This is a genomic window from Tigheibacillus halophilus (genome assembly GCF_042683165.1).
Lineage (GTDB): Bacteria > Bacillota > Bacilli > Bacillales > Amphibacillaceae > Tigheibacillus > Tigheibacillus halophilus.
Map to the genome: position 1 here is coordinate 140,541 of NZ_JBHUIZ010000018.1, position 56,761 is coordinate 197,301.

Annotated in this window: 64 protein-coding genes (2 of these 64 only partly in view); 39 read left to right on the top strand and 25 right to left on the bottom strand. The window is 43.1% G+C overall.

What is annotated here, in order from left to right; genetic code table 11:
- A protein-coding gene (locus ACFSMW_RS19645; RefSeq protein WP_390358009.1) for a DODA-type extradiol aromatic ring-opening family dioxygenase crosses the window boundary here: on the top strand, positions 1–769 show its 3' portion. The gene continues 38 nt to the left of window position 1, outside the view; the window shows 769 of its 807 coding nt (coding positions 39–807); its start codon lies off the left edge, out of view; its stop codon occupies positions 767–769.
- A 218-nt stretch (positions 770–987) separates the two neighbouring features.
- A complete protein-coding gene (locus ACFSMW_RS19650; RefSeq protein WP_390358010.1) occupies positions 988–1,200 on the top strand; it encodes a hypothetical protein in 213 nt (70 codons plus the stop codon).
- A gap of 138 nt (positions 1,201–1,338) precedes the next feature.
- Here ACFSMW_RS19650 and ACFSMW_RS19655 read toward each other — a convergent pair whose 3' ends face one another.
- The 7 genes from ACFSMW_RS19655 to ACFSMW_RS19685 all read right to left on the bottom strand — a co-directional run bounded on the left by ACFSMW_RS19655 (position 1,339) and on the right by ACFSMW_RS19685 (position 7,073).
- Positions 1,339–1,503, bottom strand: coding sequence for a hypothetical protein (locus tag ACFSMW_RS19655; RefSeq protein WP_390358011.1), 165 nt, complete (start codon positions 1,501–1,503; stop codon positions 1,339–1,341).
- 34 nt (positions 1,504–1,537) lie between these two features.
- Positions 1,538–1,678: a hypothetical protein gene (locus ACFSMW_RS19660; RefSeq protein ID WP_390358012.1), complete on the bottom strand. Its 141-nt coding sequence runs from the start codon at positions 1,676–1,678 to the stop codon at positions 1,538–1,540.
- A gap of 99 nt (positions 1,679–1,777) precedes the next feature.
- Positions 1,778–3,472, bottom strand: a complete 1,695-nt coding sequence (locus ACFSMW_RS19665; protein ID WP_390358013.1) for a CocE/NonD family hydrolase — start codon at positions 3,470–3,472, stop codon at positions 1,778–1,780.
- A 109-nt stretch (positions 3,473–3,581) separates the two neighbouring features.
- A complete protein-coding gene (locus ACFSMW_RS19670; protein WP_390358014.1) occupies positions 3,582–4,256 on the bottom strand; it encodes an ABC transporter permease in 675 nt (224 codons plus the stop codon).
- A gap of 24 nt (positions 4,257–4,280) precedes the next feature.
- Positions 4,281–5,204: an osmoprotectant ABC transporter substrate-binding protein gene (locus ACFSMW_RS19675; protein WP_390358015.1), complete on the bottom strand. Its 924-nt coding sequence runs from the start codon at positions 5,202–5,204 to the stop codon at positions 4,281–4,283.
- A gap of 23 nt (positions 5,205–5,227) precedes the next feature.
- Positions 5,228–5,881: an ABC transporter permease gene (locus ACFSMW_RS19680; protein WP_390358016.1), complete on the bottom strand. Its 654-nt coding sequence runs from the start codon at positions 5,879–5,881 to the stop codon at positions 5,228–5,230.
- A 46-nt stretch (positions 5,882–5,927) separates the two neighbouring features.
- Positions 5,928–7,073 (bottom strand): betaine/proline/choline family ABC transporter ATP-binding protein, encoded by a 1,146-nt coding sequence (locus ACFSMW_RS19685; RefSeq protein WP_390358017.1) that lies wholly within the window; start codon positions 7,071–7,073, stop codon positions 5,928–5,930.
- Between the two features lie 349 nt (positions 7,074–7,422).
- Here ACFSMW_RS19685 and ACFSMW_RS19690 point away from each other — a divergent pair, with 349 nt between their 5' ends.
- The 6 genes from ACFSMW_RS19690 to ACFSMW_RS19715 all read left to right on the top strand — a co-directional run bounded on the left by ACFSMW_RS19690 (position 7,423) and on the right by ACFSMW_RS19715 (position 12,145).
- On the top strand, positions 7,423–7,980 hold the full coding sequence (locus tag ACFSMW_RS19690; protein ID WP_390358018.1) for a GbsR/MarR family transcriptional regulator: 558 nt from the start codon (positions 7,423–7,425) through the stop codon (positions 7,978–7,980).
- Positions 7,970–8,854 carry a beta-keto acid cleavage family enzyme gene (locus tag ACFSMW_RS19695; RefSeq protein WP_390358019.1) on the top strand — a complete coding sequence of 295 codons (885 nt, stop codon included), beginning with the start codon at positions 7,970–7,972 and terminating at the stop codon, positions 8,852–8,854. Before ACFSMW_RS19690 ends, ACFSMW_RS19695 begins: the two co-directional genes overlap by 11 nt.
- Positions 8,855–9,009: 155 nt before the next feature.
- Entirely contained in the window at positions 9,010–9,978 is a 969-nt protein-coding gene (locus ACFSMW_RS19700; RefSeq protein ID WP_390358020.1) for a 3-hydroxyacyl-CoA dehydrogenase NAD-binding domain-containing protein, read from the top strand.
- Positions 9,979–9,999: 21 nt separating this feature from the next.
- Positions 10,000–10,470 carry a thioesterase family protein gene (locus ACFSMW_RS19705; RefSeq protein WP_390358021.1) on the top strand — a complete coding sequence of 157 codons (471 nt, stop codon included), beginning with the start codon at positions 10,000–10,002 and terminating at the stop codon, positions 10,468–10,470.
- A 183-nt stretch (positions 10,471–10,653) separates the two neighbouring features.
- Positions 10,654–11,025, top strand: coding sequence for a hypothetical protein (locus ACFSMW_RS19710; protein WP_390358022.1), 372 nt, complete (start codon positions 10,654–10,656; stop codon positions 11,023–11,025).
- Positions 11,026–11,038: 13 nt separating this feature from the next.
- Positions 11,039–12,145 carry a D-TA family PLP-dependent enzyme gene (locus tag ACFSMW_RS19715; protein ID WP_390358023.1) on the top strand — a complete coding sequence of 369 codons (1,107 nt, stop codon included), beginning with the start codon at positions 11,039–11,041 and terminating at the stop codon, positions 12,143–12,145.
- A gap of 70 nt (positions 12,146–12,215) precedes the next feature.
- Here the strand turns inward: ACFSMW_RS19715 and ACFSMW_RS19720 are convergent, their stop codons facing one another.
- A complete protein-coding gene (locus ACFSMW_RS19720) occupies positions 12,216–12,464 on the bottom strand; it encodes a hypothetical protein (RefSeq protein WP_390358024.1) in 249 nt (82 codons plus the stop codon).
- Between the two features lie 288 nt (positions 12,465–12,752).
- Between ACFSMW_RS19720 and ACFSMW_RS19725 the strand changes: the two genes are divergently transcribed.
- The 5 genes from ACFSMW_RS19725 to ACFSMW_RS19745 all read left to right on the top strand — a co-directional run bounded on the left by ACFSMW_RS19725 (position 12,753) and on the right by ACFSMW_RS19745 (position 17,659).
- Positions 12,753–14,402, top strand: coding sequence for an amidohydrolase (locus ACFSMW_RS19725; protein WP_390358025.1), 1,650 nt, complete (start codon positions 12,753–12,755; stop codon positions 14,400–14,402).
- Positions 14,403–14,664: 262 nt separating this feature from the next.
- Positions 14,665–15,084, top strand: a complete 420-nt coding sequence (locus ACFSMW_RS19730; protein ID WP_390358026.1) for a zinc-ribbon domain-containing protein — start codon at positions 14,665–14,667, stop codon at positions 15,082–15,084.
- A gap of 168 nt (positions 15,085–15,252) precedes the next feature.
- Entirely contained in the window at positions 15,253–16,209 is a 957-nt protein-coding gene (locus ACFSMW_RS19735) for a WD40/YVTN/BNR-like repeat-containing protein (RefSeq protein WP_390358027.1), read from the top strand.
- Positions 16,199–17,038, top strand: a complete 840-nt coding sequence (locus ACFSMW_RS19740) for a hypothetical protein (RefSeq protein WP_390358028.1) — start codon at positions 16,199–16,201, stop codon at positions 17,036–17,038. Before ACFSMW_RS19735 ends, ACFSMW_RS19740 begins: the two co-directional genes overlap by 11 nt.
- A 132-nt stretch (positions 17,039–17,170) precedes the next feature.
- Positions 17,171–17,659, top strand: coding sequence for a DinB family protein (locus ACFSMW_RS19745; protein WP_390358029.1), 489 nt, complete (start codon positions 17,171–17,173; stop codon positions 17,657–17,659).
- A 134-nt stretch (positions 17,660–17,793) separates the two neighbouring features.
- Here ACFSMW_RS19745 and ACFSMW_RS19750 read toward each other — a convergent pair whose 3' ends face one another.
- Positions 17,794–18,408 (bottom strand): YjgB family protein, encoded by a 615-nt coding sequence (locus tag ACFSMW_RS19750; RefSeq protein WP_390358030.1) that lies wholly within the window; start codon positions 18,406–18,408, stop codon positions 17,794–17,796.
- Between the two features lie 259 nt (positions 18,409–18,667).
- On the opposite strand from ACFSMW_RS19750, the gene ACFSMW_RS19755 reads away from it, so the two are divergent.
- Together ACFSMW_RS19755 and ACFSMW_RS19760 are read left to right on the top strand one after the other, a co-directional pair.
- Positions 18,668–19,336 (top strand): reverse transcriptase-like protein, encoded by a 669-nt coding sequence (locus tag ACFSMW_RS19755; RefSeq protein WP_390358031.1) that lies wholly within the window; start codon positions 18,668–18,670, stop codon positions 19,334–19,336.
- 88 nt (positions 19,337–19,424) lie between these two features.
- Positions 19,425–20,207 (top strand): MBL fold metallo-hydrolase, encoded by a 783-nt coding sequence (locus ACFSMW_RS19760; protein ID WP_390358032.1) that lies wholly within the window; start codon positions 19,425–19,427, stop codon positions 20,205–20,207.
- 204 nt (positions 20,208–20,411) lie between these two features.
- On the opposite strand, the gene ACFSMW_RS19765 is transcribed toward ACFSMW_RS19760, so the two are convergent.
- From ACFSMW_RS19765 to ACFSMW_RS19775, 3 genes are all read right to left on the bottom strand, one after another.
- A complete protein-coding gene (locus ACFSMW_RS19765; protein ID WP_390358033.1) occupies positions 20,412–21,053 on the bottom strand; it encodes an endonuclease III domain-containing protein in 642 nt (213 codons plus the stop codon).
- A 22-nt stretch (positions 21,054–21,075) separates the two neighbouring features.
- Positions 21,076–22,086: a hypothetical protein gene (locus tag ACFSMW_RS19770; protein WP_390358034.1), complete on the bottom strand. Its 1,011-nt coding sequence runs from the start codon at positions 22,084–22,086 to the stop codon at positions 21,076–21,078.
- Positions 22,087–22,221: 135 nt separating this feature from the next.
- On the bottom strand, positions 22,222–23,613 hold the full coding sequence (locus ACFSMW_RS19775) for an NAD-dependent succinate-semialdehyde dehydrogenase (protein WP_390358035.1): 1,392 nt from the start codon (positions 23,611–23,613) through the stop codon (positions 22,222–22,224).
- 159 nt (positions 23,614–23,772) lie between these two features.
- On the opposite strand from ACFSMW_RS19775, the gene ACFSMW_RS19780 reads away from it, so the two are divergent.
- A complete protein-coding gene (locus tag ACFSMW_RS19780; RefSeq protein ID WP_390358036.1) occupies positions 23,773–23,961 on the top strand; it encodes a hypothetical protein in 189 nt (62 codons plus the stop codon).
- A gap of 72 nt (positions 23,962–24,033) precedes the next feature.
- Here the strand turns inward: ACFSMW_RS19780 and ACFSMW_RS19785 are convergent, their stop codons facing one another.
- The gene (locus ACFSMW_RS19785; RefSeq protein WP_390358037.1) at positions 24,034–24,594 is read right to left on the bottom strand and encodes a maltose acetyltransferase domain-containing protein; all 561 of its coding nucleotides are present in this window, start codon (positions 24,592–24,594) and stop codon (positions 24,034–24,036) included.
- Positions 24,595–24,719: 125 nt separating this feature from the next.
- On the opposite strand from ACFSMW_RS19785, the gene ACFSMW_RS19790 reads away from it, so the two are divergent.
- Complete coding sequence (locus tag ACFSMW_RS19790) at positions 24,720–24,914, top strand: DUF4177 domain-containing protein (protein ID WP_390358038.1); 195 nt, start codon at positions 24,720–24,722, stop codon at positions 24,912–24,914.
- A 53-nt stretch (positions 24,915–24,967) separates the two neighbouring features.
- Positions 24,968–25,309 (top strand): hypothetical protein, encoded by a 342-nt coding sequence (locus ACFSMW_RS19795; protein WP_390358039.1) that lies wholly within the window; start codon positions 24,968–24,970, stop codon positions 25,307–25,309.
- A gap of 205 nt (positions 25,310–25,514) precedes the next feature.
- On the opposite strand, the gene pdxS is transcribed toward ACFSMW_RS19795, so the two are convergent.
- A complete protein-coding gene (gene pdxS / locus ACFSMW_RS19800; RefSeq protein WP_390358040.1) occupies positions 25,515–26,396 on the bottom strand; it encodes a pyridoxal 5'-phosphate synthase lyase subunit PdxS in 882 nt (293 codons plus the stop codon).
- Positions 26,397–26,513: 117 nt separating this feature from the next.
- On the opposite strand from pdxS, the gene pdxR reads away from it, so the two are divergent.
- Positions 26,514–27,911: a MocR-like pyridoxine biosynthesis transcription factor PdxR gene (pdxR, locus tag ACFSMW_RS19805; protein ID WP_390358041.1), complete on the top strand. Its 1,398-nt coding sequence runs from the start codon at positions 26,514–26,516 to the stop codon at positions 27,909–27,911.
- Positions 27,912–28,124: 213 nt separating this feature from the next.
- Here pdxR and hisC read toward each other — a convergent pair whose 3' ends face one another.
- From hisC to hisZ, 9 genes are all read right to left on the bottom strand, one after another.
- Positions 28,125–29,183, bottom strand: a complete 1,059-nt coding sequence (hisC, locus tag ACFSMW_RS19810; protein WP_390358042.1) for a histidinol-phosphate transaminase — start codon at positions 29,181–29,183, stop codon at positions 28,125–28,127.
- Positions 29,176–29,817, bottom strand: a complete 642-nt coding sequence (gene hisIE, locus ACFSMW_RS19815; protein WP_390358043.1) for a bifunctional phosphoribosyl-AMP cyclohydrolase/phosphoribosyl-ATP diphosphatase HisIE — start codon at positions 29,815–29,817, stop codon at positions 29,176–29,178. The genes hisC and hisIE overlap by 8 nt, the downstream gene beginning before the upstream one ends.
- Positions 29,807–30,583 (bottom strand): imidazole glycerol phosphate synthase subunit HisF, encoded by a 777-nt coding sequence (gene hisF / locus ACFSMW_RS19820; protein WP_390358044.1) that lies wholly within the window; start codon positions 30,581–30,583, stop codon positions 29,807–29,809. The genes hisIE and hisF overlap by 11 nt, the downstream gene beginning before the upstream one ends.
- Positions 30,580–31,293 carry a 1-(5-phosphoribosyl)-5-[(5-phosphoribosylamino)methylideneamino]imidazole-4-carboxamide isomerase gene (gene hisA, locus ACFSMW_RS19825; RefSeq protein ID WP_390358045.1) on the bottom strand — a complete coding sequence of 238 codons (714 nt, stop codon included), beginning with the start codon at positions 31,291–31,293 and terminating at the stop codon, positions 30,580–30,582. The genes hisF and hisA overlap by 4 nt, the downstream gene beginning before the upstream one ends.
- Positions 31,290–31,895, bottom strand: coding sequence for an imidazole glycerol phosphate synthase subunit HisH (hisH, locus tag ACFSMW_RS19830; protein WP_390358046.1), 606 nt, complete (start codon positions 31,893–31,895; stop codon positions 31,290–31,292). The genes hisA and hisH overlap by 4 nt, the downstream gene beginning before the upstream one ends.
- 265 nt (positions 31,896–32,160) lie before the next feature.
- Positions 32,161–32,745 (bottom strand): imidazoleglycerol-phosphate dehydratase HisB, encoded by a 585-nt coding sequence (gene hisB, locus ACFSMW_RS19835; RefSeq protein ID WP_390358140.1) that lies wholly within the window; start codon positions 32,743–32,745, stop codon positions 32,161–32,163.
- Positions 32,700–34,025, bottom strand: coding sequence for a histidinol dehydrogenase (hisD, locus tag ACFSMW_RS19840; protein WP_390358047.1), 1,326 nt, complete (start codon positions 34,023–34,025; stop codon positions 32,700–32,702). The genes hisB and hisD overlap by 46 nt, the downstream gene beginning before the upstream one ends.
- Positions 34,022–34,660 (bottom strand): ATP phosphoribosyltransferase, encoded by a 639-nt coding sequence (hisG, locus tag ACFSMW_RS19845; protein WP_390358048.1) that lies wholly within the window; start codon positions 34,658–34,660, stop codon positions 34,022–34,024. The genes hisD and hisG overlap by 4 nt, the downstream gene beginning before the upstream one ends.
- A gap of 101 nt (positions 34,661–34,761) precedes the next feature.
- Positions 34,762–35,994 carry an ATP phosphoribosyltransferase regulatory subunit gene (hisZ, locus tag ACFSMW_RS19850; RefSeq protein WP_390358049.1) on the bottom strand — a complete coding sequence of 411 codons (1,233 nt, stop codon included), beginning with the start codon at positions 35,992–35,994 and terminating at the stop codon, positions 34,762–34,764.
- Positions 35,995–36,171: 177 nt separating this feature from the next.
- Between hisZ and ACFSMW_RS19855 the strand changes: the two genes are divergently transcribed.
- The 3 genes from ACFSMW_RS19855 to ACFSMW_RS19865 all read left to right on the top strand — a co-directional run bounded on the left by ACFSMW_RS19855 (position 36,172) and on the right by ACFSMW_RS19865 (position 38,517).
- A complete protein-coding gene (locus ACFSMW_RS19855) occupies positions 36,172–36,969 on the top strand; it encodes a histidinol-phosphatase HisJ family protein (RefSeq protein ID WP_390358050.1) in 798 nt (265 codons plus the stop codon).
- 252 nt (positions 36,970–37,221) lie between these two features.
- Positions 37,222–37,698: a chemotaxis protein CheW gene (locus ACFSMW_RS19860; RefSeq protein ID WP_390358051.1), complete on the top strand. Its 477-nt coding sequence runs from the start codon at positions 37,222–37,224 to the stop codon at positions 37,696–37,698.
- Between the two features lie 102 nt (positions 37,699–37,800).
- Positions 37,801–38,517, top strand: a complete 717-nt coding sequence (locus ACFSMW_RS19865) for an EAL domain-containing protein (RefSeq protein WP_390358052.1) — start codon at positions 37,801–37,803, stop codon at positions 38,515–38,517.
- Positions 38,518–38,771: 254 nt separating this feature from the next.
- Here the strand turns inward: ACFSMW_RS19865 and ACFSMW_RS19870 are convergent, their stop codons facing one another.
- Positions 38,772–38,975 carry a TspO/MBR family protein gene (locus tag ACFSMW_RS19870; protein WP_390358053.1) on the bottom strand — a complete coding sequence of 68 codons (204 nt, stop codon included), beginning with the start codon at positions 38,973–38,975 and terminating at the stop codon, positions 38,772–38,774.
- 325 nt (positions 38,976–39,300) lie between these two features.
- Between ACFSMW_RS19870 and mutM the strand changes: the two genes are divergently transcribed.
- The 6 genes from mutM to ACFSMW_RS19900 all read left to right on the top strand — a co-directional run bounded on the left by mutM (position 39,301) and on the right by ACFSMW_RS19900 (position 44,732).
- A complete protein-coding gene (gene mutM, locus ACFSMW_RS19875) occupies positions 39,301–40,113 on the top strand; it encodes a DNA-formamidopyrimidine glycosylase (RefSeq protein WP_390358054.1) in 813 nt (270 codons plus the stop codon).
- A gap of 23 nt (positions 40,114–40,136) precedes the next feature.
- Positions 40,137–40,970: a deoxyribonuclease IV gene (locus ACFSMW_RS19880; protein ID WP_390358055.1), complete on the top strand. Its 834-nt coding sequence runs from the start codon at positions 40,137–40,139 to the stop codon at positions 40,968–40,970.
- Between the two features lie 420 nt (positions 40,971–41,390).
- Positions 41,391–41,882: a PTS sugar transporter subunit IIA gene (locus ACFSMW_RS19885; RefSeq protein ID WP_390358056.1), complete on the top strand. Its 492-nt coding sequence runs from the start codon at positions 41,391–41,393 to the stop codon at positions 41,880–41,882.
- Positions 41,883–41,911: 29 nt separating this feature from the next.
- Positions 41,912–42,730 (top strand): PRD domain-containing protein, encoded by an 819-nt coding sequence (locus ACFSMW_RS19890; RefSeq protein WP_390358057.1) that lies wholly within the window; start codon positions 41,912–41,914, stop codon positions 42,728–42,730.
- Between the two features lie 66 nt (positions 42,731–42,796).
- A complete protein-coding gene (nagE, locus tag ACFSMW_RS19895; RefSeq protein ID WP_390358058.1) occupies positions 42,797–44,245 on the top strand; it encodes an N-acetylglucosamine-specific PTS transporter subunit IIBC in 1,449 nt (482 codons plus the stop codon).
- A 256-nt stretch (positions 44,246–44,501) separates the two neighbouring features.
- Positions 44,502–44,732, top strand: coding sequence for an excisionase family DNA-binding protein (locus tag ACFSMW_RS19900; protein WP_390358059.1), 231 nt, complete (start codon positions 44,502–44,504; stop codon positions 44,730–44,732).
- Positions 44,733–44,942: 210 nt separating this feature from the next.
- Here the strand turns inward: ACFSMW_RS19900 and ACFSMW_RS19905 are convergent, their stop codons facing one another.
- Positions 44,943–45,632 carry a copper homeostasis protein CutC gene (locus ACFSMW_RS19905; RefSeq protein WP_390358060.1) on the bottom strand — a complete coding sequence of 230 codons (690 nt, stop codon included), beginning with the start codon at positions 45,630–45,632 and terminating at the stop codon, positions 44,943–44,945.
- A 179-nt stretch (positions 45,633–45,811) separates the two neighbouring features.
- Between ACFSMW_RS19905 and ACFSMW_RS19910 the strand changes: the two genes are divergently transcribed.
- The 11 genes from ACFSMW_RS19910 to ACFSMW_RS19960 form a co-directional block, all read left to right on the top strand.
- Entirely contained in the window at positions 45,812–46,465 is a 654-nt protein-coding gene (locus ACFSMW_RS19910; protein ID WP_390358061.1) for a hypothetical protein, read from the top strand.
- A gap of 223 nt (positions 46,466–46,688) precedes the next feature.
- The gene (locus tag ACFSMW_RS19915; RefSeq protein WP_390358062.1) at positions 46,689–47,240 is read left to right on the top strand and encodes a TlpA family protein disulfide reductase; all 552 of its coding nucleotides are present in this window, start codon (positions 46,689–46,691) and stop codon (positions 47,238–47,240) included.
- A gap of 40 nt (positions 47,241–47,280) precedes the next feature.
- The gene (locus ACFSMW_RS19920) at positions 47,281–47,466 is read left to right on the top strand and encodes a hypothetical protein (RefSeq protein ID WP_390358063.1); all 186 of its coding nucleotides are present in this window, start codon (positions 47,281–47,283) and stop codon (positions 47,464–47,466) included.
- Between the two features lie 21 nt (positions 47,467–47,487).
- A complete protein-coding gene (locus tag ACFSMW_RS19925; protein WP_390358064.1) occupies positions 47,488–49,374 on the top strand; it encodes an ABC-F family ATP-binding cassette domain-containing protein in 1,887 nt (628 codons plus the stop codon).
- A gap of 148 nt (positions 49,375–49,522) precedes the next feature.
- Positions 49,523–50,575, top strand: coding sequence for a C45 family autoproteolytic acyltransferase/hydolase (locus tag ACFSMW_RS19930; RefSeq protein ID WP_390358065.1), 1,053 nt, complete (start codon positions 49,523–49,525; stop codon positions 50,573–50,575).
- A gap of 29 nt (positions 50,576–50,604) precedes the next feature.
- On the top strand, positions 50,605–51,558 hold the full coding sequence (locus tag ACFSMW_RS19935; RefSeq protein WP_390358066.1) for a DMT family transporter: 954 nt from the start codon (positions 50,605–50,607) through the stop codon (positions 51,556–51,558).
- Between the two features lie 152 nt (positions 51,559–51,710).
- Positions 51,711–52,376 carry a TerC family protein gene (locus ACFSMW_RS19940; protein WP_390358141.1) on the top strand — a complete coding sequence of 222 codons (666 nt, stop codon included), beginning with the start codon at positions 51,711–51,713 and terminating at the stop codon, positions 52,374–52,376.
- A gap of 90 nt (positions 52,377–52,466) precedes the next feature.
- On the top strand, positions 52,467–53,138 hold the full coding sequence (locus ACFSMW_RS19945; protein WP_390358067.1) for a hypothetical protein: 672 nt from the start codon (positions 52,467–52,469) through the stop codon (positions 53,136–53,138).
- Between the two features lie 379 nt (positions 53,139–53,517).
- Positions 53,518–55,113: a Na+/H+ antiporter NhaC family protein gene (locus ACFSMW_RS19950; protein WP_390358068.1), complete on the top strand. Its 1,596-nt coding sequence runs from the start codon at positions 53,518–53,520 to the stop codon at positions 55,111–55,113.
- A 109-nt stretch (positions 55,114–55,222) separates the two neighbouring features.
- Positions 55,223–56,404 (top strand): aminotransferase class I/II-fold pyridoxal phosphate-dependent enzyme, encoded by a 1,182-nt coding sequence (locus tag ACFSMW_RS19955; protein ID WP_390358069.1) that lies wholly within the window; start codon positions 55,223–55,225, stop codon positions 56,402–56,404.
- 32 nt (positions 56,405–56,436) lie between these two features.
- On the top strand, positions 56,437–56,761 hold the 5' end (the start) of the coding sequence (locus ACFSMW_RS19960) for a thiamine pyrophosphate-dependent enzyme (RefSeq protein WP_390358142.1). It continues 1,310 nt past the right edge of the window; the window shows 325 of its 1,635 coding nt (coding positions 1–325); the start codon lies at positions 56,437–56,439; its stop codon lies off the right edge, out of view.

Consider the following 56,761-nt stretch of genomic DNA (forward strand, 5'->3'; position numbering starts at 1 on the left):
TGGAGAAATCATACCAGAACTTTCCGGAGCGTTGCCAGAACGGATGCATTTGACACGAAGTTCTATGCAAAATATCGGAAAGAAGATGCAAGCGGCCAATCCGGATGTGATCATTGTTTTGACACCACATGGTACAAGAATAGACGGCATGTTTTCCATTTCTCATAGTGAAAAAATGAGTGGCATACTGGAAGAACATGGAGCAACATATGAAATGACCCGTGATGTAGACAGAGAGCTGGCAGCTGCCATTACAGAAGCAGCGCAGAATAAGGGTATTCCTGCAGCATCCATTAATTTCGGGGCAGCAGCAGGTCCGGCATCTCAACTGCGGCTTGACTGGGGTGTCATCGTTCCGCTGGCTTTTATGCCTCATGTTCCCATCGTTGTCATCAATCCAAGCCGGGAATTGCCTTTTGATCAACATATGCGGTTTGGACAGGTGATTAGTCAATCGGTTCAAAAGAGTGAAAAACGTGTTGCGCTGATTGCAAGCTGTGACTGGTCTCATGCACATGACTTAGACGGTCCGTATGGTTTCCACCCGGCAGCAAAAGCATTAGATGAAGAGGTCATTCATTATATGAAAAATAACGAGCTGGAAAAACTGGCTGATCTGGATCCGGATTATATAGAAGCCGCTAAGCCGGATGGTATTTGGCAAACAATCATATTGGCAGGTGCCATCCCTGCAGCATCCCGCAGAATCCAGTTTTTATCATACGAGGTGCCGACGTATTTTGGGCTGATTTGTGCTGAGGTGCAATGAAAAATGGACTGTCTCTAAAAGAAGGGACAGTCCATTTTAATAACGTCCGGAAGTACTTAATCTTTCTGCTTGAACTATCTTTTCACTTCTTCCTCTAGCAGGAACGTCAGAACTGTAGCATTAGAAACAAAATTACTGAACCGCTGGCGATGACGTGAAAACCCAGGATAACTCCGCCCATATTGGTTAGAATATTGCCTGTAGGCGGAGGTGATTGTATGAAGGACAGTGAGTTGCCGCGTGATTCCTCCGAGCTGAGTGTAGAAGAACTGCTGGCTCAGGCAAAGCGCTCCGGATTGACGTATAATCAGGCAAAAGCATTCATTGCAAAAACGAGCGGCGGGTTTGGCACAAATATATACAGTGATACGAATGCGGAGGAAGTCAAACAAGAGATTCAGAATTCCGGCAAAAACAGCCGGCAAAATTAGCAGAATAACGACCTTTGGGGATTTTACCAACAAAAAGGACGTAGAACAAGAAAACAGGGAGAATTGGCAGTGCAACCACAAAAGTTATTATTGTGAAGGTCACTTTTACGGTGCGGCACCCATCCACCCCTGTTTTTCTTATGAATGATCATGGTGTTCCCAATGGGTTTCTTTTCCGCTTGTTGGACAAACGGGGAAAAGGCCATCCTCTTTAAATGTCTTTCGTACGCCGGATTGACAAATATATTCTCCAGAAACCGGAATTCCTTGTCCAGTCCGGTAAACGCGTTCTTTCTTTTCCATCAGATTTCCTCCTTGGCAGGTTGTCCTGTCCTGTTCAGTAATCTATTTCTTCCATATCTTTTGGCTGTGGTGTCGGCTGCTGCTTTTGAAGCCATTCATTATGTGCGATTTCCTCGTTCGTTTCCTGGTATGATTTACATGACTTTGCTGTATGCTTCTGTTTTTCGTCATTCATCGTCATTCATCCCTTCATTTCGTAACAATGCCGTATTAGTTTAGCCGAAGAAAGTAAAAATATAATCAAGCGTCAGGAGGACGGACCCCTGACGCCTGATTATATGATCGGAAGCAGGATATGTGATGGATGATCCCGGTCATGATAGATAGTTTGAACTGTCTGCCGCTTGCCACGGGATTTGTCAACTGAAAATTTAGGATAATTGCTTGAAGCAATTTCGACACGGATTGCGTGCCCAGGCATGAAAACATTACTTGTTGCCCATAAATCAATTTCCATACAAACAGGTTCTCCTTTATGGCCGCCTTCACCTGTAAAAGTGGCCTTCACAGTACCATCTGTCAGATTATAGGCTTTACCATCAGGGAAGACATCCACAAGTTTGGCTGTAAAATGCGCATACTCATTTTCACTGGAAGCCCATAGTATTACCTTGACAGGTCCAGTTACTTCCAACGCTGATTCTAACAGCGGTGTAGTATATACGAGAATATCCTTTCGTTTCTCCAAATCCTGCTGATTTCGTGGTCCTGCCGTGGCGACACCCCGGTATAAGTTTTGTCCTCCCAGTGATGGCACTGGATTGGCTGGATCATGGTTATAGGTGTCCACTGGCTCTTCCAATGGTATATTTTTAATGAGTATGCCGTCACCGAATCGGGAATTCGCATGGCCGCTGCTGCTGAAATAGTATGGTGTGTAAGTTGTTCTTGCCAGCGGCCATTCTTGTTCATCACGCCACACATTGCTCCCCATGACGAAAAGCTTTACTGGTGCATCTTTTTCGATGTTCGTATTTTTTCCTTTCAACCAGTGATCGAACCAGCGGATGTGCAAATTCGTCAAATCCTCTTCACCGTCTAAAAAGCTTTCGGATGCTTTCATACCGAATTCTCGTTCTCCGGCAGCCGAGCCGAAATCTCCATGGGTCCATGGCCCAATGATCAGCCGCTGGCAACAGTTGCTCTTCTGCTGCATATGCTGATAATTCTCAATAGTGGACTTCAATAGGCTGTCATACCAGCCGCCAAGATGTACTGCTGGATATTGCAGTTGATCATAGCTATTTAGAATACTTGTCTGTTTCCAAAGTGGTGCATCTTCGGCAAGTCGATAAATCTGGAAAAATTCCTCGGCTACCCCAAAATCTTCAAGCAGTGGCCAGCCATCCTCCAATGACTTTGCATATTCCTCAGGCAAATTGTCCAGTGCCTTAGCCCATTGCTGCATCTTTTCTGTATAGGTCTTTTGATCTGGATATTTTCTGCGCAGTAAATCAGGAACCATCGATTCAAGAATCCAGGTTTTCATCGATGCAAGGGAAGGGATACCGTCACGATAAACCATATTGTTCCTGAGGTCATTTAATGTCATAGCTGGAAAAATCGCCCGTAAATGTGGCGGGCGCTCTCTTGCTGCAAGCAATTGGGTGAACCCATAATAGGACAAGCCGAACATCCCAACATTGCCATCCGCATAGGGAAGCTTGGCTGCCCATTCTACAGAGTCGTAACCGTCTTTGGCCTCATCCTGAAAAGGGAAGAAATCTCCATCGGATTTGAATCTGCCTCTGACATCCTGAACAATAACCACAAACCCTGCCAGTACAAGGCGGTTGGTATCCAAATACCGATGGGAATAAAATGGATCATCCTTGCCGTATGGCAATCTTGTCAATAGAACCGGATATTTTCCATTCTCGGCGGGGCGATATATATCTGCTCGCAAAATAGTTCCATCGCGCAATGTGCATGCGATATCTTTTTCCAAAATGATTTCCTTACTATTCATTTTATTCCTCCTTTGAAATGTCATCATGTCAGCTTGCAAGGGAGCAATAGTGCTCTCCCTTAAATAAAGCAGGACTTTGCAAATAATTCAAAGTCCTGCTGCTAACGAATCAAGCCGCTTGTGCTTGGGATTTTTTCTTCTTGGATTTACCGGGCATCAGTCGTTTTTCCAGCCAGCCCATCACGAGATCGGCGGCAACAGCCATGACGGCGGTAGGGATGGCACCAGCCAAAATGATAGCTGTTCCATCAGCAACATTTGTACCGCGAATGATGATCGACCCCAGTCCACCTCCGCCGATAAAGGCGCCAATGGTGGCAATACTGATGGCGATAACCAATGCGGTGCGCAAACCGGCCATGATGACGGAAAGGGCAAGCGGCAATTCGACCATGCGAAGCAATTGGAATTTTGTCATGCCCATGCCGCGCCCAGACTCGAGCAATGCTTTATCGACTCCTTTGATGCCGGTATAGGTGTTACGTACGATCGGCAATAAAGAATAAAGGAATAGAGAAGCAACAACTGTATTTGCACCGAGTCCAAGTACAAGCATCAATACGGCGAGCATTGCCAAAGCAGGTATGGTTTGAATGACATTAGTTATCGAAATGACCCATTTGCTTAAGCGCGCATATCGGGCTATCAGGATGCCGACAGGAATGGCAACAATTGCTGCAAATATCACGCCGTAGGCTGACATGAGAAAATGCCTGTAAAATTCTTCCCAAACGTAGGGATAGTTCTGTGCGTAGTAATTCCATAACTGGTTCAATGTGTGCACTTGCATCACCACTTTCTGTTACTGTTACTTTCCTTCAAAGTAATTATTTTTTTTCAAGAATTCTTTAGCAACAACAGCAGGTTCTTTCATTTTTACATCTGCTTCATAATTCATTTGCCGCATTTTATCGTTGCTGATTGTTCCGGCAAGTTTTTGCAAGATGCTTTTAACCTCAGGGAACTTTTTCAATACGTCATTGCTTGCGACCGGGGAAGCATCATAAGGTGGGAAGAAATGCTTGTCATCCTCCAAAGTAACCAGATCAAACGATTTGATCCTGCCATCCGTGGTATAAGCAAGCACGACATCCATATTTCCGCTTTTCACTGCTTTATATACAAGGCCGATCTGCATTGGGTATGCTTTGCCGAACTCGAATCCGTATTTTTTAGTAAATGCTTTATAACCATCGCCTTCCCGATTTAACCAGGCATTGTCCACACCTAAACGAAGATCAGGAGCAAGCGACTTGACATCGGATACCTTATGCAGATTCTCTTTTTTTGCCAGGTCCTTCGTTACTGTGAATGCATAAGAGTTTGCAAAACCATATGGATCGAACCATGTTTCATCAAAACGTTTTTGAAATTCACGTTGTACAATTGACAAAGCCTTCTTTGGGTCTGTTACCGGATCCATTTGCAAAGTGCCAGGCAGGTCTGTACCCGTGTACCTGGTGGAAGTAATGTCCACTTCACCTTGTGTCAACGCTTGGTGCTGCACGATGGAAGACCCCATATTGCCGACAATTTCTGCCTTGTAGTCAGTATCATGTTCGATCATTTGTTTGATGATATAAGCCACCGTGGTCGACTCTGAAGTGCCGAGGGCACCGATTTTAATCGTATTTTCTGATGAGCCGCCAAGCCCCGGAAGGGAACATCCGCTTAATACAAGCAACATCGCGGCCAGTATTCCCAGTATGGTTTTTCCTTTAAATTTAAACATATCTCGCGCGATCCTCCTTCAAATTAAGCTGTTTCTGCAGAAGTTCTAATTCCTTTTGGTGTCAATTTAGTTTCCAAGCGTCCCAGCAAATAATCTGTGATCAATGCCAGAACGGTTGTAGGAATCGCGCCAGCAAGAATGAACTCGGGTTTGAACAGGTTCAAGCCATCGAAAATGAAATCACCCAAACCGCCAGCTCCGATATATGCAGCAAGTGTCGCCCAGCCAATCAAGTAAACAGTGGACAGGCGTACACCAGCCATGATGATGGGTATAGCCATGGGAAGTTCGACCATCCGGATTCTTTCCCAGCCAGTCATCCCCATACCGCGTCCCGCTTCAAGCAAACTTTTATTGAGCGATTGGACACCAGTATATGTGTTGCGCAAAATAGGCAAAAGCGAATAAAGAAACAGTGCCACAATGGCGGGTACTTTTCCGATACCAAGTATTGGAATGAAAAATGCCAGCACAGCCAGTGTCGGAAAGGTTTGAATGACCCCGACCAGCGACATGAATTTATCTGCGATTTTCGGCACCCTTGTCAGCATGAAACCCAGCGGTACAGCGACAATGATACCTAATAAAACAGCTATTAGTGAAATATAAATATGTTCCCACGTTTTAAATAATAATTGACTGCCATATTCCGAAAAAAACGATGTTAATATAACCAATTGATCACTTCCTCAGATGATTATTGAAGCATTGAAAATGAAATGCTTAAACTGGTAAAGATGCAGATGCAGCATCATCTCCCCAGATGGAATCATAAACGATGCTGACAATGCTTGCTCGGGTGATGATACCTAAGAGATGATTGTCTTCATCCACGACTGGAGCGTAGCGCATATCGTTGCGCAGGATTTTGTGAACTGTGTCTCGAAGTAGGACATGTTGTTTCACTTTATAAAATTCTGTCTCCATCACTTGACCGATCGTCACATTCTTACGTTTATTCTTGTCGATCATTTCTAAATCGATGACACCTTTGAGGTGATTGGACGTATCAACGACCAATAAGGAGTCCACACGATGGTTTTTCATCATTTTGATCGCTTGGGACAAGGATTCATTTTCAGTAATTGCGATCGGGTCTGGATTCATGATTTGCTCTACGGTCTGTAAATTTTCTCTTTCACTGATCAAACGGTGCTTGCCAAGGAAAGTTTCAACAAACTCGTTGGCAGGATTGCGCAAAATCTCATCAGGTGTGCCAACTTGCACAATCTCGCCGGCACGCATAATCACGATACGATCTGCCAGCTTGATCGCTTCATCCATATCATGTGTCACAAAGACGATTGTTTTACCAAGGTTTTTCTGCAGATGTTTAAATTCATCCTGCAAGCTGTCTTTCGTAATCGGATCTAGTGCCCCGAACGGCTCGTCCATTAGAATCAATGGCGGATTTGCTGCCAAGGCACGAAGCACGCCGATACGCTGCTGTTGGCCGCCGCTCAATTCATTTGGATAGCGGTCAAGATATTCAGGATCCATGTTGACGAGTTTCAGTAATTCTTGTGCACGTTCATATCGCTTTTTTTCGGGCCATTTCAATAATTTGGGGACTAGCGCTATATTTTCCGCGATGGTCATATGAGGAAATAAGCCGATTTGTTGGATGACATAACCAATGGAACGTCGCAATTCCACAATGTCTTTATTACGGATGTTTTCGCCCTCGATCAGAATTTCTCCATCTGAAATGTCAATCAGGCGATTGACCATTTTCATGGTGGTTGTTTTTCCGCAGCCACTTGGACCGATGAAAACGATGAACTCTCCTTTATTGATTTCCAGATTCAAGTCGTTCACTGCTTTTGTTCCGCCTTCATATTCTTTCGATACATTTTTAAATGTGAGCAAAACAAAGTACCTCCCTCTCTTTTTAACAGAAAACTGCAAGCGTATTCTGCTGCAACCGTGCATCATGGCATTGAATTGAAACCATGATTTTCGTCATTTTTCGCACAAATCACAATAAAACTATGTCATTAATGATACAAGAATGTGAATTTAATATAAAACGGCAAATAGAAGCATATAAACGTGTAAAATATGTAAAATATTTATTTTATGAATTTTAGTGTGGGGTTTTCTTAGAAATCCTGCTTTTTCCTTTCAAATACTATCCAAGTTGTGTTTTTTCATTTTCTATCAGCTATGTTATAGTTGCGACTAGCAAGTAAAAGAATACTTGAAGGAGACTAGCCACATGGACGAATTTCCTCACCAGCTGGAAGAGAGCAAGGAACAGTTCATTGAAAAAATTGCTGATAATATGCACGCTTTCGGCGTGTCAGAAACAATTGGAAAAGTGCTTGGCACGATTTATATGAATAGAGAGCCGATGACATTGGATCAGCTCTCAGAAGCAACAGGGATGTCTAAAATGCGTATGAGCCAAGTCGTGCGGGAAATGATTGCACTGAATATTGCAGAGAAGGTATTCAAAAAAGGTGTCCGTAAAGATTTGATTCAGGTGGAAGATGATTATTATCAGACATTCATCGCGTTATTTACCTCAAATTGGAGAAAAGCAGTCAGCAAAAGCCGATCGTTTGAACGTAAATTACGGAATGAGCTGCACGAAATGGAATCAGATAGTGTGCAACACGATGCGGCGATAAAAGAAAAACAAAATATGATCAAAGAGACAGAGCTGTGGTCTGATTATTACAATTGGATCAGCCGTTTGATCGATTTTTTCGAATCAGGTGAAATCTTCAAGCATGTACCGAAAAAGGAAGGGAGAAATGACGATGACAAATAAAGTGATCATTACAAGTGCAGTGACCGGTGCGGGGGACACAACAAGAAAAAGCAAACACGTGCCTGTGACACCAAAAGAAATTGCGGAGTCTGCTATTGAATCCGCTAAAGCCGGCGCAGCTGTCGCCCATATTCATGTGCGCGACCCGCAAACAGGCGAAGTTAGCTTCAACCCGGCTTTATACCGTGAAGTAGTAGAAAGAATTCGCGAATCTGACACGGATGTCATCATCAATTTGACGGCTGGCGGTGGCGGCGATTGGATTCCGAGTGAGGAGAATCCTGCCAATGGCGGTCCAGGCACATGGATGCAAACACCGGAAGAACGGCACCAGCCGATCGGTGAACTCCTTCCTGAGATCTGCACTTTGGATGCAGGCAGCATCAATTTTGGAGAAATGGTATACATCAACCCGGAAAGCTGGATGAGAAAACAGGCAAAAATGATTCAGGAAAGTGGAGTCAAAGCGGAAATTGAATGTTTCGATACGGGTTATATCCGCATGGCTAATCAGCTAGTCGCTGATGGTCTGATTGACGGAGACCCATTGTTTCAGTTATGCCTTGGTATTCCATGGGGTGCTGCCGCAGATGCAGAAACAATCATATATATGCGAGATCGTCTTCCGGAGAATGCGACCTGGTCCGCATTCGGAATTGGACGTATGCAGCTTCCAATCGCGGCACAATCGGTTTTACTAGGCGGTAATGTGCGGGTAGGACTCGAGGATAACCTTTATTTAAAGAAAGGCGTGCTGGCAACTAATGCACAGCTTGTAGATAAAGCCGTGTCCACGATCCGTGAATTGCAGGCAGAACCGATGACACCGCAGGAAGCTCGGGAGAAGCTTGGCTTGAAAAAGTTCCAAAAGTAAATTAGTGCTGCGGAAAATAATCTGGCCTCGGTAAAGAAATTCTCTTTTAGGAGAAAAATTCCGCTGGATTGTCCCTCTTTTGTTGGGGGCTGGTCTTTGACTGGATTAGAATTGTTAAATGGCGACAAATGTCCGTAAAGAAGGAGACTTACATCATGCGAAACAATGCAGAATCAATTAAAAACATCACCGTAGTAGGAACAGGTGTAATCGGCCAAGGGTGGATTGCCCGTTTTCTATCACAGGGCTATCAAGTGACTGCGTTTGATCCAGCCCCGGGTGCAGAAGAAAAAGTCCATGCTGCCTTGAAAAAAGTATGGCCGGTTTTGGAGAAAAAAGGACTTGGAGAAGGTGCCAGTCTAGATAATCTGGTTTTTGAAAAAGATATTGCAAAAGCTGTGGCTGACGCTGATTTTATTCAGGAGAACGCTCCAGAAAGGGAAGATGTTAAGCGCAAGCTGCTTGCAGAAATTGACGGATTATCCAGACAGGACGCGATTATTTCTTCCAGTACATCTGGAATCATGCCATCAACCTTGCAGAAAGACTGTGCACATCCGGAAAGAGTCATTGTTTCTCATCCATTCAACCCGGTTTATTTAATTCCGCTTGTGGAAGTGGTCGGCGGTGAAAAGACAGACCAGGCTGTTGTGGAGCGGGCGAGAGACTTGTTTGAAGCGGCTCAAATGAAACCATTGATCGTTCGCCATGAAATTGACGGGCATATTGGGGACCGGCTGATGGAAGCGATATGGCGTGAAGCATTGCATATTGTCAATGACGGCATTGCCACCACAGGAGAGGTTGACGCTTCTATCGTATATGGTCCGGGATTGCGCTGGGCTTTAATGGGACCGTTTTTGACATTGCACTTGGCTGGTGGAGAACAGGGCATGCGGCATATGCTGGAACAGTTCGGACCTGCTTTGAAATTACCTTGGACAAAACTGGTCGCACCAGAATTGACAAAGGATTTATCTGATAAAGTGATCACTGGCTGTGAGGAGCAAACGGAAGGGCAGGACATTGCTGCACTTGAACAGCGCCGTGATGAATTTTTGATCAAACTGACAGACTTGCTGGAAGAATACTGGCCCGCAGCCAATTTGAACGGCAGATTATAAACATTGGCGGAGGTGTATACGGTGGACAACACAATTTTAACATGTGATGTAAAACAGGAATGGGTCGACTATAACGGGCACATGAACGACGCGGAATATGCCAGAGTATTCAGCCTGACTGTCGACCAGCTGATGCAGGATATTGGTATTGATGCCGATTTTAGAGAAAAGCAGCGCTACACCATTTTTACATTGGAGACGCATGTCTGCTACCTGGATGAAGCGCATCTGGGAGAAAAATTGCATGTAACACTACAGCTCTTGGACAGCGATGCAAAGCGCATGCACGTATTCTTTACTATGAAGAATGCATCTGGGAAGCGATTGGCGACAAGTGAACAAATGTTGATGGGAATGGATATGGAGGCGGGACGGCCCGCGCCTTTCCCTGACCAAATTGCCCAGTCGGTTGAGGCAATTGCATTAGAACAGAAGGAAATGCCGCAACCAAAAGAAGCTGGAAGAACAATAGGGATTAAGCGTAAAAAATAAAAAAAGTCGGTAATAGATTTTCAAAATGGAGAAGAGCATCGTCTGATCGGGATAGATGCTCTTTTTGCTGTCTTACCAATCTATTGCATTTCTACAGAAATTTCAGCTCTGCAGTCTGGAAGCTTTGGGGAAATGGGACGGTCTGGACATGAAAACGGGTCAATATGATAAAATGAAGCAAACATGAAGCTTTACAAAACTGTTTGCAAAGAAAAGATTGCTAGACGAAGAAAACTGGGAGAGGGGAATGTCGTTTTGCGGTTCTTCTTGGAATTGATACGCGTCATATTCATTATGCTGATCTGCGGTGTGGTTTTGGGGGCACTAGTAAATAGTGTATACAAAGCTTTTGATATCCAAGTGGGAGAAGCAAGCGGCGGATGGTTTCCTGGCATCGCTATCTTGCTTTTGTTGTTCGTATGGTACCGCCAGCGGCTGCAGTTCACAGGATTTTACAAAAGCAAAGCGAATCAAAAACTTTCAAAAACAGCTGCGAGGGTATTGATCTTTATTTCTATCATTTTATTCATACTGCCAGCGCTGATCAACGTATAAGGGAGAGGTTGTATTGAAAATAGCAGAATTGGATACACCGGCATTGTTAATAGACAAAAAAATCATGGTGGAAAATGTGAAGTCGATTCAGCAATATGCGAATCAGCAAGGGATTGGATTGCGGCCGCATACCAAAACACATAAGATGCCAGCATTGGCCAAAATGCAGGAACAATTAGGAGCGAAGGGGATAACTGTAGCTAAAACGGGTGAAGCGGAAGTCATGGCGGAATATGGTTTACGTGATATTTTCATCGCTAATGAAGTCGTAGGAGAAGCGAAATTAAAACGGATTCGGAAATTGGCTGAGACCATCCAAATTTCTTTTGGCATTGACCATCCTGACCAGGTCAAACAAATTGAACTAGTTTTTGCAGGGGCTGAAAAACCCGCCCAGGTCCTGATAGAAATCGAGGTTGGTGAAAAAAGGTCCGGCATTATTGAAGAAGATGATTTTCGTAAGTTGCTTGAAACTGTAGCTGCTAGTGAAAATATTGCATTTAAGGGGATTTTTTCTCATGATGGGCATACCTATAAGGCCGGGAATACAGCGGCATGTAAGCAATTGTATTTAGACGCAACAGAGCGGACTTTGCATTTTGCAGGTATCGCAGAAGAGATGGGGGCCAAGCCGGAAGTGGTAAGTATCGGTTCCACACCGCCGGTCATGCTGCAATTCGATATCCCTAAGGGTGTGACTGAAATAAGACCAGGCACATATATTTTCATGGACGCATCACAAGCAAATGTTATTGGGACGTTTGATCGCTGTGCGGCTTCTGTTCTGGCGACAGTCATCAGCAAACCAACCCGGGAGCGGGTGATCTTGGATGTTGGTGCGAAAGGTATCACTGCTCAGACACGCAACGAAGGAATAACAAAAACAAATGGATTGGGGAGGGTCAAGGGATCTGACAATGTCTTCATTGATGGCGTTTTTGATGAGCATGCGATCATTTATGATGAAAGTTTCAGCAAACAGATAAACATAGGTGACAAAGTGGAGATTATCCCAAATCATATCTGTCCGGTAACTAATCTTCATGAAAAAGCCTATGTTGTTTCAGACAGTGAGATTGCAGAAGTGCTGCCGGTCGCATGTCGTGGAAAGTTACAGTAAAGTCCGAAGTTTGCCGATTAATGATAGTGAACTCCAATTGTTGTGTTGGGGCTGGCTAGGCTTACTCAAATTAGCCCAATGCCAATATCATATAAAGAATGGTGATTGGCAACCAGAGAGAAAAAAACAATGAGAGCCCAGCGAGGGCTTTCTTTTCATTTTTCTTGAACAATCCGATAACGGATAACACCACTGCTATTACGTTCAGGCCGAGTAAAATATTTACAAAACCACCGGTTTGCACGTATGGCAGAAAAAACAAAAAAGTACTGAGTCCAAACAGGACAGCCAAATAACTGATCATACTATATTTTTTCATGGACTCTCCCCCTTGGCAAGGATCATACCACAATAAGGAAAAATCTGTAAATGCATGTAGCCTTTCATTAAGAGAGAAGGGCATAACTGCTGCGTAAAGGTACTATAGCAAATTGATCACATATCAGAAGTGTTTTAACATTTATTTCCAAAAAAGAAGTTTAAATAAAAATTCTAGCGGGAATATCATTTGAGTTAAAGAGGTACGAAATATGAATCGGGTTTTCCCGGTCGTTCTTACATATTGAAACCCGATGGGGAGAGCACGATTCTTACGGGAGGTTCTCAAATGAAAAATGCTGATTTATTAATTATGAATGCGAATGTACTGACGCTTGATGAAGACAATACACGCGCTGGATCCGTCGCTGTGAAAGATGGGAGGATTATCGGGGTATGGCCAGAGTGCGAGCCTGAGGTGAATCAAGTGAGTGCGGAGGAAAAACTTGATTTAAAGGGAGCGACCTTAATCCCGGGTTTCATAGACACACATAATCATATTCTTGGCTATGCAAGAGTGAAAAATTTTGTGCAGTGCGGGACCCCGCCAAACAATAATATTTCTGATATTTTAGAGGCGCTTCGAAAAAAAGTGAAGGAAACACCGGAAAATAATTGGGTGACAGGATTTGGTTATGACGATACTGCATTGAAGGAAGGAAGGCATATTACAAGGGATGAATTGGATAGCGTTTCGATCACTCATCCGATTTTAATCACGCATATTTCTGGTCACTTGGCTGTCGTCAATTCCAAAGCGCTGGAGCTTGCCGGCATTGATGAGTCAGTCACTGATCATGATGGCGGCCATTTCGGAAGGGATGCAAATGGTCGGTTGAATGGTGTACTTTTTGAGAAGCCAGCCATGGAAAAAATGATGAAGGCTACGCCGGAAATGACGGTTGAAGACAAATTGAAACAGTATGAGGAAGCAATTCAGGATTATTTGGCCCAAGGGATCACGACAAACACTGATGCAGCTGTCGGAATGTTGGGTGACCCTAATGCTGAGCTGACACTTCACGCGGAGGCAGCAGCGAAAGGAATCAACCCGATGCGTACAAGGCTGATCATGATGCATCATCTTTTGCGAAAGGACAGTGTATTTGGCGATTACACTGCCAAGCAGATTGATGAAAAATTGCAGCAAATGTCTGAAGGAAAAGTCAGGCTGGATGGTGCAAAAATGTTTCAGGACGGTTCGATTCAAGGCTATACTGGAGCATTAAGGAAACCATATTATACAGATAAGGAGAAAAAAGGCGAGCTGTTCCATGAACAGAATAATTTAAACGAGGAGATGCTTGATTTACATCGTCGCGGTTTTCGTATCGTAACACATGGGAACGGTGATCGTGCTATCGGTTCGATTTTGGATGCTTATGAATATGTACTAGAAAAGGAACCACAAAAAAATCACCAGCACCGAATTGAACATGTGCAGACAGCCACACCTGAAGATATTCAAAAAATGGAGGACCTTGATGTTGCTGGATCGTTTTTTATCAATCATGTGTACTATTGGGGAGATCGGCATAAGAATATCTTTCTTGGTCCTGAACGTGCAAGAAGGATCAGTCCGCTAGCGGAAGCAGTGGATCACAATCTGTTATTCACGTTGCATTCTGACTGCCCGGTAACACCTATTTCGCCATTGTTTTCAGTGTGGGCAGCGGTAAACCGCCAGACAAGTTCAGGAGAGGAGCTTGGCCCCGAACAAAAAATAGATGTCATTACAGCACTGAAGTCGATGACCATTTACGGTGCCCAATTAAATTTTGATGAAGACAATAGTGGCAGTATTGAGGTAGATAAGCGTGCGGACTTTGCAGTACTGGAGGCAGACCCTACAACGATTGATCCGAAAAGAATTAAAGATATAGCTGTAAAAACAACCATCATAGATGGAAAAGTTGTTTATCAAAAAGAGGATACATGATAATTGGTTAATTGAAATATGATTGTCGGGCAGGGAAGTAATTCTTCTCTGCCCGTTTTTTATAGCTAAGTCAGGAAAGGCCGAATTTTTTTAGAATAGCATTTTTTCGCTTTTACTCGTCAAAGTGGCTATTGCAGGTCTTCACCGTTTGAAACCGGTTAGGTCACCCTTTCCAAATGTCACCTTCCTTATAAAAATCATTTCAATAAAACATGGGACATACACTATAAATAATATAAAAGTATCGATGGGAGGTTCATTTATGAAGTGCTATCAGTGCGGACATAAGATGTCAGATAGTGCAAGGTTTTGCGAAAAATGCGGTGCGGATATTTATCAAGCACATGTCACAAATGATTCAAAACAACATGAAGTTCATAAAGTAGTTGCGATGTTAGCCTATGTAGGTATTCTGTTTTTTCTTCCGCTTGTGGTTAATCCAAAATCCGAAACCGGTGCTTTTCATGCAAACCAGGGTCTTGTATTGCTTATTTTTTCACTTGCGGGTCAAGTCGTTTTCAAGTTCATGGAAATATTTCTTTGGTTTTTATGGCCGCTGACAACGCTCCTGCAAGGTATGTATGGCCTTGTCATGCTGCTGCTGATGATGATTGGTATGATGCATGCTTATAGGGGAGAGAAAAAACAATTACCGATAATTGGCGGTATACGTATGTTGTGATGAGATAGTAGTTGTTCTGTTGAAAGGCCTATTCTGCTTTTGGTGATAGGCATTTTACAACAAATGTGCAAGAAAACTTTTCCACCACATCATGAATCACTCCCCCCCGATAAATTGAAATGGATTTGTAGTAGAATGGAAGTATGTCTATTTTATAAGGGGAAGCAGATGAAAAATATTATCATCACTACAGCCGCTGCCATGTTGGTGACACTTGTCATAGCGACTGTCTGCTATGAAAATGCCAATGATGGTATAGAGGCTCTGAACCAGAAAGAGACGGCGCAGAAGCAGGCATTGAAGGAGTCAGAGCAGCGAATGAAAGAGCAGGAAAAACGCCTGCAGCCTATTCATCCGAATGAAAATAACAAAAAAATCGGTTATTCCCTGCAGAATGATAAACTGCAAATCACATTTGACAAAGGGAAGAAGTGGGGAGCAGCACCGATTGAAAGAGAGGATTTATTTGCTGGTGAATATAATGGAGACAAGCAAGAACTGATTCCCCAAAGTTTTGTCCTGACTGAAAAGCTTGCTGCTTTTTTATATGGTACAGGTGAAAACGGAGCGGTTCAGCAAATCATGCTTACCCTTTCCACTGATAAAGGGAAAACATGGCATGATTCGGTTATTACGGAAAAAATTCAGGGAGTCCGTTTTAGAAAAGTAGCATTTTTAGACGAAAAGTTTGGCTATGTAATCATTTCTGGTGATCGAACGATGTCCCAGGAATATTCTACCGCTTTTGTCACACAAGATGGTGGAAAAAATTGGAAACACATAAACAATCCAAATGTAACAAGGCTTATTTCAGACGGCGGGTTTATTGATGAGAAAACCGGGTTCATGTCATATGGGACAATCAATCCAGAAGCCCCTGATCTGTATGTGACTCAGGATGGCGGGGAGACCTGGCAGCCATCGAAAGTGGAGATTCCGGAGAAGTATGATAAGATCTTCGTGACTGCCGAAGTACCGGTTAAAAAGGAAAAATATTTGGCAATGGATGTAAACCAAGGGCCGAATGGAGATTATTTGGGAGGCGAAGTGAAAGGCAGATTCATTTCTGCAGACAATGGGAAAACGTGGCAGTTCGAGAAAGAGGTGCAGCCTGATGAAATATGATTTCCGGAAAATCGCAGGTTGGTTTTTGTTCATTCTCGCTGTTGGGTTCTTTGGTTTGCAGATGGGCTATCTGTTTGCACATGCAAGATATCATGCGGAGTATGTAGATAATCGATTATTTTACGTCATTAACATGCTGTGTATCATTTGTGCTGGTGCAGCGATTCTATTGCTGGTAAAATCAAGCAGAAAGTGGAAGTTCGTCGGTGCTGTTATGGTGATTTTGTTTGTTGCGGTTCAAAGTGTGCTGCTTACAGAAAGTGACAAACAAATTAAAAACATTAGCAGCATTTCGCCGGATTTTCAGCATGTGCTCTCCATGAAAGAAAAAAATGGAGAAACAGTTTATTTCCGGACATACTATAAAATCCTTGCTTTGCCGAAGGAAAAACTGCCGGACGAAACGACAGGAAAATTTAAAGTGCAATGGCTAGCCAATGATGTGGCTGCCATCACTTATCAAACCATTGATGATAAAGTGCAGCAGTTTATCGGCACATATGGCGACCGTGGTGAAGGGGTATCATATTACTATGTCGGTGCAGAAATTCATGGACAATGGAAAGGGAAAGATGCTGCAGTTTTAAGTGATGAAGAAGGTATCACTGTATCATGGCACGGTCAAACAGAATTGTTCAAATGGGAACAGGTTCAACAATACGGGACCCTTGCTGTGGTCCTCCATCGCAATCATGAAGCAGCTTGGACTATTGCCCTAAACGATAATTTTGAAATCCATTCCAACGCAGCTAAAACACCTGCAGGCGAGATCACCCTGTATCCAGCGGATATTGACGGGGGACAGGCCCCTGTTATGCTAAAGCAGTGAAGTGTTAAAGCGATTTGTTAACTGGTGTGAATGGTTTGAATAACGGGAATACAAAATTATATATAGAAAATATTAACACAGTGATTACCGTGCAGGCTTTAAAAATATAATTATCAAATTGGAGTGGTATATATGGAAAATAAAAACGATCAAATTCGTGAAGAGGTATTACAAGCAGTGGAAGGATTAACTGATGAGCAGTTGAACGAAGAACTGGAGAAAGGCAGATGGACAATCATGCAAGTGCTTGACCATCTGTATTTGATGGAGCGTGTCGTAACCTCTTCCATCACAGAGCAGCTTGCAGAAGGAGAACACAGAAGAGTCTCAGACAAACCGATCCAATTGACAGTGGACCGTTCCACAAAGGTTGAAGCCCCTTCTTTTGTGGAGCCCTCCAAAGCATTTATCACATTAGCTGACATGAAGGAGAAACTTGCACAATCCAGACAGGCATTGCATCAGATTGCAGATGAAGCGGATGATAATATGTTAGAGCATAGAGCCTATCCGCACCCTGCGTTTGGAGAATTAAGTCTGAAGCAATGGATTCCTTTTATCGGTTATCATGAGAAAAGACATTTGGAACAAATTGAAGAATTGAAAAAGCATCTCCAGTAAATGGCAGGAGCAGGGATCCTATTCCGGGATTCCTGCTCCTGTTCAATTATTTGTCCACTGTATTATGAGACGAGAACCTACCTAATCAATCTGTTCTGTATGGAAAGTCATCATCTGGTGTGCTAAATAAAATGCTATTTTGCTGCTTTTAAATTTACATGATTAACCGTTTGTTTATGGCCCTTGATAATCGGGTTATCACCGATTACAAAATGGAGCTCATAATCATCTGTTTTATAAACATAATCCAACTCATTTGTATCGGGAACATCGAGAATCTTATCGGGGCTGCCAATCTGTTCACTTAATACAGCAGGCGTGATACCCCCTAAATTTGTTTGTCTTTCAACGTTTGTACCAAAGTTTCGGATTTCATTAACTTTATCGTTTTTGTCATAGGAAATGGCGTAACTTGGATTTCCCATGGAGCCGTGATAACGATCGAAGGGATTATCCTTGGTAGCTGGTTCCTCTGGTTCACCTAGCTTTTGATGAACGTCTTCTTTTGTGCTTTTATGGACTGTAAGCCCGTGAACTTCTCTGGGCATTTGCCCGATATAAGCTTGATCGTAAATGTTATTTAAGGTCTTAGCCGCCTCTTGATTGGTGAGTGAGGAATGGATACCTGAGACAGATGATGCATGAACATTGGTTTTGGAATCAGCTGCAGAAACCGATGAAATTCCTGCCCCCGATAACGTAAGGCCAAATGCAGTTGCACCGACTAACAAACCTTTTTTGACATTCATTCTATCTCTCCTCCCAAAAAAAATTCTTGCCTAGTGTTCTTGTTCCTTAAAATAAACTATCTAAAACATCCAACTCCCTCCTTCTTAATCGGTGATTAAAGTGCCAAACTGGAACAGGAAGTTTATAAAATTGCAGATTAAAAGAACTTAACCACATGTTTTCGCTCAAGATCTTTGAACAATAGCACATTAGGACTTGGCGCGCTTTTGGCACAATAGGGTATACTTATCACAACAACACTTTTTTGGAGGGAAGAGAATGCCTATCCACATAAAATTGATCTATCAAACACCCCAAGGAGCGAAGACAGAATTTTATTCCGATCCTATGGATATGAAGGATGCCATTCAAATTGCCGAAGACCTGGAAAAGACAGGAAGGAAGCTTGCGTTTACATTTCTGGATGACTATGATCATAGTTGGACATTAAAAGAATTGAAAAAATACACGGAAGAAATTCAATCGGAACCCCATAACATCATTGTTTATTTCGATGGTGGATTCCATAAAGAAAAAAAAGCTGCAGGTCTGGGCTGTGTGATTTATTTTGACAAAAGTGGGAAATCTTACCGGTTACGCAAAAATATATTTGCTGAAGGATTGGAATCGAATAATGAAGCGGAATATGCAGCACTTGATTTAGGGTTGAAAGAGTTAGAAAACCTGGAAGTGCACCATTTACCGGTGACGTTTATCGGGGATGCTATGGTCGTCATCAACCAGATGAATGATGAATGGCCATGCTATGATGATGATTTGGAAAAGTGGATAGACCGCATCGAAAACCGAATCGGTAAAATGGGGTTGACGGCATCATACAAGCTTGTTTCAAGAAAGGACAATCAGGAGGCAGATAAACTGGCGACACAGGCTTTAAACAAGGTGGAAATTGAGGCCACGAGTGAGGTAGCGGAAACAGACAGGTAGCGACGGCGGTTTCCGGTTAATGTAACCGGCGAATAGGAATGGACTACGTCAATTCTTGATTTCAGTTGCTTCATGAAGGAGGATGAGTATGCTCAAAGATCCATGGTTCACAATAGAAAAAATTGATCAGAAGACTTTTGCCATCAGTGAATATGGCCACTGGGAAAAGGTGCACGCTTTTTTGCTGCTGGGAGAAGAAAAAGCTGTATTGATCGATACCGGGCTTGGCATCGATCATATGAAACGGGTTACCGATCAACTGACAGAAAAGCCGATTGATGTCATAACAACCCATGTTCATGCGGACCATATCGGAAGCCACGGGGAATTTGAACGTATATATGTGCATCAAGATGATAAAGATTGGTTGGTTAATGGCATTGGCGGGCTTTCCATCGCGCAAATCCGAAAAGACATAGGCAGGGATATCACCAAACCGACACCAGTGTCATTCGATCCGAAAACATATCAGCCATTTCAGGGAGAGCCAGCTGGGTTGCTGGAAGAAGGGGACGTGATCGATCTGGGAAATCGGGCGTTGACAATTTATCACACGCCAGGGCACTCACCAGGTCATATCAACATTTTTGATCAAACCAATGGCTATTTGTTCACCGGTGATTTGCTTTATGACCAGACGCCGGTTTACGCGCATTATCCGTCCACCAGTCCGGCTGATTTATGCCGATCGTTGGAGAAGATAGCTGAAATACCCAGTGTAACTAAGATATATGGGTCGCATAACACGCTTGGGCTTGACCCAAAAATCCTGATGGAAGCCAAGCAGGCTGTTCAATACCTGCGAAAGAACGATTTGATTCGGTTTGGAACAGGTACACACGAATTTGATGGATTCAGTGTTCATTTTTAGTATTATCTCAGAGTATATGGTTTATCCGTCCAGTTTGGCAGCGCTAGTAACATATAACCGCAGTTTTTGAATCGGAGAGGGTTTGCTTTTTAAATTATTTTTTGGATACATATAAATCTACTATGTGGTGGCGGCTATTGTATCTTTTCCGATATTATCGCTATTGCATTTTATACAATTCACTTTGTCACCTTCGGTTGCGATTCAATACCGCTGTGCGCAAACGTCAATCAAAGGACATTTGCTGCATAGCGGTTTTTTTCTGCAAATACTTTTAGCATGTTCATCCAACAGCGCATGAAACTCATTATACATCTGTACATCGTTTGGCAACTGGCTTTCAACCTGCAGTCGAAAGGCATCGTATGCAGCCGGCATATCATAGCCAAGGCGGTAGAAAATTCTTCTTGCGTATGCATCAACAACGAAAACAGGTTTCTCAAAAGCATAAATCAGCATGACATCTGCTGTTTCCCTTCCGATGCCATGGATCTGCAGTAATTCATTGCGCAGTGCGTCCTTATCTCGTTTTTTTATATTCTCAACAGAAAAATGGCAGATTTCGAACCATTGCATAAACGCTTTGATTCTTTTTGCTTTCATCTTGTAAAATCCGCTTGATCTAATTAGTTCAGCCAGTTCTGCCTCTGGCATTTGAAAAATGATTTCCGGTTCGAGACGGTTACCCAAGTTGTGCAGTGCCTTGGCAGCATTACGCCAATTCGTATTTTGAACAAGTATGGCACCGATCATCATTTCAAACGGTGAATCAGCAGGCCACCAGTTTTGCGGTCCGTAATGGTTATGCAGTTTTTTAAAAATGAGGGAATAATCGTGTTGCATCATGCAGAACCTTCCTGTGTTTGTACTAGTTATGATCGTCCTGTCTGGAGCTGCCAAATTGTTTTTGCTTGTTGCTTTCCAGGAATTTTTCGAAATCAGAGAATGCGCTTCTCGTTTCAGTCTGTTCAGCATCCATCGTATCTGTGGGTTTATTGGATGTTTCGATGTATTTCGGTGAAGAAGAGCCACTTTGTGTTTGTCTGGTTGCATCATTCGTTGCTGTCATTTGGACAGCAAGCGAATTGTTAACTGTTTGCTTGCTTAGATGATGGTCGCCCCTGCCTGCATCTTCCCTTTCATTCACAAGGGGAGTCTGCTCATCGGCGGTGGTCTCAACGGGCTCCATGATTGTAAGCTCCAAACTCTTTCCATGAATAATATTATTTAATATCTTGAAGGATTCTGTGATTTGTCCTACATTCTGTTTGTATGCGGAGCTAAGAGGCCGGACAGGGACGTTGCCATTTCCGGGTATAGACTTGTAGAATGGCAATGTATGGCGAATGTCATTCAGTTGGATTTCCAAAAGCAATGATTTCAGATTTTTGAACTGTATTTTTCCTTCGACACTATCAGCTTCCTTTTCGGAAAAGTCCTTGCTGTTAGCGATTGTTTGATCATTAGCAATGACTTTTACTTTCGAGATTTCATCAAAATTATAAGCAAAAATGTTAAATGGCATATCCATATTTAATCCCGCTTTGCCATCAACAGGCCGCCATATATAGAGCCGCTTTGCAGGGAAATCAAACACCAGTTTGACTGTTAGAGAATCCGGCAAGAACATGACAGTGTTCTGAAAATCATTGGCAGACGGCTGTAGAGAAGCAATACGTTTTTTCATACAGGCATTCAACCTGTTTTGTAATTTAGTGTATCTATCTGTGGCAATGAGTCCGATGATAGCTAACAAAATGAAAGAAAGAAAGGTATATAAAAAAGCTCCTTTCAAAAGAAGGAAAAGTAAAATACCTACACTGCCTAAAAATGACAGCCCGCCAATCAACTCATAATTTCGTAATCTTTCATATGACATGGGCTCACCTTTTCCATTATTATATATATTCACTATACTTGCGAAAGACAGGATAAGCAAGATGAATGATAATTTGAAAAAGGAAAAGATGCCACCCTGAGATGGCATCTGGTTTTATTCATAGAAATTTTAAACTTAGAATCCGCCGATGGACAAATATTTCGTCTCGAGATACGGCTCAATACCTTCTAGCCCGCCTTCACGACCGAGTCCGCTTTCCTTCATACCGCCAAATGGTGCGTGGGCTGCTGAAGGACCGCCGTCATTCCATCCTACAATGCCATAATCCAGATTTTCGGAAAGGAAGGTACCTTTACGATAGTCATTGGTGAAAAAGTAGGCTGCGAGCCCAAATGGTGTATTGTTGGCGATCTCTATCGCTTCTTCCACTTGTTTGTAACTGATAATCGGGGCAATTGGGCCAAATGTTTCCTCATGCATGATCGACATACCTTCATCGACATTCTTCAAAACGGTTGGGTAGACGAAGTAGCTCCCCTTATCATCATTTACCTCGTATTTGTTTCCGACCAGTGCTTCAGCCCCTTTATCCAAGGCGTCTTCCACTTGTTCTACGATTTTATCGTATCCTTTTTTATTGATGATCGGACCGATGTCTGTCCCTTCTTCCAGTCCGTTGCCAACCTTAAGTTTGCTAACTTCGCTTGCAAATTTTTGGGAGAACTCATCTACAATGCTCTCGTGGACAATAAGACGGTTGGCGCAGACACAGGTTTGTCCTGCATTACGGAATTTGGTGGCGATAGCTTGCCGGACGGCGTAATCAATATTCGCATCTTCTGCCACGATGAGCGGGGCATGTCCGCCAAGCTCCATCGTGACATGCTTGACTGTATCAGCACTATTTTTGATTAATGATTTACCGACTGGTGTCGAACCGGTAAAAGTAATTTTTCGTACATACTCACTGTCCGTGAAAATATCACCTGCCACGCTGCCGCGCTGGTTGACACATTGGACTACATCCTCCGGGATACCGGATTCATGAGCTAGTTCGATGAAACGGATGGTTGTCAATGGTGTTTCGACTGCCGGCTTGACAACAAAGGTGCAACCTGCGGCAAGTGCCGGGGCCGCCTTTCTGGTCATCATGGCGGCAGGGAAATTCCAAGGAGTAATTGCTGCGACAAGTCCGACAGGCTGTTTTGTCACGATAATACGTTTCGATTCCGTATTGGCAGGAATTGTACGACCGTAAACCCGCTTTGCTTCTTCAGCATACCAGTCGATATAGCTGGTCGCATAGTCGACTTCCCCGAGCGATTCTTTTAACGGTTTGCCATTTTCACGAGTCATAACTTCAGCGATATCCTGTTTGTTTTCTTGGATTTTTTGAGACCATTTCTTTAGTAAACGGGACCGTTCATGAGCATTAACGCGGGACCATTCTTTAAAAGCTTCGTGGCCGCGTTTCAGCGCCTGCTTAATGTCTTCTTCAGAATCGTATGTGACTTTCTGGATCACGTCACCTGTCGCCGGATCGGTCACGTTGAATGATTGAGCCATGATACATATTCCTCCTTTATTAAATTTGTTTTTATCCTCATACAGTGATGGAACAAAGCCTTAAATTATATTACCCCTTCAGTATACAGGTTAAGCATCAGGTAATTCCAAACATACATATATGGGCAATGGTTACATTAGCGTTAGGAGGTGTGACCATTGGCTAAAAAGAAGAAAAATCAGGAAAATATTAACGTTGCGTTAGGCGGCATGGGATTCTACGGAACGACCTCCAACGGAGAAGCAACAGGGTACCGTGCATCCGGCGATATGGAGAATGCTGGAAGGTTGGACAAAGGTTTTCAAAGGCCTGAAGATGAACCTTCAGTTAAAAAACATAAGGATTAATATGGAGGGAAATGGCATTATTGCAAATAGGAGAGCACCGCATGCTTTCCTATTTGCATGGATTTATACGTTTCATTCAGGAATTTTTTTAATAATCCTGGCTGGATTTCCCCCGACGACGACATTAGCAGGGACATCTTTGGTGACAACAGAGCCTGATGCCACAACGACATTATCCCCGATTCTGACACCCGGATTGATTACAGCCCTTCCTCCGATCCATACATGATGACCAATATTCACCGGTTTTCCGTACTCGATACCAGTGATTCTTTCTCGCGTGTCAATCGGATGTGCAGCAGTATAGATATGTACTCCAGGGGCGATGAAACAGTCATCACCGATACGAATTTCACAGATATCCAGGAATACACAGTCAAAATTCGCGTAAAAATTTTCTCCTATATGTATATTATAGCCGTAATCGCATCGAAATGAAGGTTCGATGCTAAGCTCATTGCCGGTAGAACCGAATAGCGCTTTCAATAGTTCGCTTCTTTTTGGAGTCTCATCTTCCGATGTCTGATTGAATAAGCGTGTCAGCTTGCGCGCTTGCAGTCTTTCTTTGACAAGCTGCTGGTCTCCCGCATGATAAAGTTCTCCCGCAAGCATTTTCTCTTTCTCTGTTTTCATACTTAAATTCTCCTATGCAAAATAAATGTAATGTAAATATAACATGAATACTTCGCTTTGTATGGTAATATTTTGAAACAAATGCATCTCTATAATCGTATGGATAAATAGAGGGGGCAGACGGTATGCAGTGGGAATATAAGGTGGTTGCCTGGAAAAATGCTATGCTCGATGTAGACAGCGGGGAACTGGAAGAACTACTGAATGAACACGGCAAGTCCGGCTGGGAGCTAGTCAATATCATTCCACAGATTGGCAGCTATGCCGGGAATGTCACAACAAATTTCAATCAAATCGTTTTTAAAAGGGTAAAAGATTAAGCGGGTTGTCTCAGGTATCAATAAAGGAAAAATGGCAGAGGAGTAGAATGGGTATGAGGAAAAAAGCAATTTGGCTGGTTTCAGCCATTGTGGTTGTGTGTGGCCTGTTTTTTTATCATCAAACATATTTTTCATACAAAACATTGAACGAGCTGCATCATTTTCCTGTCCCGAGATATGCAAAGCTGGTAGATAAATCAAATATAGCTTATGGATTCAATTGGCCGCAGGCTAAAGAAGAGGACGGGATCCCATATGGGTATAAATTCATTTTAAAAAGGAATGGCTGGGTGCAAACCCTGCGGGAAGGCTCCCTTACGGAATATCAGAAAGGGGATCACCGCATTTCTTTGATCTGTACGAACCAGTATTTGAAAATATTGCTGCAAACATAGTATTCCTGTGGTCGATAATCCGGAGATATGATATACTTAGATTTGCGATGAGCTGATTTGCATAAGCCGGGCACTGCGTTATCTGATGTGAACAGATAGTGACCCGCCGCAAATATCGATGGCGCCTGTACGATGTACAGGCGCTTTTCATATGCACAAAATAGGGATGCTGCTTGTTGCTGCAGCATCCCTTCCTGGATCTTATTCACCATCCGCGTTCAGCCATTCTTTCCTCTCTTGGCATTGTTTGTACATCCAAACCTTTCATCGCAGTACCTAGTTCTTTCGACAATTCTCCGATTAATCCGTAATCCTGATAATTAGCAGTCGCTTTGACAATCGCGTTGGCGAATTTCTCAGGTGTCTCCGATTTGAAAATACCTGACCCGACAAAAACGCCATCTGCTCCAAGCTCCATCATTAATGCAGCATCAGCAGGAGTGGCTACGCCGCCCGCAGCAAAGTTAGACACTGGAAGCCTGCCAGCTTCTTTGATTTGTTTCAATATTTCATAAGGTGCACCCAAGTTTTTAGCCTCAGTCATCAGTTCATCATCTTGCATTAAAGTCAGTTTTCTGATTTGGGCATTGACCCTTCGCAAATGACGGACAGCTTCTACTATGTTGCCAGTACCAGGTTCTCCTTTTGTCCGCAACATGGAAGCACCTTCTCCGATACGGCGGGCAGCTTCACCAAGGTCACGGCAGCCGCAAACAAATGGGACAGAGAAATCACTTTTCAAAATATGAAATTCTTCATCAGCTGGTGTCAATACTTCGCTTTCATCAATGTAATCAATACCCATCGCTTCCAGAACACGGGCTTCAACAATATGTCCAATACGTGCTTTGGCCATGACAGGGATGGAAACAGCCTCTACTACCTCGGCAATGATTCTCGAATCAGCCATTCTGGCGACCCCGCCAGCTTTGCGAATGTCAGAAGGTACTCTCTCTAGCGCCATTACAGCGACCGCCCCTGCAGCTTCCGCAATTTTTGCCTGCTCCGCATTGACTACGTCCATAATCACACCATGGTGGGGGATATGTACTCCTTTAATTGCTCTAGCGTCTTTAACTTTTTCCATTTAATCGCTCCTCCATTGATATTTTATTTTAAATATTAATTCGATTATAATAGGAATGTGATATTGTTAAAAGCGTCAGTTTAAATATTTTTGATGGGGTCAGAAAGGGCGGAGTATATGGATATGTTGTCCTGTGTATTGGATCGAGAAAGCGAACAGACTTTATATGAACAACTGTATAGGTATATTAAGGGAGAGATTATCGCAGGCAGACTGGTGTACGAAACCAAGCTGCCATCTAAGCGCAAATTGGCTGACTACCTTAAGATTAGTGAAAATACCATCGAAACAGCATATGTTCAACTTGTAGCGGAAGGATATTTGGAGGCGAAGCCCCGTCAAGGTTATTTTATTGCTGCTAATGAGGATTTAGTGTTGGTCAATACATCAAAAAAAACACACCAACAGAAAGAAAAACCCGTGGCATGGAAATATGACTTTCACCCCGGTAAAATCGATACGGAACATTTTCCGTTCACCAAGTGGCGAAAATACGCCAAAGAGCTGATAGATCCACAGTATCATCATCTGCTTTTACACGGAGATCGCCAAGGTGAACTTGTTTTAAGGCAGGAAATCGCTACCTATTTGTATCATGCCAGGGGGGTGAAATGTTTACCTGAAGAAATCATTATTGGTGCCGGAAGCGAAATATTGCTCCAACAACTGGTCAGTCTGATGGGAGATGACATCAGTTATGGGGTGGAGGATCCTGGATATCATGTCATATCACGTATCCTGGCAGACCAGCCAAATGAAGTACGGCCATTGCAAGTAGATGAAGATGGTGTGATTGTGACTGATTTGGAAAAGCAACGGATCAACATGATGTACACGACACCCTCTAATCACTTTCCATATGGTTATGTGCTGCCGGTCAATCGTCGGGTGCAGTTGCTTAATTGGGCATCTGGCCAGGAAGGTCGTTATATTATTGAAGATGATTATGATAGTGAGTTTCGGTATACGGGAAAATCCATTCCGGCATTAAAAGGAATGGACAGTGCCGGTAAAGTGATTTATTTAGGCTCATTTTCCAAGTCGCTGATACCGTCACTGCGGATCAGTTATATGCTGCTGCCAAATAAGTTATTGAAACAATACAATCAACGTTATTCTTATTATCATTGCACTGTTTCCCGAATAGACCAGCGTATACTTGCACGATTTATGATGTCAGGGGATTTTGAAAGACATCTAAATCGCATGCGTAAGGTCTATAGACGTAAATTGGAAAAAACAATGGAAATTTTGCAGCCGTATTCAGACAGGATACGGGTAATTGGGGAACAGAATGGACTGCATATATTACTTGAAGTCATGAATGGTATAGGTGAGAACGAACTTTTGGAGAGGGCGGCTTCTGCAAGGATCAATGTTTATTCATTGTCTTCTTATTCAATGACGAACTGGAAAGTTATGCGGCCGAAAATCGTTTTTGGGTTTGCTGGGATTGCGGAAGAAGAACTGGAAAGTGCTTTGAAGGATTTGTTTACGAGTTGGGAAATCATCTGAAAAAGCAAAGTTATGTAACTCGTCCTTCTGTCTTAAAATATATCCATGCTATCAAATGAAGCTAAACTGTTCTGTATATAATCATTAACTTGTTTGATAATGACAAAAGCCAGCAAAAAAGCAGGCTTTTGTCGTTTCTCATATTCTTTTGTAATTGTTTATACCGGAACACAAGTATTATATCTGCTCCTTTTAAACAGACATCAGACTTGCTTATCCCATACATATCTTACCAGTCACCTCTAAGAAGCGCTCCATCTGTTCATCTGTCCCAATCGAGACTCTTAAGAAGTTCGCAATCCTCTGCTTATCAAAATGCCGCACAAGCACATTTTCCTTTTTTAACAGCATATATAAATCAGCTGCGTGGATATCCGGATGTTCCATGAATAAAAAGTTGGCTTGTGATGGGATGACATGAAATCCCAGTGCTGACATTCTTTCAGTCGTCATTTCCCGCGTTCTTATGAGCTGCATCGTTTTTTCACTGAAATAAGCGTGATCCTGAAATGATGCAAGTGCTCCGCGGAGAGCGAGCCGGTCAATGGTGTAGGAATTGAAAGAATCCTTAATACGTATCAGTGCTTCTATCAAATGTGCTTGTCCCAGTGCATACCCCACACGCAGACCGGCGAGAGACCTTGATTTGGAGGTCGTCTGCACTACCAGAAGATTTTCGAAGTCTGCAATGAGTGAGGCAGCCGATTCGCCGCCAAAGTCGATGTATGCTTCATCCACTATCACGACACAATCTGGATTTGCCACTACCATTTCTTTGACGCTTTCCAATTCTAAAAATATACCTGTCGGTGCGTTCGGATTTGGAAATATCACGCCTCCGGGGCTGTTGGCGAATGCACTTGAAGGTATGGAAAAATCCTCTTCTAGCGGGATTTCTTCATAAGGAATATCAAATAGCTTTGCATACACCGGATAAAAGCTGTACGTGATATCAGGGAAACGAATGATTTTTCCAGGATCAAAAAATGCCATAAAGCTAAAAGCTAATACTTCGTCTGATCCATTTCCGATAAATACTTCATCCGGCTCCAACCCATAACGTTTTCCAATTTCAGCACGAAGCAAATCAGCGGTAGGCGAGGGATAACGCATCAACTGATTCGTTTCTTCCGTAATGGATTCCAACACTTTTGGGGAAGGGGAATACGGGTTTTCGTTCGTATTCAATTTCAACAAATCCTGTGTATTCGGCTGTTCCCCAGGTACATAAGGCTCCGTTCGCCTGACCATCGTACTCCAAAATTTATGCATTCTGCTCACCCTGCTTTTGCAGGTGGCGTTTGAAAAGCTCGACCTTTAAATCTGTAATATCCACCTCGACGAGCTCCATCAATACAAGGGTATGATAGATCAAATCAGAGATTTCCCAAGTGATTTCTTTTTTATTGTTATTCTTGGCACCAATAATGACTTCAGCTGATTCTTCCCCGACTTTTTTTAAAATCTTATCGATACCTTCGCGGAATAAATAGGTCGTATAGGAATCTTCGACTGGATTTTCTTTCCGTTCCTTGATTTTCTGAACAAGTTCATGAAGCACAGTCCGGTTGCTAGCCGCATCTTCCGTAATGGTTTCAGAAAAACAGCTGCGATTTCCAGTATGGCATGCTGGCCCATCCGGCACAACTTGCAGAAGCAGCGCATCGGCGTCACAATCCTGCTGCAGACGTACGACTCGCTGTGTATTCCCTGAAGACTCACCTTTATGCCATAATTCATTCCTGCTTCGGCTGAAAAACCAGGTTTCTTTCGTTTCCAACGTCTTTGCAATCGCTTCTTCATTCATATATGCAAGTGTTAAAACCTCGCCGGTTTTTTCGTCCTGAACGACAGCAGGGATTAGACCGTTTTTGTCGAAACGCAATGTAGAGATGTCAAAATTCATTTGCTGTTACCTCCCTTATCGGTATATCTTGTTGGCGTAAGAATGCTTTTAGTGCGTGGATATCGATTTCTTCGTAGTGAAAGACAGAGGCCGCCAACGCTGCATCGGCTTTTCCTCCAAGCAATGCCTCAGCGAAATGTTGCATACTGCCAGCGCCGCCACTGGCGACAATAGGTATATTGACAACATCCGCAATTGCTCTATTGAGGTCGAGATTGTAGCCATTTTTTTCTCCATCTGTGTCTATCGCATTGACAACAATTTCCCCGGCTCCGAGCTTTTCTGCCTTTTGCGCCCAGGTGATGGCGTCCAATCCTGTGTCCACCCGGCCGCCGTTGATAAAAACATGCCAGCTGTTTGCAATTTGTTTGGCATCAATGGCAAGCACGACACACTGTCTGCCGAATTTAGCAGCAGCATCGCTGATCAACTGTGGATTTTTTACAGCAGCACTGTTAATCGAAACTTTATCAGCCCCAGCACGCAATACTTTTTGTATATCATTTACCGTGCGCAGACCGCCGCCGACAGTGAAGGGAATAGAAATTTCAGCGGCAACCTTTTCAACCATATCGACAAAAATGTCTCTGGCTTCATTGGATGCGGTGATATCGTAAAAAACAAGTTCATCTGCACCAGCCTCATCGTATTTTTTTGCTAATGTAATGGGATTTGCGACGTCTTGTAAGTCTTTGAATTTCCTGCCTTTTACTACCCTGCCCTTGTCGACATCCAGACAGGGAATGATTCGTTTTGTCAACGTCATTGTGTCACCTCCAATAATTCTTCCAGAGACGTTTTTTCTTCATAGAGTGCCTTGCCGATAATAGCACCGTACATATTCAATGCTGCGAGATTTCTGACATCCGCAGCAGTTGAAACGCCGCCTGATGCGATTACCTTGATTTCAGATGCTTTGTTCATTGTTTCCAATTCTTCAACATTCGGTCCTTTGAGCATGCCATCTTTCAAAATATCTGTATAAATGATCGTTTGTACGCCGATGTTTTCTAGCTGCCGTAATAAATCCAATGCCTTCAGATTACTTGCATCCATCCAGCCGTCTGTGGCAACATAGCCATCCCTGGCATCGATGGAGACAGCGATTTTATCCCCGAAAGTGCTTACCGCTTCCTTCAAAAAAACTGTATCCTTTAAAGCTGCTGTACCAACAATGACTCTTGCGACACCACTGTCGAGGTAGTCTTTAACGGTTTCCAGCTGCCGTATGCCACCGCCGACTTGAATGGGCACAGAAACTTCATCGGCGATTTGCTTGATCACGCTTGCATTGCTGGAGAGGCCGGTTTTGGCACCGTCCAAATCGACAATATGTAACCATTCAGCACCGCGTTCTGCCCATTTTTTTGCCATGGCAACAGGCGAGCCGCTATAAATTTTTTCATTGTTGTAATCGCCTTGTCTTAAGCGGACACAGTTTCCATTACGAATATCGATCGCTGGAAATAGAATCATGAAATCAACTCCCCAAAATTTTTCAGTATTTGCAGCCCGATACTGCCGCTTTTTTCCGGGTGGAATTGGATGCCGAACACATTGCCTTGTTGTACTACCGCTGGGATACGCACGCCATAAGCTGTATCGGCGACAAGATTTTCGGTGTCACCCTCCGCGGCAAAATAAGCGTGGACAAAGTATACATGTGAGCCTTCCCTAATGCCGTTTAATAGTGGAACGTTTTGCTTTATTTGCAAATCATTCCAGCCCATATGCGGAACTTTGACTATATCTGGTATTAGGCGGACTTTTCCTTTGAATAAACCGAGTCCAGGGCATTCCCCGCCTTCATCACTGGTTTCATAGAGCATTTGCATGCCAAGGCAGATACCGAGAAATGGCTTGTTTTTGGAAGCTTCTGATTTGAGCAGGCTCACCAGACCCAATTTTTCTAACTGTTTCATCGCTTCTGCGAACGCCCCGACTCCCGGGAGGATGATGGCATCGGCTTTTTCGATTTCATTTTTGCTGGTAGTGAGCAGAGATGGGATATCCAGCCGTGATAATGCAGATTGCAGGCTCTTGATATTACCGGCTCCGTAATCGATGATGGCAATCATAGTCATGTTCCCTTCAAAAAGTATAGGCTGTTGTTTTATGAAGCCCCTCGAGGTCTTAAGCCATCTTCTTATGTGGCAAAACCCCGCCACGCCAGAATCTTGCTTAAGCTTGTCGGGGCTGATCAAGGCGCTTGCACTTTTCTTATTTGTCTAGTTCCAGCGCCTAGCCCCTCGAGGTCTTAAGCAATGTTCTTATGTGGCAAAAACCCGCCACGCCAGAATCTTGCTTAAGCTTGTCGGGGCTGATCAGGCGCTTGCACTTTTCTTATAGCAATCCCTTTGTTGATGGGATTCCTTTAAAACGCCCTGCTTGCTCACTTGATTGCGCAAGTGCGCGGCCAAATCCTTTGAAAATCGATTCAATCATATGATGCGAGTTCTTTCCGTAATATAAATTGATATGCAGGGCAAGTTTGGCATGATTGACAAATCCCTGGAAAAATTCTGCTACGAGCTCGGTATCAAATTGGCCGACTTTCTCCTTCAGTCCTTCCACACGATAAACGAAACAAGGCCTGCCGCTGATATCGATGGAAATAGCTGATAATGCCTCATCCATCGGCGTAGTGATGTGAGCATAACGGTTGATGCCTTCTTTACTGCCAAGTGCCGTATAAAACGCCTGGCCAAGTGCGATACCGATATCTTCAGTAGAGTGGTGCTGGTCAACTTCGAGATCCCCCTGACAGGATATTTTCAGGTCGAAGCCAGCATGCTTAGCCATCAACAAAAGCATATGGTCGAGAAAGCCGATTCCGGTATCGATCTCCGTTTTGCCGGTTCCATCAATACTCAGTTGCAAATCTATTTTTGTTTCTGCTGTTTTTCTCGAAATCTGTTCGCTTCGGATAGTGCATCTTCCTTTCTATACATGATTGCTTTGCTGTGGGCATCGAGTCCTTCTGTATCTGCGATGGTGCTTATATGGTCTGCTGCTGCAAGCAAAGCTGGCTGGGAATACTGGATGATGCTGGACTTCTTCAAGAAGTCATAGACACCAAGCGGTGACGCAAAAGCGGCGGTGCCGCTTGTCGGAAGTGTGTGGTTAGGACCTGCAAAATAATCACCAAGCACTTCCGGAGAATACGAACCGAGGAAGATGGCACCAGCGTTTTGTACCGAATGGATTTGTTCCATCGGATTTGCCGTAATGATTTGTAAATGCTCCGGTGCGAGCAAGTTTACCAATTGGAACGCCTCATCTAAATTTGCAGCAAGGACAATCCGTCCATGTCTATGCAGGGATTCTTCAGCGATTTGCATTCTTTCCAATGAGCCAAGCTGCTTCAGTACTTCCTCTTGTATCTGTTTAGCGATATTTTTATCGGTTGTGATACAGATGGCTGCAGCATCTTCGTCGTGTTCCGCTTGAGAAAGCAGATCCGCTGCAGCAAAACGTGGGTTGCAAGTTTTGTCGGCGATGATACAGACTTCGCTTGGACCGGCAATCATGTCGATGGCAACATCGCCAAACACCCATTTCTTGGCGCGGGCGACAAAGGCATTCCCTGGTCCCACGATTTTATCGACTTTCCTGATGGATTCTGTTCCATAGGCTAGTGCTGCAATCGCCTGGACACCGCCAACCTTATATACTTCTTCAACGCCTGCCATTTCAGCAGCAACGAGAACGTGCGGATTGATTTTTCCATCCTTTCCAGGCGGGGTGGTGATCGCAATGGAAGGTACCCCTGCGATTTTAGCGGGCAGCACATTCATGAATACTGTCGATGGGTATGCGGCCTTACCACCAGGAATGTAAATACCAGCACGCCCCAGAGGTGTCACTTTCTGGCCAAGCATGATACCTTCTGCAGGATTGATGAACCAGGAATGTTCTTTTTGTTCCTGATGAAAGCGAAGAATATTTTTTTTGGCCGCTTGCATCGCTGTGATGAACTGTTCGCTCACGAGCTGTGAAGCCTCCGCAAATTCTTCCGCACTGACGCGCAGATTTTCCAAATTGACCTGATCGAATTGTTTCGTGTAGTTTCGTAACGCGTGATCGCCATTTTTTCTTACTTCTGAAAGGATATGAAGCACGGTTTGGTCGATTTCTTTTTGATCGGAGCTGCTGCGGGCAGTCAATTCCAATTCTTTTTCATATGTGGTTGCTGTAATTATTTTCATACGGTACACTCCAAGCCGTTCTTGATTTGATCGATAATTTTTTGGATACTGGCTGTTTTTGTTGCGAAACTTGCTTTATTGACTACCAGGCGCGTGCTGATATGATCCATGTCTGCCAATATCTGCAGCCCGTTTTCGCGAATGGTGTTGCCTGTTTCGACAATGTCGACTATCACATCCGCCATACCAATCAGCGGTGCAAGCTCCACTGAGCCATTTAGCTTGATAGTTGTGATCGGAATGTTTTTGTCCTTAAAATATTGTTCAGCAACGTACGGGTACTTTGAAGCAACTGTCAGGTGCTCCGCTTTATCCAATGGCGTCTGCCCATGCAATCCGGCAACACAAAACTTGCATTTCCCGAACTTCAAATCTGCCAGCTCATATATATCAGGATTTGCTTCTAAAATATTATCCTTGCCGACGATTCCGATATCAGCAGCACCTGTTTCCACATATGTGCAAACATCGACTGCTTTGACAAAGACAAGCTTCACGGTGTTTTCCTGGTTGTGAAAAACGAGTTTTCTGCTGTCGGGGTGAAAATCGTGAAACGCAATATCTGCTTTTTCTAATAGTGAGATGGTTTGTTTGGCAGTACGTCCCTTGGCTAGAGCAATGGTAAGCTGTTCCATCGAAAAAAACCTCCTTATATCAGATAAATGGGAAGGCGGTAGTTGGTTCTTCGCCCGGATAAGTGAATGTGTCATATGCACGCATGTGGTAGGAATATCTTTCAATTTTTCTTTACGGTTTCAACAATCAATTTCTCCAATTCTTCTATTGTAGTGAATGGCACCACTTGTTCACCGCATATCCATGTGCTGGATGACGCTTCAAGCTGAATGATTTGTTTACTATTGATGGGCATTTGTTCAACTGCTTCAGCTGTAATCACACGCCAGCCGGCATTTCGCAGCTTTCCTGCCAGTTTTAGCGCTTTTGAAAGTTTGTTTGTTTCATAGATAATCGTGATATCGCCTGGAAGATCAGCTGTAATATCTATTTTTGCTTCTTCAAGCAAGCTTTCCGCATCGATGGCAAAGCCGACAGCGGGAACGGTATTACCGAATGCGGCTGCAAGCTGATCGTATCTGCCGCCCATCAAAACTGGTTTAGCTACCTGATCGACAAAACCTTGGAAAATGATGCCCGAGTAGTAGTTCATATGATTGATCAGGCCGAGATCGAAAACAATCTGTTCGCTGACACCATATGTGCAGAGTACTTCATACACTTCCCATAGGCCGTCGAGTTCTTTTCTCATGGTATCGTTCAAAATGATATTCTGTGCACGTTCCATGACGGTTTTCGGTTCCCCGTAAAGCAGCGGTATTTGGCTGATTTTTTCAACCAGATACGGTGGTACGTCTTGAGATGTTAAGAAAGGAGCGATTTCTGTCATGTTTTTTGCCTGAATATACGTTTTCAGCTGCTTCAGCGCTGTATCATTGATTGGCAGCTGGGTAAGCAGTTGTTTAAAGAAGTTGGCATGCCCGACTTCGATTTTGAAATTCGGTGTTTTCATATCCTGCAATGTTTCAACAGCCAATGCGATGACTTCTCCATCTATGGCTGCAGATTTTTCGCCAAAACACTCTACGCCAGCCTGTGTTTTTTCTTTGCTTCCGGTTCCATCAAAGGATTGGCGGAATACATCCATCATATAAAAGTAGCGGATATGTCCAGCAGTGCCGTGATAATGTTTTGCTACCTCTTTCGTCACCGGGATGGTTGCATCTGGGCGCAGTACAAGGACTTTTCCACTGGGATCGATAACTTTGATCATGTCATCCTGGGCGATGGTCCCCGCTACCTGGGAATACAATTCATACGGTTCGAATACGGACGTGTGGACATGTTCGTAGCCGAAGAGTGAGAAACGTCGCTGCATTAGGGATAACAGCTGTTTTCGTGATTGGAAATCTTGGTTATTTGCTTTCATGGTATCAAAGGTAAAAACCTTCATAAAAAAACTCCTTTAAAAATCTAATGTATGACTTGGATATGCCATACTGTATTAAAAATAGCTGCCAAAAAAATCTGTTGCTTTTTCACACTATTACTTTATTACTTTATCTAATTAAAGTTATCCTGTATTATAGAATGAAGATTAAAAGAAGTCAATCAAGGAGTGAAAAATTTTATGTTTGATTATCATATACACAGCGATTTTTCCGCAGATTGTGAAACACCAATGGAGGAGACAATCAGACATGCGATAGAAATTGGTATGAAGGAAATTTGTTTTACAGAACATATTGACTTCGATTATCCTGATCCATCGATTGTCTTTGAACTCGATTTGCCAGCCTATGATAAAAAAATAAAAGAATTGCAGTCGGCGAATAGGGACAAAATTTGTATCAAAAAGGGTGTGGAAATCGGCGTACAGCCACATTTACTATCCGAATACGAAGCTCTCCTTGGAAAAGAAAAGTTCGATTTCATCATCTGTTCCATGCATACAACGAAGAACAAGGACTTGCATTCTGGTGATTTTTTCAAAGGAAAGCGTGTAGAAGAATCTTATCGAACGTATTATGCGGAGCTGCTTGCATGTGTGCGGTATTTCCGCGATTTCAGCATTCTGGGACATGTAGATCTGGTCAAGCGATATACAGCGCAACAAAGCAAGCTGGATTTTCATGATTTACTGACAGACATATTTCAAACCATCATTCCGAGGGGACAAGGCATTGAACTGAACACCTCTGGCTGGCGCTATGGTTTGGATAGCGACATGCCGAGTGAAGATATTTTAAGACTCTATAAAGCTTGTGGTGGAGAGATAATCACGCTTGGTTCTGATTCTCATGTTGCCGAAACCGTGGGATATAAATTCGCAGAATCGGCAGCACTTTTAAAAGAGATTGGTTTTCGCTATATCGCCTCTTTTGAAGAAAAAGAGCCTCAATTTCATCCAATTGATGCATTTTGCTAGTAATTACATTTGTATAAAAAAGCATAAAGGTAGATAGCAATGCTGTTCATTCGTTTCAAGTAAGTTTTCCGAAGCAAGAGGCGAGAAACATTGCAATGCTATAGACTGAAAATTATTACTTTTGAGGAATACTTCATGATACATGCAATTAACCCGATATATCTTGTAGTCAAAGTAATTTGTTTTTAATGTTGAATATTTGGCAGCTTACCTCGAACAGGCCTGCCAAAAATGGGTATGAGGAGGATACGTATGGAAACTATTTTAAAATATATCGTGTTTCAATTGCATGATCAGTCGTATGGGGTCGATGTCGGCCAGGTGTTATCCATTGAACGAATGGAGGAAATCACCCCTGTGCCTAAGACGTCTGAGTTTATCAAGGGTATTATCAATTTGCGCGGTGAAACGATTCCAATCATCGATTTAAAAGAGCGTCTAGCATTGGAAACGAGCAATCCAACAGAGGAGAATCGTATCCTGATTGTCAGTGTGGATGATACACAAGTCGGTTTTATCGTGGATGCCGCAACTGATGTCCTGGATATTAACGACGAGCTCGTGGAGTCCGCACCAAGGATGGTTGGAGATTTGAAAGGTGATTTTATGAAGGGTGTGGCCAAATTATCCGATCGATTGCTGATTTTACTGGATCTGGCAAAAGTTTTGGACTTTGCGGAATCAAATGAAGTGAAACAGATCGAGCTGCCATCCTCTTCCCAGGAGTGAATAGCCATCGGCCGAATTCTCAATATACTCCAAATAGCCGGCAGCTTGCCCGTTTGAGATAATGACGTTCATATAAAATATCGTTGATAAAGGATGATTTTTTTGAGTAATACTGCACTCATAGAAAGCGACTTCCCGTTTTTCCATGTATTTCAGCCGGTAATGGATTTGAGAGATGATAGTATTTACGGATTCGAAGTATTGCTTAGATCACCCGATGGCAGAAACCCGGAACTTATTTTTGCTGAAGCGAAGGAGCAGGGGGGGTTGTTCGATTTGGATATACATTCTATATTCAAAGCCTGTGAAACGGGTATGAAGACGTTTCATGAAGTGAATTTGCTGCTCAATGTCTACCCCTCCACCATGGTTCACCCGGAATTCCTGCCGACCATGAGACAGATAGAAGAAATAGTGCAAATCAAACCGGAAAATGTCGTTTTGGAAATAAACGAATCGGAAAAAAAAGAACAGTTTTATATGTTGCAGACTGTGGTGAAACAGCTCAGACAAATGGGCTATCTGATTGCTCTTGACGATATTGGTAAGGGAGATGCGACACTGCAGTCCATCATTGAGTTCGAACCGGATGTCGTGAAATTGGACAGATATTTCATGCGCGATTTGGCAGTTTCCCATAAGAAGCGCCGATACCTCAAAAAAATTATTGAAGTGTTTGGGGAAGACATGCACTTTGTCTTGGAAGGACTGGAAACCGCCGAGGATTTACGTATTTCGAAAGCGCTGGACATACCGCTCGGGCAAGGTTTTTATTTAGGAAGACCAGAGCCAACTTCCTTTTATAAAAATGAAGCATGAAAACACCTGGAAAAGAGCAATACTGCTTTTTTTCAGGTGTTAGCCATCTATATTCCACTTGGAATCAATGCAATAAATAATGTCTCTGTATTGTACGAACCGCGATTCATCCTCCACGTTGCGAAATTAAGCCCAAGTGTATAAGTGCCCCAGCTGATATAAGGTACCATTCGTGTTCCAGCAAGTTTGCTTTTTGGGTAAAAGTAATACGCGTTTCAAGTAATAGCTGTCCATAGAATGATATTTTGCAGCCCTCATGTTACATCAAGCGACGTCCAGACGACAGGAAAGATCCAATTTGGCGGAGCACATTTTGGTGTTTTGAGTCGTCTAAATGTTGTTTTAACGGATCTTGTAGCAATTGTTCCGGCAATCGTGCCTGCAACGACAGGAAGTGCGACGCTTGCTGCTAGTTTCCACTTGTTGTTCTTAATAGGCAAGCTGCCCCCTTCTTCCATATCTCACATTTTGAGAAAGCTGTCAGCTGTTATGATGAGCTTTCTTTTTAGCATTTCAGCTTAAACATGCATTATTTGCTTCAACTGTCAGAAGTTACCGAGTCACCTTCGATAAACTTCATCTTTTGCTTTGCTGGGTGATGAAGGTCAGGAAATAAACATTTCATACCGCTGCTTATGATTTTTTGGGTCTTGAGAATAATAAGTGAAAGGCTTTAAAACAACTCAATAGAGATAGCTTAGAGCTTGAAAAGATGAATATGGCACCTTTATAAATTTGAACGAAGGGTGCAGGGTAAGAACGAGATGTTGTGGAGGGATTTGTATGCCAGAACTTCCGGAAATGGAAAACTACAGAATACATTTACAGCAATTTATTACTGGAAAACGTATTGAGAAAATCAACATTAACCGGGAGAAATCCATCAATGAAACGCCGATGTTATTTAGGAAGCAGACCGAAAATCATCAAGTGACCGGTATGAAAAGAAGAGCGAAGTATCTTATATTCCATTTGCAAAATGGATCCAGTTTATTGCTACATTTGATGCTTGGGGGCTGGATGTTTTATGGCAGCAAAGCTGAAAAGCCCGACCATAAAACGCAAATTGAGATAGTTTTCGACACTGACAGTTATTTATATTTCTTTGGTCTTCGGCTTGGCTATCTCCATTTGCTGCCTGCTGACCAGTTGGAGAAAGAACTTTCCGAAATCGGGTCGGAGCCATTTGCAGGCAGCTTCTCTCAGGACTTTTTTACAAGTCAGCTGAAAGGTAAAAATGGGAAACTGAAAGCTGTACTGCTTGATCAGCATTTCGTTGCAGGGATTGGCAATCGCTATTCCGATGAAATCCTATGGTACGCGCAGCTGAATCCGCGCAGAAAAGCTAGTGAGCTTAATTGGTATGAGGCAGGAAGCTTATATCAATCCATTAAATATATATTGCAGCAAGCCATCCAAAGCGGCGGCTATATGGACAGACCGTTTTTTGCCGGCGACAATTTGACTGGCGGATACAAAGAAAAACTAAAGGTGCACGGCCGGCAAGGGAAGCCATGTCCGCGTTGCGGAACCCCTATTGCAGAAGAGAAAATAGCTTCGCGAAGAACCAGTTATTGTCCTGGTTGCCAACACTGAGCAGACAGAAAGGAAAAGTTATTATGAAATTTGGGTGTCATCTTTCTATCCGAAACGGTTATCTCGGTGCAGCCCGGCAAGCGTTATCCATGAAGATGGATGCTTTTCAATATTTCCCGAAAAATCCCCGCAGCTTAAAAACCAAGCTGTTTAACAGAGAGGACGCGGCACTTTGCAAGCATTTCTGTAAGGCGCACGGTTTATCATCTATCGGCCATTCACCTTATCCGACAAGTTTGACACCGCATGATATAGTGAGAAGAAAGCAGGTAATCGCATCATTATTGAATGATCTAGCCATCACGGACGCTTGTGGTTCTATCGGTATCGTTGTACATTTTGGCAAAGAAACCAGCAGGGGAAATCCGCTAGCAAGCTATCAGCTGATGATTGATGTGCTGAATGAAGTGTTGGAGGAATGGGACGGCAATGCAAAGATTTTATTGGAAAACCGGGCCGGTCTGCCGGGAACGATCGGAACAACCCTGGAAGAATTGGTCCAGGTGCGCAAGCTGTGTGATTTTCCTGAAAAAATTGGTTTTTGTCTTGACACATGCCATGCTTTTGCTTCTGGATTATGGAATGGTGATAATTGGGGAGAAGTACTGAAAAGAGGAAGAGAATTGGCGTATTTCGACGAGCTGCAGGTTGTCCATCTGAATAATTCCAAATACAGTACGCGTCAGGGGAAAGACCGCCATGCTCCCGTTTTCGGACCTGGATTTATTACAGAGGGGCAATTTGATGCACTTATGCAAACGCCGGAATGCAAAGATATTCCATTCATTTTGGAAACACCAAAAGAAATCATACCCCATGAAAAAGAAATCGCTATGCTGCAAAAAAGATGGAACTAGCAGCAAGGTTCTGTAGAGGCATGAAGATTATCCGTATCAGCATGCGTATCCTGAAATGCCTGGAGAAAATGTGTTTCAACTAGCATGCTTTCTACTTTAGTTCCCTTTGTGCTATCTCTTCTTGAAGCATTCACAGGTCCCGACAAACTTGATGTGAGCCGATTTTGTCTTTATGTTTGCGTTTTCTTATTGACAGGGTTATAGGCCAATGTTACTATAAAATTACAATATGAATAGTGATCACATGTTACTGATACGAACAGGCATGGTGGTATGGTGAGCTGGATGGTGACTTCCTGCTTTATACCTCCATGTCTTTTTTGGTATAATAAATGTTCGTATTCCATGTGTGAACAACATAATGAAGGGAAAATTAAACATCATATAGTTGACTTAACAGCTAAGAAAGGATGAATTTCCATGTTTAAAAATTTATTCAAAAAAAATCAGGCACAACAAATTTTGGCACCGTTAAATGGTGAAATCAAGGCGTTGGAGGAAGTTCCGGATCCAGTATTCAGCGAAAAAATGATGGGAGAAGGAATAGCGATCGTTCCTGCAGAGGGAAAAATCGTTTCTCCTATTGATGGAGAAATTGTACAGGTTCCAGATACGAAGCATGCAGTCGGCATGGTCGGCAAAGATGGTACTGAAATATTGATTCACATTGGACTGGAAACGGTCGAACTAAAGGGAGAGGGCTTCACTCCAAAAGTCCAGACTGGCGATAAGGTTACCGTCGGACAACCTTTAATGGAATTCGATTTGGAATATATTCAGGAGCATGCAAAAGACGTGATTACACCAATTGTCATTACGAACAGCGCAAATAGTGGAAAGCATTATACGATGACAAATGAAAATGAAGCAAAAGCTGGAGAAACTGTCATTATCACCGTTTCTGAAAAATAAAGTGATAGATAAAAGGATGTGGCTTTGAGATGAAAGTGACAAAGATACTGAATAACAACGCTGTCATCATCAAAGATAGGGAATTGGAAAAAATAGCGATTGGCGCCGGAGTCGGATTCAATAAAAAGAAAAATGATCCTGTTAATCCGCAAAAAATTGAAAAGCTGTTTGTTCTGGAAGATAACGAAAAACTGGAGCAGCTGCTTTTGCGCATTCCCGAAGAGCATTTTCTCTTATCGGAAGAAATTATCGCGCATGCTGAATCCCAACTTGACGCAAAATTAAACAGCCATGTCCTTTTAGCTCTATCTGACCATATATCGTTTGCCATTGAAAGGGAGAAGCAGGGCATTCATTTAAAAAACAAGCTGCTTCAGGAAATTAAAATCTTATACCGGGATGAATTTCAAATCGGTTTGTGGGCGATCAAACATATTAAAGAAAAACTTGATCTTGATATGCCTGCGGATGAGGCTGCTTTTATTGCCCTGCATATCCATACCATGAAAATTCAAGGAGGTGATTTGCACGAAACAATCAGAGAGACAACGATTATCAGGGATATGGTGGAAGTAATCAAAAGCACGTTGCAAATTTCTATCCAAGAGGATGATTTGGCGTATGAGCGGCTGGTCACCCACTTGCGCTTCGCATTAAATCGTTCTAAACATTATGAAGTACATGCTATGGACGAAGAAATGCTGGAGATGATCAAGCGCAAATTCCAAGTTGCTTATGACTGTGCACTGCGCGTCAATCAACGGATTAAAAAGATTTATCGGATTGAGCTTCCGGAAGAGGAGCTTGGCTATATCACGCTTCACATAGAAAGACTGCGGAAATATTGAAATAATTTGTACCTTTTTGTTAACGCATACATTAGAGAGTCTATAGATTTCAAGGGGGAAATTTAAATGATGAAAGCTCTGCAAAAACTCGGCCGGTCTTTGATGCTGCCAGTAGCGGTCCTTCCTGCAGCTGCTATTTTGGCAGGGATCGGGAACTGGATTTTAGGCCTGACAAGCGGAAGTGCAGCCAATGTAATCGGCACATTTCTATTACATGCTGGTACATCCATACTGGATCATCTCGGTATCCTCTTCGCAGTGGGTATCGCAATTGGCTTATCCAAGGACAAACACGGTGCAGCTGCACTCAGCGGATTGGTCGGTTTCCTGGTAGTCAGCAATTTGATTTCGACTGACACGGTTGCCGGATTGCTGGGAGTCGATGCTGCGGACGTTGATCCGGCATTCGCACAAAATGACAACGTCTTTATCGGAATATTATCCGGGGTTATATCTGCCAGCATGTATAACCGTTTCAGCGGTGTCAAACTACCGGATGCACTGGCGTTTTTCAGCGGCAAACGGTTGGCTCCGATTATGGCGGCGGCAGCAATGGTAGTGATGGCTGCAGTTCTGTTTTTCGTATGGCCAGTTGTATTTGGCTGGCTGGTAGCGTTTGGTAAGGCAATCAGCAGTTTGGGCGCTGTGGGAGCCGGATTGTATGGCTTCTTCAACCGCCTGTTAATTCCGACTGGCTTACATCACGCATTGAACTCTGTGTTCTGGTTCGATGTGGCTGGTATCAACGATATTGGCAATTTCTTGAAAGGCACTGGTGAAAAAGGTGTCACTGGTATGTATCAAGCAGGGTTTTTCCCAATCATGATGTTTGGTTTACCTGCAGCTGCTTTGGCTATGTACCATACGGCTAAAACGAAGCGGAAAAAACAAGCTGCATCCTTGATGCTGGCAGCAGCATTTGCAGCGTTTTTCACAGGAGTTACAGAGCCGCTTGAATTTTCATTCATGTTCCTGGCTCCTGCACTGTATGTCGTTCATGCCATTTTGACAGGTCTGTCGCTGTTTATTGCGGCAACGTTCCATTGGACTTCCGGATTCGGCTTCAGTGCCGGATTGGTGGACTATACCTTAAGCTTTATCAACCCATTAGCTAATAAGCCATATATGCTAATCATACAGGGGCTCGTTTTCGCAGTGATTTATTACTTCCTGTTCCGTTTCTTGATTACAAAATTCAATCTGAAAACGCCTGGTCGTGAAGATGAACAAGAAGTTGCAGAAGAAGATAATGTTCCTGGAGCAAGCGATGATAAATTCGCTATAATGGCTGCCAAGATTTATGACGGACTTGGCGGAGACCAAAATGTTGATGCTGTGGATTACTGCACGACACGATTGAGAGTGGAAGTGAAAGATATGGACCAAGTAGATCAAGATAAAATCAAATCTACAGGTGTGCCTGGGATCAATGTTGTTGGAAAACACAGTATCCAGGTTATTGTCGGCACAAGCGTACAATTTGTTGCTGATGAGGTGAATAAAATCAGGAAATAATGTGGTGTATGATGGAAAACAGTCTGCGGCCAGTTGCTGCAGGCTGTTTTTGTTCAGTCAATTTATATCCAGCATATATCTTATTTTTAATATGCTAATATGCTATTTTGGACTTTCGCAGTGAAAATGATGGCAGCCTTTATCGGATTTTCTCGGTGAAAAATAGGATATGTTACAATGGCTGATGGGAATCTATAATGTGACGTTGGAATTTTTAGCATGAAAATTCGTTGGAAACGACAGGGGAGCAGAGAAAATGTATCTAACCATTAAGGAAACAGCCGATTATCTATCTATAGAGGAAGGAACCGTAAGGGCACTGGTACTCCAGGGCAGAATACGTTCCATATTTGACGGGGAAACATACTTGATCAATCAAGAACAATTCACCACCCACTTTGAGCAGCTTGAGAAGTATAAAAAAATGTTGGAGGATTATTTGAATGAACCGATTCCAGAAGATATAGATGTGAAGGATGAAGACTGACATAAATAAAGGACGAGCGAATCTGATGGTGCCGTCCTTGGAACCGGTGGAAATTTGAGCGGGGGCGATAGATGTTTTAGACCAGGCGCCGGCGCTAATGAGCGATTAATCTTAGAAATGCGCGCCAATGCCTGAAAGAGAACCAGGCAATGGCTGGAATTTTGTGTGCAACACCCTCACGATGGATTGCACAAGAATTGAAGTGCATGTTTACCCAAGGATTTGTTTCACAGAGGCCACTTTAGTCTCATCGAGTCCTTTTTCAAAACTGCCGTTAACACGAAAACCTGAGCCGACATGATATTGGCTGGCACCTATTTTTTCATGAAGCGTACCGAGATTATTCGGTGTAACGCCGCTTCCAACAAGTATTTCTGGCCCATCCAATTCATGTGAAAGTGCTACAAGCTGCTGCAGCTCCTTGGTTGCTTGATCTGCCTTTTCTTTACCGCCGGAGGTTAAAATTCGCCGGACATGTTTGCTATATTTGGTCAATACATGATAGGCTTCCCATTGTGAAGATACTTGGTCGAATGCCCGATGGAAGGTAATGTCGAAATCCGGTGCATACTCGATCACCTCGGTTAAAAACGCCTCATCCACCTGGTGATCTGCTGTTATGGCACCGATGACAATACGGTGGCCCCCTAAGGAGCGGATTGCTGAAATATCTTCTTTGATAGCCAGCAAGTCTGTTTCATCGTATGTAAAACCGAAGTTATGCGGTCGAACCATGATTTGAACGGGAATCCTGACAGTATCCAGGACAGTTTTGATGACCCCATAGCTTGGTGTCAGCCCGCCTTCCTGCATGGCGCTTACCAACTCTACGCGGTCAATCCCGAATTGCTCTGCTTGTTTTGTATCCTTGGCATTTAATGTAATTGCTTCTATTTTCATAACGAACACCTCCATCTTATTTTACCATAGGGCAGGCTGAATTCTCCAAAAGTTTCATCCTGTCTGGTGGTAACCCCGCGTATTTGTGACAAGATTATGAGTAACAGACAGATATGCTTACAAAAAACGGTCCATCGGCTAAAATGGTAGAAGAGTAGGTCAGGCTCCTGGAGGAAAATGTGATACAATTACAATTGCTGCAAAAAATCGGTGTCTTGGCAATCAGTGTCTTGCTGGGATATGCTTACTATTTTTTTATGAGTGAAGAAAAAAAACAGTTCAAATGGAAAAATGGGAACTTGCTTGTTTCCCAGTTGATGAATTTTATCATTTGTCTATGGATAAGCAAAGTGCTGATACATGTGCGGACATTTTTTCATGACCCGCTGGCAGTTTTGGCGTACCCAAGTGATGCAAAAGCATTCTACATGGCAAACGGCTTGATGCTTATGTATATCCTATGGCTGTCGGGCAGAAAAAAATGGCAGACAATGTCATTCATGCCAGTTTTTGTGCCTGCTTTTTTGGCTGCTTCTTTTATATTTGAATGCATACAAATCTTGACGAAGCAGCAATATCGTTGGGAGTATGCGTCTATATTGCTTTTGTTAATATTAGCGCATCTCTTCCTTCATGAACGAATCAAAGCCAATGTGCTGTTATCAGTGCTCATGACTTGCTGGAGTATTGGACAGCTTTTGTTGCTTCTAATCAATCCATATGCAACGATTTTCGGCTTCGTCATCTCCGGTTGGTATTTCGGTTTGACGGCAGCTGTTTCAGGCCTTCTAACTATTTACTATGCGTGGACAGCGCTTGATAAACATGATTGAACCGAAAAGATTACAATCGATAAACCTTTTATAGAAACTTATACTGCCACCGCAGTGATTTGCCCCGATGTAGCGGATAAGCATCGTTGGAATCACTTTATCAATGGTTAACGGAAAAACCGTCACAGAATGAGATTGCTGTGATTGCAAATCAAGGCATGCGATTATATGATAAGAGTAGTTTTGGCAACAATAGTGGCGGCGATCTGGATGGAGGTTGAAGATGAAAAAAATAATCATCGGTATTATTTTGCTCGCCATGTTCGGCTGGGCGATATATAGCTTTACGAATGATAAGAAACAAGAGGAGCAAGCGAACCAGGATTCAGCCAAGTCTGCGCAGCAGAAGGATGTTGGCCTGGAAAAAGGGCAGTATGCGCCAGATTTCAAGCTGAAAAATATGAAAGGCAAAGAAGTGAAACTATCAGATTATAAAGGTAAAAAAGTATTGTTGAACTTCTGGGCCACCTGGTGTCCGCCATGTCGTTCGGAAATTCCTGATCTGGAAAAATTTCACCAGGAATCAGATGTCACCGTACTTGGTGTAGATTCCCTTTCTCAAGAAAGGAATGTGACTGCGGTTTCCGAATTTATCAAGGAATTTGATATGACATATCCGGTCTTGAAAGATAAAGACGGGTTGATTATCGGTCTGTATCAAGTGCAATCATATCCTACTACCTATCTGATCGACTCGAAAGGACGCATTTCAAATATAGCTGTGGGGCCGTTGAACTATGAACAAATGGTTCAGGCCTTTGAAACTATGGAATGACCATGCTGTTCGCATGTGAGAAAAATATGGGGGTAGGAGAATGAATCTGAAGTTTTATATTTATCAAATCATTGCTGTCGGTATTATCTGGTGCGGCATGGCGTTCTTTTTTGATAAAATGGATGAGGTGAGCCGGATCGTGTTTTATGCGGTAACCTCCTGGTTGCTGTTTCTGGCAGTCCTCTTGATAAAAATGATTATCAGAAGAAAAAAACAAGATAAATGACGATAAAGGAGAGCCCCGAGCATGCTGGAATTCGAGAATCTATATAAGACGTTTGGCGATAAAACATTATTCAATCATATATCGGGTGTCATCCGCAGCAATGACAGAATCGGTTTGATCGGTGTCAATGGTACCGGAAAATCAACCTTTTTGAAAGCAATTGCCGGTATAGAGCCTGCGGAGTCGGGTTCTATCCAACATTCGAAAAATTACCATATCCAATACCTGGCCCAATCTCCTGAGCTTGATCCGGAGTTAACTGTTATGGAAGGTATATATTATGGCGATGCCATGATCATGAAAGTGATGCGAGATTATGAACGCGCGTTGCTTAAGTTAGAAAATGCTCCGGGCGATGAGAGATTGCAGGCGAAATTATTGGAAAGACAACAAGAAATGGATGAGAATGAAGCATGGGAGGCAAACACTGTCGCCAAAACGATTTTGAGTAAGTTGGGCATCAATAATACCGACGAAAAAATCGGACGGCTTTCCGGCGGACAGCAAAAACGTGTAGCCATTGCCAACGCCCTGATTCAGCCGGCGGACCTGTTGATTTTGGATGAGCCGACGAACCATTTGGATAACGAAACTGTTCAGTGGCTCGAAACATATCTGGCTGGATATAAAGGTGCACTCTTGTTGGTGACCCATGACCGTTATTTCTTAAATAGAGTCACTAATCGTATTTATGAATTGGATAAAGGCAATTTATATATGTACGAGGGCAATTATGAACTTTTTTTGGAGAAAAAAGCGGAGCGCGAAGAATTGGAAAGAGCAAATGAGCAGAAACATTCCAATACGCTGAGACGTGAACTGGCTTGGCTCAAACGTGGAGCGAAGGCAAGGTCGACCAAGCAGAAAGCGCGAATTGGTCGTGTTAAAGAAATGCAGCAAGAAACCTTTGATACGAATAAGGAGGCCGTCGCATTTGAAGTCGGGACGACGCGATTAGGGAAAAAAGTACTGGAGATCGAACATATTTCGAAATCATTTAGCGGTAACCCCCTGATCCATGATTTTAATAGATTGATCATCCCCGGAGACAGGATTGGCATTGTCGGTCCGAATGGCTCTGGCAAAACGTCTCTGCTTCAGATGCTTGCCGGGCGGTTGACCCCGGATTCCGGAACAATTGAAACCGGTGAAACGGTGAAAATAGGTTATTACACACAAAATGAAGAAGAGATTGATGGAGAACTGAAAGTCATCGATTATATTAAAGAAATTGCGGAGGTTATTCATACTGCGGATGACAAGGTGATTACAGCTGAGCAGATGCTTGAGCGTTTTCTTTTTCCGCGCCCGCAGCAATGGACATATATCCGCAGGCTGTCCGGTGGAGAAAAAAGGCGCTTATACTTGTTGAAAGTCTTGATGACTGAACCGAACGTTCTATTTTTGGATGAACCGACAAACGATTTGGACACACAAACGCTCGGTGTCCTGGAAGAATATTTGCAACAATTTCCCGGCGTTATTGTCACTGTTTCCCATGACCGCTATTTTCTCGATCGTGTTGTTGACGAACTCCTCATTTTCAAAGGTGCAGGAGTGATCGACAGTTTTTACGGCAACTACACGGAATGGCTGGAAACCATCCGGCAGACTCCGAATGAAACTGACAAAGATAAGAAAAAACAAGCTGAAAAAGTCCAGCAGCAGCCCAAAAAGAAAAAACTGTCCTATAAAGACCAGAAAGAATGGGAAGAAATTGAAGATCTCATTGCCGGTTTAGAAGGAAAAATAGCTGAACTGCAAGAAAATATAGCCGCAGCGGGCAGTGATCTGGAAAAAGTGCAGAGTTATTTCGCCGAGCAGCAAGAACTGGAAAAAAAGTTGGAAGAAAAAATGGAGAGATGGGAAGAGCTTTCCTTGCTTGTGGAAGAAATTGAAAATCAATAGATGTGCAATCAAAAAGCTGCGGGCATAATTTCCTTCAGCTTTTTTGCATGATTGTTTATCAAGGATTAAACACATTCTTTTGTAAAAGGCATTGTTTCGGCTAAACTATGAATAAAAGAACAGGGCTGAATGGAGAGGATTAATGCATATGCAAAAAATATATAGCGATGTGCTGCAGTTCCGGGGCAACCATTTTGATTTTGGTTATAAACAAGGTGTACTTCTGAAAGATTCCTATACATTGGAAAATAGGAAAAGGCAGTGGAAGATCAGACGGCCGCGTTTTTCAATTGATATAGCAGAAACAAAGGCTATTTTTCATCAGTTTGCTCCGGCGATTTGGGAAGAATTGCTTGGGCTGCAGGAAGCCTTGCAATGGCCATTAAAAGATGTGCTGCAAGATTTCGGCGGTTACAGGCTGGATTATGTCCGGAGCGGCTGTTCGATTTTTACTGGGGAAGATTATCTGATCCGTAATTATGATTATCATCCAAAAACATACGAGGGACGCTTCACGTTTTATCAGCCTGCAGATGAAGGATATGCCATTATCGGTCCCTCACAGCGGGTGACTGGCCGTATGGATGGCATGAATGAAAAAGGCCTTGTCATGGGTTATAATTTCATGCATCGGAAGAAGCCTGGCGATGGTTTTATCTGCAATATGATTGGCAGGATTATATTGGAAACATGTGCAAGTGCCGCTGAAGCCATTGCCCTTTTAAAAGAAATTCCTCATAGGCATTCTTTCAGTTATACGGTGCTGGACAAAAATCGCGAAACTTTTATTATAGAGGCAACGCCGCGCAGTATTGAGGTCCGTCGCAGTCATTTTTGCACGAATCATTTTGAAATGCTGACCGAAGAAAACCGGAACCATTTATCAGATTCAAAAGAACGCTTGGATGCGATGGAAACACATGCACCACAAATCAGCAGTGCCCATGATGCGTTTCGCATGTTAAATGATTCAAATCGTGGCGTTTTTTCCAATCAGTATAAAAATTGGTCGGGGACGATTCATACTTCGGCATATTTTCCGGAAAAACAAAAAGTCTGGTTTGCCCTTGGTGGAGACCGCGAGCCGGTCGTATTTGATTTCAGAAAATGGCTGGAAGGAGAAAATTCTCACTTAATACGCATATTTGGTGAAGTGGATACGAAGTTGCCATTTGTGCATATGCAAAACTATGTGCGCTGATCAGGCAACAAACAGAAGCAGGAGATGAAATGAAACGTATGAAGGATATATTGACGAAAAAATGGGTTGTGGTTTCCATCGCGGTTTTTTGCGCCATACTTTGGGGGAGTGCCTTTCCTGTTTTGAAAGTGAGTTATGAAGAAATGCACATGGCCGCAAATGACACCATCGCCAAAGTCGTATTTGCCGGCATGAGATTTTTAATGGCAGGATTAATGTTGATTATTGGTCTACTGCTTGCCAACAGAAAGTCTTTGAAAGTGACGAAGAGGCAGTTTCGTTTTTTAATCGTATTCGGTGTGATTCAAACTGCACTGCAATATTTTTTCTTTTATAATGGACTTGCCCACACCTCTGGTATGCAAGGTGCGATTTTATCATCAAGCGGAACTTTTTTCACTGTGCTTATTGCACACTTCTTTTACCGTAACGATCGTTTGAATGGTGCGAAAACAATTGGTCTGATTGCTGGTTTTGGCGGAATCATTGTAGCCAATTGGGGGCAATCTTTCCATTTTGTTTTTCAATTCAATGGCGAAGGCTATATGATACTTGCGGCATTGACCGGTGCAATCGGAACCATCATGGCTAAGGAAATGGCGATTGGTATACATCCATTCGCATTGACAGGCTTTCAATTGACGATCGGCTCCGTGTTGTTGCTGTTAGTCGGCTTGCCGCAAATGCAACCTGGCGCAATCGTATTTACACCGCTTGGCTGGGTGCTGCTGATTTATTCAGCTTTTCTTTCTGCTGCGGCATTTGCATTATGGTATTCGATTCTGAAATACAATAAAGCAGGTGAAATTGCTATCTATAAATTCATCACGCCTGTTTCAGGTGCAATTTTGTCTGCCATGTTCATCAAAGGAGAGTCATTGAACATGGCTATCTTAGCTGGGGTGGCATTGGTAGCAGCCGGCGTCTCAGCAATCAATTTTAAAAAAAGGGAAACGGAACAGATTGTCCAAAAAAGAGGATAGATGGCCTGAGATACAGATCTTGTTTGACAACAATGTGATCAGCAGTTATTTTTTAGGTATGAATCTGCTTTAAAAGAAAACTCGTTTTACTACAAGCAGATGTAGTATAATAGGTAAAGCATGTTGCGAAAGGTGGCAAAAAAGTGCTTGGGATCGAGTTTTCAACTGCATCCTTTATCATTCTACTGAAAATCATCGCCATCGACATCGTTTTGTCTGGTGATAACGCAGTTGTTATAGCCATGGCGACAAGAAGGTTACCAAAGGGACAGCAAAATAAAGCGATTTTGCTGGGGACGGCAGGGGCAGTCGTACTAAGGATTTTATTCGCTATTTTAATCATTTATTTATTAAAGGTTCCTTTTGTTCATTTGATAGGCGGATTGTTGCTGCTTTATATTGCCTATAATGTGCTTGCGGGAGATGATTCCGAAGCAGACATCCATTCATCCGGTACATTAAAGAAAGCTGTTATGACCATCATCATGGCTGATGCATTGATGAGCCTGGATAATGTTGTTGCTATCGCGGGTGCCGCGAAAGGACATATTGGTATGCTGATTCTTGGTGTTGCTGTCAGTATCCCTATCATGATATTCGGCTCGAAATTGATTGTAAGGATCATGGACAAGTTCTCCTGGATCGCTTATATAGGTGCAGCCATCCTGGCATGGACAGCCGCGGACATGATTATGGAGGACAAGCTTGTGATCGATGCCTTGCATCTTGACACAAATATGGAGATATATTCTCTTATGGCTTTAGTAACAGCAGCACTGTTGGTAATTGGATATTTGCGCAATCGAAGGACAAATTAACACATGCATAAGAATTTTTGTTTAAAAATAGGTTGGTAGTGGGAAAATGACTCATGGATAGGTTTTTAAACAATTTCGGGAGGGGAAAACATGAATCTGCTTCAAGTAAGAAAAGGACAATTTGTTTTTTATGAAAATGAATTGCACAAGGTTTACTCGGTGAAACCTTTGCTGAAAAATTCCGTTCACCTGTATCGTTTGAAAGATATGAAACAAGTGCTGACAAAAGCGAAGGATATATCATATTACAAACCGAAGCACAATGATACATTCATTTTTTATGGCAAACGCTATACGATTGATCAAAACGCTTTGCCAGAACCAGGTAATTATATTTTAATCACAAAACCTGCGCCCGATTTTCTCGACCATTATTCATTGAATGAAATCGAAAAGGTGGATAGTGTGGAAAACGGCAATGTGGTTACGACAAGAGACAACGGTGTGAAACATCATGAATATGTCGTACTTGTTCCCGGCAGGAAAGAGGGGAGCCAAGAAATCGCTTATTATGACAAATCACTTGTACCTGAGTCGAAACAAATTGAAGACGAATCTGTACAGTATCTGGCTGAGCAGGAAGATTCACTGAAGCCGGAAGTCGGTGATATTTATTATGACAACAACAAACAGACAAAGGCCATGATTATCGCTATCACGGATGACGAAGTAATCTTCGGACATGGCGCCCGAGTGCATTTTGCGGAACTTTTGGATGAGAACAACTACCGCCTCGTCTATCGTTTCGAAGAGGATATTTAGGAGGAATCAAATCCCCCTCTACATATGAAACTGTTCTGGTTATTTTCCAGGACAGTTTTTTTGGTATCAGTAAGCTATCTGCAGCTAATGCTTTAACTTGCAGACCGCTGTTTGAAATCAAGAGATGTTCTGAAACTTGCTTTGCGGAAGGGACGCTGTGCCGAAACCAAAAGTATGCTGTTCTGCTCTCAATCTGCCCTATGTAGCTTTATGTCGCCACCAAATTATTTAAAAACTGAAAAGTTTTGGGAGCAGGCAGGTTTTTTTATATTTGTTAGCGAATAAGTTATATATGACGGATAATTTAGTAATATCCGATAACAATGAGAGGAGGGCGGATCACGTTAAAAATCGATTAAATAGAAAGGGGGATAAATGAATGGTTGAAACGATCTGGTCACTTGTCCCTCCGCTTTTAGCAATCCTCATGGTTCTATTGACAAAGAGAGTTTTGCTATCGCTGGGGGTGGGCATCATTGCGGCAGCACTTTTCACAGCAAGTTTCAATCCAGAACATACACTTTCATTGATTTGGAACGCATTTAAAGGCGTGTTTGTGGAAGATGGCGGTCTGAACACGTGGAATGTTTATATTTTGCTTTTTGTTCTGCTGTTAGGCATTTTGACAGCGTTCGTTTCCATGATGGGGGGAACGAAAGCGTTCGGTGACTGGATGATTCGCCGCGTCAAAACAAGAGCCGGTGCCCAAATTATGACAATTGTTTTAGGGATAGTCGTTTTTGTAGATGACTATTTCAACAGTTTGACTGTAGGGCAGATAGCACGGCCGGTCACAGATAAACACAGGATATCTCGTTCCAAGCTGGCATACATTGTGGATTCCACTTCTGCGCCTGTCTGTGTGGTTGCGCCGGTCTCCAGCTGGGGTGCCTATATCATCGGTTTAATCGGGACCGTTCTTGTGACAGAAGAAGTAGCCGGAGTTTCTGCATTCGGTGCTTTCCTGCAAATGATACCAATGAATTTTTATGTATGGGCTGCACTTGGAACTATTTTCATTATCGCGATTAGACAGGCTGACTTTGGTCCAATGAGAACACATGAAAAACGCGCTTTAGAAACAGGGGAATTGCTTGATCCGGAAAAGAAGGAGATTGTCGATATTACGAATGATATGCCAACAAGCCGATTGGGCGGTATCAAGGATTTGGTCATTCCAATTACAGTGCTTTTCCTGGCCACGGTCGGATTTATTTATTTGACCGGCATACAAGCTCTTGGTGAGGAAAAAGCGCATACGCTGATGAATATTTTTGGAGAAGCTGATGTTTCCAAGTCGCTGCTTTATGGAGGGATTACAGGTATTGCTGCTACATTGCTTTTGTTTTTACGACATGTCGGCAAAAAAGAGCTGAACGGAACTCACTTCATCAATGGGGTTATCAGCGGTTCAAAGTCAATGATGCCGGCCTTTGCTATTCTTATTTTTGCTTGGGCGATCGTGGATCTGATTGACCAACTTGGTACAGGGGTTTATTTGGCTCAATTGGTGAAGGATGCCAATATGAGTTACACGTTATTGCCATTGATTGTATTTTTGATGGCAGGGTTTATCGCTTTTGCTACTGGGACATCTTGGGGTTCGTTCGCACTGCTGCTCCCGATAGCTGGAAAAATTGCCATGGTAACGGAACCGGATCTATTGCTGCCGATGCTTGCTGCAGTCTTGGCAGGCTCTGTGTTTGGTGACCATTGTTCGCCAATATCTGATACGACTATCATGTCTTCTACAGGGTCGAATTGTCATCATATTGATCATGTCATGACGCAATTGCCTTACGCACTAGTATCGGCATTGATCGCAGGGGCCGGTTATTTAGCATTAGGGCTGAGCAATAATGTGTGGATCGGTTTGGCAATTGTCATTGCCGGATTGGCCATATTGTATTTTAGTTTGAATAAACCTCTTTCTTCAGCTATTGGGGCAGAAGAAAAAGTTGCACAATCAAAGTGAAAGAAAAAACATCATTTTTCTAAAAACATTTGAAAATTTAAAAATGTTGATTTATAATATTAATTGGTTAATGAAACATCATTTCATTAAATGAAACAGAGGGATGGGAATGCAGTTTGTTTCAGAGAGCGTGAAAAATTTACCGCCGTACTTGTTCGCTGAGCTTGAAAAAAAGAAGCGGGCTTTGCAGGAACAAGGTGTTGATGTGATTGATTTGGGAATCGGGGCACCTGATTTACCAACGCCGTCTTTCATTGTGGAAGAATTGGCATCAGCTGCCCGTGCTCCACTTAACCACCGTTATTCCAGTTATCAAGGCTGCAAGGAATTCAGAGAAGCAGTCGCTTTATTCTATCAGCGGCATTATGGTGTATCTTTGGATCCAGACACTGAAGTGCTGACGCTAATCGGCTCGAAAGAAGGAATTGCACACCTTCTGCAGGCGGTTGTCAATCCGGGGGAAACAGTGATTACGCCGAATCCCGGCTATCCGGTTTACCGGTCCGCAATTCATCTGGTCGGAGCAAAAGCAGCTGACTTACCACTGGATGCCGACGATAACTATGCACCGGCGTTCTCTAAAGTGAGTAAAAGTGTAAAAGATGCTGCGAAAGCTATGCTGCTCAATTATCCTGCAAATCCTACCGCTGCAACAGTAGAATTAAACACTTTTATGAAAGCGATTGCATTTGCGAAAGAGAACGAGCTTTTGTTGATAAATGATATGGCTTATGACTTGATAACTTTTGGGGACTATACTGCCCCGAGTATACTTCAAGTCCCTGGTGCCAAGGAATGGGCGATTGAATTCGGTTCTTTATCAAAAAGTTTCAACATGACTGGATGGCGGATTGGTTTTGCAGTAGGGAATAAAAAGGCGGTCAGATCACTTGCGACATTGAAAAGCAATGTGGATTCATCACAATTCCTGCCAGTGCAGCTGGCAGCAGCAAAAGCACTTCGCAGTGATCTATCGGCGACTCGGGAACATGCGGAAATATTTCGGACCCGGATGGAAAAAATGCATGCTGGACTGCACAAGCTTGGCATCCGGGCGAATAAACCAAAAGGGACGATATTTCTGTGGATACGCGTTCCGGCTGCATACACATCTTCAGCATTTGCTGAGAAGCTGCTGGAAGAGGCAGGCATCATCATCACACCGGGAACTGCCTTTGGCAGTGCAGGCGAGGGGTATGCACGTATCGCTTTGACGGTTTCGTCTGAAAGGCTGGATGAGGTGCTGGAGCGCCTAATGCAGCTTGATTTAAAAGGGGGCAATAAAACGTGAATACGGCAGTTTCCGCAAAGCAAGCTGTAAAGATGACAGGGGCTCAGGCTATCGTTGCTTGTATGAAACAAGAAAATATCACCAAGGTATTTTGCGTTCCAGGAGAAAGTTATTTACCTGTGCTGGATGCTTTACATGATGAGGACAGTATGGAGGTCATTACAGCCAGACATGAAGGCGGGGCAGCATTCATGGCTGAAAGCTATGCGAAATCCACCTTGAAGCCGGGTGTTGTCATGGCGACCAGGGGAGTCGGCGCTTCCAATTTAGCTATTGGCGTCCATACAGCGATGCAGGATTCAACTCCAGTGGTGGTGCTGCTCGGACAGGTGCACAGCAAATTTTCTGGAAGGGAAG

Coding starts and splice junctions, on each gene's coding strand:
- ACFSMW_RS19925 (WP_390358064.1), top strand. CDS start 47,488: ATGCTGGAATTCGAGAATCTATATAAGACGTTTGGCGATAAAACATTA.
- hisF (WP_390358044.1), bottom strand. CDS start 30,583: ATGACGTTGACAAAACGAATCATTCCCTGTCTGGATGTCGACAAGGGC.
- hisD (WP_390358047.1), bottom strand. CDS start 34,025: ATGAAAATAATTACAGCAACCACATATGAAAAAGAATTGGAATTGACT.
- ACFSMW_RS19880 (WP_390358055.1), top strand. CDS start 40,137: ATGAAATTTGGGTGTCATCTTTCTATCCGAAACGGTTATCTCGGTGCA.
- ACFSMW_RS19745 (WP_390358029.1), top strand. CDS start 17,171: ATGGAAAATAAAAACGATCAAATTCGTGAAGAGGTATTACAAGCAGTG.
- ACFSMW_RS19735 (WP_390358027.1), top strand. CDS start 15,253: ATGAAAAATATTATCATCACTACAGCCGCTGCCATGTTGGTGACACTT.
- ACFSMW_RS19935 (WP_390358066.1), top strand. CDS start 50,605: ATGAAACGTATGAAGGATATATTGACGAAAAAATGGGTTGTGGTTTCC.
- hisG (WP_390358048.1), bottom strand. CDS start 34,660: ATGGAACAGCTTACCATTGCTCTAGCCAAGGGACGTACTGCCAAACAA.
- ACFSMW_RS19905 (WP_390358060.1), bottom strand. CDS start 45,632: ATGAAAATAGAAGCAATTACATTAAATGCCAAGGATACAAAACAAGCA.
- ACFSMW_RS19710 (WP_390358022.1), top strand. CDS start 10,654: ATGAAGCTTTACAAAACTGTTTGCAAAGAAAAGATTGCTAGACGAAGA.
- ACFSMW_RS19740 (WP_390358028.1), top strand. CDS start 16,199: ATGAAATATGATTTCCGGAAAATCGCAGGTTGGTTTTTGTTCATTCTC.
- ACFSMW_RS19665 (WP_390358013.1), bottom strand. CDS start 3,472: ATGAATAGTAAGGAAATCATTTTGGAAAAAGATATCGCATGCACATTG.
- ACFSMW_RS19750 (WP_390358030.1), bottom strand. CDS start 18,408: ATGAATGTCAAAAAAGGTTTGTTAGTCGGTGCAACTGCATTTGGCCTT.
- ACFSMW_RS19950 (WP_390358068.1), top strand. CDS start 53,518: ATGGTTGAAACGATCTGGTCACTTGTCCCTCCGCTTTTAGCAATCCTC.
- ACFSMW_RS19920 (WP_390358063.1), top strand. CDS start 47,281: ATGAATCTGAAGTTTTATATTTATCAAATCATTGCTGTCGGTATTATC.
- nagE (WP_390358058.1), top strand. CDS start 42,797: ATGATGAAAGCTCTGCAAAAACTCGGCCGGTCTTTGATGCTGCCAGTA.
- ACFSMW_RS19675 (WP_390358015.1), bottom strand. CDS start 5,204: ATGTTTAAATTTAAAGGAAAAACCATACTGGGAATACTGGCCGCGATG.
- ACFSMW_RS19795 (WP_390358039.1), top strand. CDS start 24,968: ATGAGGAAAAAAGCAATTTGGCTGGTTTCAGCCATTGTGGTTGTGTGT.
- ACFSMW_RS19720 (WP_390358024.1), bottom strand. CDS start 12,464: ATGAAAAAATATAGTATGATCAGTTATTTGGCTGTCCTGTTTGGACTC.
- mutM (WP_390358054.1), top strand. CDS start 39,301: ATGCCAGAACTTCCGGAAATGGAAAACTACAGAATACATTTACAGCAA.
- ACFSMW_RS19755 (WP_390358031.1), top strand. CDS start 18,668: ATGCCTATCCACATAAAATTGATCTATCAAACACCCCAAGGAGCGAAG.
- ACFSMW_RS19900 (WP_390358059.1), top strand. CDS start 44,502: ATGTATCTAACCATTAAGGAAACAGCCGATTATCTATCTATAGAGGAA.
- ACFSMW_RS19690 (WP_390358018.1), top strand. CDS start 7,423: ATGGACGAATTTCCTCACCAGCTGGAAGAGAGCAAGGAACAGTTCATT.
- ACFSMW_RS19765 (WP_390358033.1), bottom strand. CDS start 21,053: ATGATGCAACACGATTATTCCCTCATTTTTAAAAAACTGCATAACCAT.
- ACFSMW_RS19930 (WP_390358065.1), top strand. CDS start 49,523: ATGCAAAAAATATATAGCGATGTGCTGCAGTTCCGGGGCAACCATTTT.
- ACFSMW_RS19955 (WP_390358069.1), top strand. CDS start 55,223: ATGCAGTTTGTTTCAGAGAGCGTGAAAAATTTACCGCCGTACTTGTTC.
- ACFSMW_RS19700 (WP_390358020.1), top strand. CDS start 9,010: ATGCGAAACAATGCAGAATCAATTAAAAACATCACCGTAGTAGGAACA.
- ACFSMW_RS19790 (WP_390358038.1), top strand. CDS start 24,720: ATGCAGTGGGAATATAAGGTGGTTGCCTGGAAAAATGCTATGCTCGAT.
- ACFSMW_RS19775 (WP_390358035.1), bottom strand. CDS start 23,613: ATGGCTCAATCATTCAACGTGACCGATCCGGCGACAGGTGACGTGATC.
- ACFSMW_RS19870 (WP_390358053.1), bottom strand. CDS start 38,975: ATGGAAGAAGGGGGCAGCTTGCCTATTAAGAACAACAAGTGGAAACTA.
- pdxR (WP_390358041.1), top strand. CDS start 26,514: ATGGATATGTTGTCCTGTGTATTGGATCGAGAAAGCGAACAGACTTTA.
- ACFSMW_RS19650 (WP_390358010.1), top strand. CDS start 988: ATGAAGGACAGTGAGTTGCCGCGTGATTCCTCCGAGCTGAGTGTAGAA.
- ACFSMW_RS19885 (WP_390358056.1), top strand. CDS start 41,391: ATGTTTAAAAATTTATTCAAAAAAAATCAGGCACAACAAATTTTGGCA.
- ACFSMW_RS19915 (WP_390358062.1), top strand. CDS start 46,689: ATGAAAAAAATAATCATCGGTATTATTTTGCTCGCCATGTTCGGCTGG.
- hisC (WP_390358042.1), bottom strand. CDS start 29,183: ATGCATAAATTTTGGAGTACGATGGTCAGGCGAACGGAGCCTTATGTA.
- ACFSMW_RS19660 (WP_390358012.1), bottom strand. CDS start 1,678: ATGAATGACGAAAAACAGAAGCATACAGCAAAGTCATGTAAATCATAC.
- ACFSMW_RS19945 (WP_390358067.1), top strand. CDS start 52,467: ATGAATCTGCTTCAAGTAAGAAAAGGACAATTTGTTTTTTATGAAAAT.
- ACFSMW_RS19760 (WP_390358032.1), top strand. CDS start 19,425: ATGCTCAAAGATCCATGGTTCACAATAGAAAAAATTGATCAGAAGACT.
- ACFSMW_RS19730 (WP_390358026.1), top strand. CDS start 14,665: ATGAAGTGCTATCAGTGCGGACATAAGATGTCAGATAGTGCAAGGTTT.
- pdxS (WP_390358040.1), bottom strand. CDS start 26,396: ATGGAAAAAGTTAAAGACGCTAGAGCAATTAAAGGAGTACATATCCCC.
- hisIE (WP_390358043.1), bottom strand. CDS start 29,817: ATGAATTTTGACATCTCTACATTGCGTTTCGACAAAAACGGTCTAATC.
- hisZ (WP_390358049.1), bottom strand. CDS start 35,994: ATGAAGGTTTTTACCTTTGATACCATGAAAGCAAATAACCAAGATTTC.
- ACFSMW_RS19855 (WP_390358050.1), top strand. CDS start 36,172: ATGTTTGATTATCATATACACAGCGATTTTTCCGCAGATTGTGAAACA.
- ACFSMW_RS19770 (WP_390358034.1), bottom strand. CDS start 22,086: ATGTCATATGAAAGATTACGAAATTATGAGTTGATTGGCGGGCTGTCA.
- ACFSMW_RS19655 (WP_390358011.1), bottom strand. CDS start 1,503: ATGGAAAAGAAAGAACGCGTTTACCGGACTGGACAAGGAATTCCGGTT.
- ACFSMW_RS19785 (WP_390358037.1), bottom strand. CDS start 24,594: ATGAAAACAGAGAAAGAGAAAATGCTTGCGGGAGAACTTTATCATGCG.
- ACFSMW_RS19725 (WP_390358025.1), top strand. CDS start 12,753: ATGAAAAATGCTGATTTATTAATTATGAATGCGAATGTACTGACGCTT.
- ACFSMW_RS19695 (WP_390358019.1), top strand. CDS start 7,970: ATGACAAATAAAGTGATCATTACAAGTGCAGTGACCGGTGCGGGGGAC.
- hisH (WP_390358046.1), bottom strand. CDS start 31,895: ATGATTGCCATCATCGATTACGGAGCCGGTAATATCAAGAGCCTGCAA.
- hisA (WP_390358045.1), bottom strand. CDS start 31,293: ATGATTCTATTTCCAGCGATCGATATTCGTAATGGAAACTGTGTCCGC.
- ACFSMW_RS19890 (WP_390358057.1), top strand. CDS start 41,912: ATGAAAGTGACAAAGATACTGAATAACAACGCTGTCATCATCAAAGAT.
- ACFSMW_RS19860 (WP_390358051.1), top strand. CDS start 37,222: ATGGAAACTATTTTAAAATATATCGTGTTTCAATTGCATGATCAGTCG.